Origin of the sequence: Bradyrhizobium sp. (assembly GCF_035570375.1) — a bacterium.
Lineage (GTDB): Bacteria > Pseudomonadota > Alphaproteobacteria > Rhizobiales > Xanthobacteraceae > Bradyrhizobium.
On record NZ_DATMLW010000022.1, the window covers coordinates 1 to 51,688 of the forward strand.

Here is a 51,688-nt window from a genome sequence, read left to right on the forward strand (position 1 = left end):
TGCTGCGCTTGTATGGCAAAAGGCCACGCGAGCGCCGTGGCGCCGAGTCCGGCTATGAACCCACGTTTGTCGATGCCGATTGCCATTTGATCTGCTCCGCAGACGGGCTCATAGCGGCTCGCAGCGTCGTGCAGGTTATCACGCGCCAATCGGCGTGTGACCGATTTTACAATGATGCGAAGGCCGGCGTAATTCCGTAATTCGAGAGTCCGCCATTGGCCCATCGCGTCATTTCGCTGCAAGGCAGCGCTTTGGTCGCTTTCGGAAGGAAGCGGACATCAATTAGCAGGTAGGACCGGCCGGCTCAGTCGCGAATGACCCGTCTCGGACACGGGCCGCCCAATTTATCCTGGCGCACAACATGGCTCTCAGTCAGCAATATGTTACGGTGTAACCGTGACCTCGGAGGGCTCATGAAGCGGCGCGATTTCGTAGCGCTCCTCGGCGGAGCGGCAGCGTATTGGCCGCTCGCGACGCGCGCACAGAAGCAGGCGATGCCGGTGATCGGCTATGTCAGTGCCGGTACGCCCGATATTTTTGCCTCGCGCGTGCGCGCCTTCCGCGAGGGCTTGAGCGAAGAAGGCTACGTCGAAGGCCGCAACATAACCGTTGACTATCGCTGGACGGGCTTCAAGTACGAAGAACTGAAGACGGCAGCCGCTGATCTGGTCGGCCGAAAAGCCGCGTTGATCGTCGCCGATGGGCCTGCAGTCTACCGCGCAAGAGACGCGACATCGACAATCCCTATCATATTTTGGACAACACGAGACCCGGTGGAGGCCGGATGGACTGCCAACCTGAGCCGTCCGAGTGGTAACCTCACAGGTGTGACCAGTCTCGGCTCGGAACTGGGCGCGAAAAGGCTCGAATTGCTCCACCAGGTCGTCCATGGGGCTCAGATATTTGCTTTGCTCATTAATCCTTTGAGTTCGTCTGTCGCCGAGTACCAATCGAAAGGGGTACAGGTCGCGGCCGACAGTCTTGGAGTCGCGCTTCACGTGCTACATGCGAGCACTGATGATGAACTCGACCAGGCGTTTGCCAAGGTACGGGAATTGCGCCCAACAGGTCTCGTGATCTCACCGGATGTTTTCTTTCTGAGTAGGGTAGAGCGGATTGCCGGTCAGGCACTTCGCCATGCTATCCCGGCAGTCTATCAATATCGCGAATTTACTGCCGCCGGCGGGCTGATGAGCTACGGCACCAATGTAGTATCTTTGTTCAAGATAATCGGCAGCTATGCGGGCCGCATTCTCAAGGGCGAGAAGACAGCGGACCTCCCGGTGCAACAGGTCACGCGGGTTGAACTGATCATCAATCTAAAAACCGCAAAGACGCTCGGCCTTGAGGTGCCACCTGCCCTTGTTGCCCGGGCGGACGAGGTGATCGAATAGAATCCAATTTGCTGCGATGCATGAGTCCGAAATTGGGCCCAAAGCGGACCTCAGTCGCTTCGGCGATGATGTCGGCTTTCGGGGGTAGAGCGGACGGGCGTCAGGTTCGCCACAGAGCCGCCGGGGACCGGCTTTACAGATACCTCGCCAACAGCTGATCCGCTTTTCCCGGTCACTGAGGTGCGCGCCGATGGCTGGCAGGAGGACCCTTAACGAACGTCGCTTGACCCGGCGTCAGGTCGAAGAGCTGATTACATCCGGTGCGACGCTTCGCCGGGACATGACGGCCGCGCTGCGGGACTCGTTGCCGCAGTCGAGCGTCTATGAACTCCCGGGCGACCGCTTCCTGCTGGTGTTCGCCGAGCTCGGCCTCGTCGGCAAGGGCGACGTCTACGCGGCCGATGTCTTCCATCGCTTCCTGCGCTGGTGCGCAAAGGTCGAAGAGGACGCAAAGCACGGGCGCCAGGGGTCCACCGCGCACTGGGCTTACTATTCGACCCTGAAAGATCGGCTGACCTCCAACATCGAGACGCTGGTTGCGGAGCTTCGCTCGCGGATGTCGCAGACAGCGGAGTTTCTCGATCTCTCCTACAAGAGTCTCGATCTTGTTTCCGAATACGTCGAGCGCATCGGCGTCGAGCGTGCGACACTGGAGCTCTACGATCACCTCGTCGCCTATGTCGGCGAAGTCTTGCGGTCGCGCATTGACGGCCGCTGGAACATCAGGAGACGACGTGAAACTGGGCGGAGATCAGGAGGTCGATGGCCTGCCTTGCCTCGGCGGAACGCTGGTGTGGTTTCACCCGAACGGGCGCGTCAGCTCTCTGCACCTGGCAGGAGATCGCGACGTCGACGGCATTCCCTGCGCCAGCGGCAGGGATTTGCATTGGGCATTGAACTTCCACAAGAACGGCCGGCTCGCCGCTGCCATGCTGGCGCGAGAGCACGTCCTTGCGGGTCAGACTTTTCCACGCGGGACGCGCGTCAGCTTCGACGAAAAACGCTATCTCGTCGGCGTTGCCCGTCCATAGGGTCAGGACATCGATGGCATCCGCTCATAGCCAGCGCCGCGGCTGATGGCTTCAATGTCTACTTTCTGAGGTGAAGCAGACAACGTGCTCACCCGTGGGCTTTCTCCGATTGCCCCCCATGGATGGCCATTTCTTATAAGGTGTTATCTGTTCTTTTTATGAAAGATTTTGATCGACATTGTGCCATCGCATTTCGATAGCCCTTGCAAACTGTCGCCAATAGAGCCCCATTTTTTTGCCTGATCCGATCAACGGCGCGATCGTGCGATGGGCACTAGTGGGCCAGGGGCAGCCATCCAAAATGAAAACGCGGGACCGAAGCCCCGAGCTTACTCCATTGCAACTGGAAAAACGTCGCCAGCCCAGCCAATAGAAAACCCGCCGGGGGGCCGCCGGCGGGAATTCCTAGAAAGCGCGGTAGGCAGAACAAACCCAATTCAATTTAGCCGCGAACCCGTTGAAATCGCGTTACCGGCGTGAATGTAAGGTTTAGGGGTTGTGTCAAAAGCGCGGGATCAGCACTAGCCAGTCCCGCGCCTACAAAAGAAACCCCAGCCGCGGTGTGGTCGGGCTGGGGTCCAGAGGCGTCGGCCGTGTAGAGTCAACCGACACAGTTTAATCTACGCAGGGCCTTGTCGGCGTAGTTTGTCGCAGGCAAACGTCAAAAGCTGTCAAATGCGACGATGAACGCGATGACGCTCGCCGCCGAAACAGCCATGAATGTGCCGACCGCGAGGTACCAGATCTGATCTAGGTCTTTCATCGAGGGCTTTCTCCCGTTAGCCCCCAAGCCGACAAAATCTAAACCGCTGTTGCCAACAAAATCTAAACGCGCTGCTTTTTTCTGCGTCGGCATATCGAGCCGTGCCAGGGCCCGATCGACAATGTCGGCCGCGTAAAGGCGCGGGACCGAAGCCGTTAGCAAAGCAAAAGGGCCCGCCATTCGCGGCGGGCCCAAGTTAAGGAGAATTTGCCGTGAAACAGCAATCGCAATGTACGGCAATTCTCGCTTCCAGCGTGTGCCATATCTAACACACGGGACTTCATTCTGAAGTCTGGCCGGGACCGAAGCCCCGCCTTAGTTGCTGGTGGTGCCGCTGGCCCTGGCGGCCGAGGTGGCGGTGAAGGCCGAGGATTAGGCACTAGGGTCCCACCCATTCAGGGTGAGGCACCAGAGAATGGCGATTTCTCGGCGATCACAATTAGGCCACGTGCGACTCTAATTCGCCAAGCTGAACGCAGCATCGTTTCAGGCGGCCAATGTGCCGCCGCCGAAGTGACGTCGTTCCACGGTTCCAGATTGCGACGATCCATTCCTCGTCGCCCTCGTCGAGTTCGAGCCGCGCTTCATATGCGCGCCTGATCAGGGTGCTGACTTTAATGTTGCCGTCGACGTTAGAGATCAGTTCGTTTGCGTCGCGTATCTCGAACAGTACCTCGGCCTGCCGCGTGCTGAGACGATCTGGCGGTCGAGCAATGAGGCTTTCGAGAAAATCCCGCTCCCACTCGGTCAGATCGGGGAATAGCAAACACTGCTTCGCCATCAGCACAAAGCGACGCTCGACACCCTGCCCATGTTCGAAGAAGTCTGCGACGCGTGCCTGATGGCCTTCTGGGCCCTCATTGTCGGACCGGGCCCAACTCAACATTGAGAAGCGCGCTTTGCGCATCGCGTTTGCGAGACACAAAAAAATTTAAAAATCACACAAGATTTGCGAGCACTCACCGCCCCGAAAAAGAACCCGATTGGTCATCATGGCGTTTCTTGACCGCCCCAATCCAGATTGATGCTGATGCTGCGTGTAGGTTCATAACAAGGGACGGTCATGCTACTCAACGCCCTAACGATTTTCTTCCTGGTCGGCGGAAGCCTGCTGCTCTGGCTAAACATTAGACGCCAACTAAGCCAGGTGATCCTCACGAAGTTGGATCACAATGGCCGTTGGCCTATAGCGGATCACAATGGCTGTTGGCCTATAGCGGGACCGTCGCTCGAAGATTTGGCACGGGAACTCGCAGCTGAGAAAGCGCCAGATGTCGGGGATTTTGATAGCGGCGTGATCCCCGGTAACACCCTGTGCCCGGACTGGCCGGAAGCCGAGCTGCCCCGCCGAGAGGTGCCGAAGTTCAAGGATCGCAAAGGCGCCATTAGCTTTGCGACGGCAGGAGCAGCTGGGCCCGCAGAAAATGATTTAACTTCGCACTGCTCGCCGAGGAGACTCAGCGAACGAGCCGCCAACACCATCAACTCGCTCCGCCTTCTTTCGCTCACACAATCGGTACCGCCTACGGCAAGCAGGACTGTGAACGATAACAGCTCATTGAAAGATAGGGATTTTCGACATGGCCAGGACCGCAGGCATTAATCCGCTGGCGCATTGCGAGGGAATCCTCAATTGGTGTTGCGACAATTCGGAGGGCGGAGCTGGCTGAGGGGCCGAGAGGCCCCCGGCCATGAGGGGCTTCAAAAAATTACAAAAAATTTGCGAGGGGTGTGTGGGCCGCGATCGCCGACCGAGTTTTGCCCCCCGGCCCTCCTTTCACGCGCCTTCGCGACGGCTACGGCAGCGCTCGCATCAACCAAGCCCATTTGCTGTCCCGAAATGTAAAGGCATCTGTCCCCAGCCGCCACGCTATAGCGCCGGATTCCGATCGGGTTAAGTCGCCACGTTATACAGGCGCCTCAACCGCTCGGTGATGATGTCGCAGAACCTCTGCAACTCGGCTTTGTTGCGCAAGGGACCGGCCTCGGCGCCAAACGAGAGCAACACGTTCCATGGATCGAGACCGTAGACGGTCACGGTAATTCCGCGCCGGGGGCAGCCTTCCACGTTGCTGAGATCCTGAAGAATCATCGTCGCCAATTCTTCGGCTGTTTTCGTTTGCTTTTTTGGATTTACGGGCTCCATCGTTAGCCCTTTGGTTTAGCCTTCAGCTCGATCTCGACTAGACTGATCGACGCGTACTCGAAAAACAGACGGGCCCTTGATGAGACGGCGCTTGCGATCAACCTTCTTATCGACTGACGCTGAAGGATCAATCAGCCCATCAATAGCCTTGGAGGCGAGCTCCTTTGCCTTGGCCGCAATCTCCTTAGGATAGCAGACCGGACGGGCGAGCGACATTTCGACCAAGGGTCTGACCGCCTCGGGCCTCGAGGGAAATGGTGGCTTTTGCTGAGCAATCCAAGCGTCCAGGGCCTTTAGCTGCGGAGGGTGCATTCGGACGACGACGCCCTTGCCGGTAGCGGCAGGCCCGGGTTTTCTTCGTGAAATCACTTTTTGTTTTTTCATGATTCCCACTGAATGTCTGGCCACACGCGCCAGGTGACCGAGGCGGTAAACTAACAGTCAAAAAAATTACGCCGTCGGGCTCGAAATGTCTTGTCCCGGCGGCGCCCTGCTACTGGGCCCTGCAATCCCCCAGCGTCGGCAAATCTAGCAGGCTGCATGCTGTGTGGATATGATTTGGATCACAAGGGTATCAACATGAATGACCACAGCGAGTTGACCCAGCGCAAAGCAGAGGACATCCCCGAGTGGGAATTGGAGGAGATGATCCGGGACGTTATCCGTCAGGGGGCCGACATTGCAGAGCGGGCCCTGGCGTGGCTGGACCGGGTTGGCACCGTGCTAGGTGTTCTGCGCAGAGAATTGCCGGGTATTGTGAAGGAGGCCTAGAAGTGGTAGCCGACCGGTGCGCCGGAGCTTCGGTCGCGCGCTTCATCCGATGCTGGTTGCCTGCTGACTTGAGCAGTGATACGAACTTTTTCCCCCATCGTCGTACACTACAGGCTGTGACTGATTGGCAGACGTTACTCGTGCGGAGGCGGTTAAGCTCCCGAAGCATCGTTTGCAGGCGTCCTCGGCGTCCGCGAAAGTCTCGAACGGCGAGCCGATGATCTCGATCGCGCCTGTGCTCGAATAGGGCGGTTGCCACTATGCAAGAAAGCCGGGACGGCCGTGAAAGCCCGGACCAGCGCGGCTGGGAGATGAAATTACGAACGAAATGTCGCGCTACTCGGGCTCCATACGTCCATGTTTTCGACGGCGCGGTGGAACTGAAGAGACACTCGTCAACTCGTTTAGCAACCCTGCTGATGGCCGCGGTCCCCCAGGGAGAGCACGGCGCGGCCGTCAGTCTGAATTATCTATGCGCAACCGCGACAGCTCGGCCTGTGATGTTACGCTTTTCTCAGGTCATGGAGGCAAAGAGATCAGCGGGCGACACCAATGCTGGCATTGTGGAGTGCGGCGAGACGGTCGAGGAAAGCAGCTCGGGGGTCAAAGCCCGATTGCACCGTAAATGAATCGACAAGTGGATCGCCGATTTTGTCGAGCGAAACGCCGTCGCCAAGTGAGTGCGATACAGCAAATTCGGCCTCGCGATGTCGCAGGTCATTTGCAGACGCACGTCCTAATGGATGCGAGAAACGATCATCGGCAAAACAGAATTCGCCCGCTTCGATCAGCGCCGTTTGCCCGAAAACAGCTCTAACGAAAGCGCCGACAATCCGATGAGCAGCCTCTGCCCCGAGTACCGGTGTCAGCTCGCGCGCAAGAGTCTGGCGCATTTGATCCAATTCCGCTCGCATCATCTCCTCCGGCTCCAGGCAAAGACCAGCGCCATGTTGGCGGCAGCTGCGACGAGGCGGTCAATGAATTCGGCACCGCCGCGCATGTCTTGGATAGCGGTCACTGGCTGGCTACTCCTGTCATCTGGGTCTTCAGGGACGGGGTCTAACAACTCACCGATTTCGGCTGAATGAAGGCCGCGCGGCGCCTCGACGCAACTTGTCCAACTGTTTTTTCGGGGCCTTCCATCGCGAAACAGAACATGCTTCCTTGTGCCATACTGCGAAATGTCTTCACACGGCGGTGATGCGCGAGAGGCGGTCAAGGCTCTGATCGTCGCCAACCATTTTCTAGAAACTGGAAAAACTGCGGTACTCGGTCTCGACGGGTTATGCGCGAGGCAAGCTGCCGCGTGATCGCAAGGATTGGTATGATTGAGACGGCGCGAACGAATGCGAAGAATCACTCAGTTCAAGCGACGTCGCCTTAGGTGCCGTAGCGTTTCGTAAGCCTTTTGGTCCGCTTAAGCAGCATCCGCTTGGCCTTCGCTTCCGAACGCTTTTTGATTTCGGCCTTGATTCTTTCAATCAGAGTTGTTGCTTCTGACTTCTGAACCTTAAGGGTAGAGTTCACTTCGTGCGCCCTCCCATAAATTCTGCTTAGCTAGCTCAATTTGGCGAGACGCAAAAGCCGCCAAGGTTTCCCTCGGCGGCCTTTGCCGTTGCGTTGCGTTTGCCTAGAGGCGTTGCGCGCCGAGCCGGTGCTCGAAGCGAAGCGCTAACCTGAAAGCCACCGGCGCAGAGCCCTCATTCAAAGGAGGCAGTCGAATGCATTGCCAGCGTGTCGGGGCCAACGTATCCCCGATGCGAGGGATGCTGTCACTAGCGCCGATGCCGATCAAGCCAGCGCTGCTGTCCCTTCGTGGAGTCCTCGGGCGACCCCGAACGCGATGAATAAAAAAACGGCGTTTTTCGTGCTTCACCTGATGCCGTAACTTGGTCAGAGGCACCAATGCTGCAGCTGACGTTTGCGCCTATCGTTAGGTTCAAAGCACGAACTTAATATGAGCCACCGTCTGCGCACGGAAGTTTCGCCGCAAAGGAAGGATATCAAACGCGGACCTGCTGCGTTCCGCATGTTGCAGTTGGGTAGCTGTGGCTAAGACTCACCACTCACGACAAACTCGTTCACTTTCCCCAGATTACTTTTGACTGTGTAGCCGCTCGCACCTCAAAATCCGTCCATAGCGTACGGAGTATTGAGCTATGTTAGTTGGTACGATGGTTATTTTTAGTATCGGAATTTTTATGGCTCACGCGATGGACGCTCTCTCAGGCTCATAGTTGCTCGCGCTAGGAGGCAATCACCCGATCCATCGCCGGATGCTGCCGGTTCTTGATCTTCACCCAATGCTTTGAGCGTCCGGCTTGATAGGGCCGGTCACGCCGTTTCGACCTAAGCCCTCTAGTCCCATTCGACACGCGGCCCGAAACAGGTCCGGCCCGATCTCGAATGGGTTGACGAAAATGCCTTCTGGTCTGCGTGCCAGCAGCCGTTCAAGATTGGTCTTGCGCATCGACAGTGGCAGCTTGCGCAGATCGTTGCCATCCATTGCCAGCACGTCGAAGGCGAAGAGCTGCACCTAGTCATTGTGCTTGCCCGAATGCAGAGCGTTGAAATCGGAATAGCCGTCGCCACCTAGAATGACTGCCTCGCCATCGATGACGAAATGCTTCTGACGGTTCTTCAGGGCGGCCTCAACGATCCAGGGGAAGCGCTTTGTCCAGTCGTATCCGCCGCGGGTAATCAGTCGCACTCGATCGTTGCTGCGCTCCACGCGCAGCCATCAAACTTGATTTCGTGGATCCAATCCGGCCGGTCACGAACCTTGGTTCCCCGCGTCGGAATACCGAACTCAAATGATCTAAGCATGCTGCAAAGATAGGTGGCGCCTAAGGAAATTGCGAATCCGGCCAGCAAAAGAATGGCCCCGGGTTCATCCGCCGGGGCCATCAGTGCCACCCCAAGGGCCGGGGAGGCTTGGATTGGAGTGACGGCTGTAGCTTGGTCGGGAGATGTTGTTCCTATTGCGCCGTTTGCTCATGCGCAAAGGAAGTAGTCTGGATGCGCCGTGAAGAAAAAGCCCCTGCATCAGCAGCGATTGCTGACTCTGTTCCGCAACTGGTGACAAAAGCCCTCAAGTATAATTTGTATGTCCTCAACATTAATGGCTGCAGCGATAATCCGAGCAATAGACCAAGACGCCGCGCACGCCGTATGAGCGGATTTCAGCGAAGGCGATTTTTTGCGGCGGCCGGACATGTTCCGCCGATCGGGGCGCACGGGAAGCCGCAAGGGGTTGCATCAACCGAAGGCGATCAGCGCATCCGCTACCGCGGCAATACAGGCAAAAGCCGCCGCTCGGGCGTTCCATTTGCCCATCATCTGCAGGTCGTCAGCCAATTGTGTCACCTTGTCGAGTTCCTCGAGCCCCGCCCTTACGCGTGTCAGCTTTGTGCGAGCCGACATAAACCAGCATAGTGCTGCCAGCAGGGCTGCAACAATGCGGACCGCGTTGACTGTTTTCACTTCTTCACCTTCAGCCCGAGCTCGACCAGGCGGCGGCGGATCAGCCTTTCAGTTGATCGTGCCGCACTTCTCGAAACTTCTAGGACTCTTGAGCAGCCGCCGGGCGCTGCGGCGGTACACCAGGCCATCGATCGAGGCGCAGCTGTGGTAGCGCGCGAAAGCCCACCATCGGGTCCTGGGTCACGCTCATACTCCCTGGTGATGCGCGGTTAGCCCTAGTCGCCACTGGAAGTCAGGTGGGCTTCGATTGCATGCGCGAGAAAAATGGTCGCGCTAAACGTTACAAAGAAAGCTGTGGCCAATTCAAACATTGGAAATCCCCATTTCCAGCCCACAGCAAAGCGACGGATAACGGCTCGGCGTTTCAGTGTTGATTCATCGCCCTGGGAAAATGGTTTCGTCGCCGAAGAAAAGCGCGGGGCTGGCGACGGTCCTGTGCTCAGCTTTCCCTGGGCTGCCTCTCTGCAGCTTCCGACTCTACAGCGAGCCTGATCCAGTCTTCGGCCATCGAAAGCCATGCATCGCTATCTTGCGGCTTTCGAGCGCGAGCAGCGCGATCCAGGCATTCCTCAGCATGCTTGCGATAGCGATATCGGTTGGAGGACATACGCAACCCCAAAAAATCAACTGAGGAAAAATGGTGGCGGTGAGAGCTCGAAGCGTCGCGATAAACCGTTGCGCTCTACCGATTCGATCATCCGGCGTTTTGAGCCCAGATTTATTGGCGGTGCGTCGGAGCCTCGCCCGGCGAGGCGCTATTGCCGGGAAACTCCGCCTGCACGATGTCGGCTATCCAGTTGGTTTTCGGCTGAACGATAGTAAGAACCACCATCGCGACCGCGAGAAGCACGGGCAGGACCAAAAATCCGAAACCCCATTTCTCGAAAAAGCCGTCCTCTTTCCCACGCGACCCGTCGAACGGGGAATGCATGGATGCCTCCACAAAGCGGCTGTACCCGCGCCTGTATAGCTCAAGGTGCGGGGTATCCATGTGAACTGCTTCACATCGATGTCACAGAAAAGCCCGGGGGCTTTGTGCGTCCCCGGTGCCCGGGGAATTGGCCGGGGTCGAGTAGGTGCCTCAGTGTCGCCAATGTTGATAGTTCATCTGCTCATGTGATTTGCGTTCGAGTCGAATATTTCCCCATCGCCAGTGGGAAAGCGCGAATCCGAATTTCCAGATCTTCGTTGGACCCTCGGTTTTCGCGATATCAGCGAAACTGCGACGCACTTGCAGCTTGGCGGGCTGAGGCGTCCAACGGAGATCTAGATGACGGACAGTCAAATCCAGCGCGACGGCGAACCAGAAGAGGTTGAGCTTTACACGATTGAGGTCAATGGCTCGCCGGTAGTTATCAGCGCGTTTGAGGTGGGAGATACTGCAGGCGCCATCGCAGCGGCAGCCAACAAGATCCTTGTAGAGGCTTACCCGATGTACTGCGGGAAAGCCTTCATGACCCTGGTGGGCGCTGAAATCACGGTCAGGGAGCCAACCGAATTAGAGGTCAAAGAGTGGGACCACAGCAACGCGGCTACAGGCATGTTGCATATCGTGCTGCCCAAGCCGAAACAGCGACAGACGGGTGAGGCCATCGCCTCACGCGGGGTCGTGCGAGGCGTTCCTTCGCCTTGCGGCTGAGGCTGATGAAATCCCGCTCCATCGTTGGGCTAGGGGCTGAGAGGGCGATGGAGCGGGAGCCAAAGACCGACCAGCGCGGATAGCCTCCAGCGCCTCGCGATTGTGATTGTGATTAGGGCGGCGAAACGGCGAGACCGTGAAGACAGTCAGATCGATCAAAGGTGTTGTGGTGATGAGCGGCTAACGAAGAGTTAATAGCGCCACGGCAGGCGTCAGAACGACTCCATCACCCGATGCATAGGGCTGGGTCCCGGCCGGACTTCAGAATGGAGTCCCGTGCGTTCGATATGGCACACGCTGGAAGCGAGAATCGCCGTACATTGCGATTGCCGTTTCACGGCACATTCTCCCTAACCTGGGCCCGCCGCGACTGGCGGGTCTTTTTTGCGTTGCTAACGGCTTCGGTCCCGCGCTCCACAGCAATTCACACCCTCCTTTTTGATTCTGGGCCCCGTCCGGTTCAATATCGACGCATGGAGCCAATCGAAAGCATCGTCGCCGCGTACGTCCGCCTTCGCAATCGCAAGGCGCTCGATGACCTAAGAGCACATTGGGGAAGATTGACGGCGGAGCTTAAATCGCTCCCAGGCCCGTATGACGCGAGCAAGGTGATTGCGCAGTTGGATAACGAAATCGCCATCATCGATGCGGGCCTTTCGCTGCTGGATACTGCGGCAGCGGCCTGACCATCGCCGATCTAAGGCGCGGTGCTTCGGTTACACAGGAAAATGAAAGAGGCCGCCGGATGAGAGCGGCCCCTCCTTTGCGACGGGGGAAGAGGCCTCGCCACCGAGCGCCATGCCTGTCGCCCAGCGCCAAACAACCTAGCGGAATTGGGCCGCGATAGCTTGATGCGGATCAAGCTTCGGCGCGACGGCTTGAGAAAAAGCGCGAAGAGGAGCGGGCGTCGATAAGGGAGGCAGCTCGACCGCCGAGGGATCGGTGATCGTCGGCGCTCAACTGAGGCGGCCTTACTCTTTCTCGGTTGAGCGCCACTGCTGGGCGCGCTGGGCTAGCCGGTCGTATTCTTCCGCCGTGCGTAAAAGGTTACCCTTCAGGTTTGCGTCCCAACTGATTTGAAAGCGTGGCACAAGGACAAGATCGACGAGGGCCTAGGGACCGCTTGAAGGGCGCGGAGCTTCAGTCCCCGCGCTCACACACCGCCGCTATAGACCTCAAGCCCGCCGCTTCAGCCCGGCGGGTTTTCTTTTTGTCTTTGCCGGGATCGGCTTGATCCCGCTTTGCGTGCCCCTGCTTTTGGGACGCGGCCAGTGCCAGCGGCCTCAAAAATCTGGCCACCCATCGCTGTTCGCAGCTTCTTTGAAGGTCCAGGGGGATGTTGCTCATAACCGGAACTCCGGGTTCGCGGTCCTGCCTGTGACGACCTCAACACTCGCCGCGTCCGAACGGTTCCCGCAGTGAATCAAGAATCTGCCGCCCATGCGTTGGCGCCGATCGGATGGACCCCGACACCCCGCAAATGCCGGACTCACCAGCGGCCTTCCTAGAGTCGGCGAGGGACTATCCAGGGTTTTCGCCTACCTACCCGCCTGGTGCATCGTCGAATGGGTCGGAGCAATGCATCGTCCCCGCGCACTACCTCTTTCACCATTTCAATGATCTCCCGAACAATATCGCCGCGGTCGCTGCCGGAAGTCTCTTTGAGCAGATACTGAACCGCCGCGCGGATTGTCGTCTTGGCGTCCTCGATGCCATCAAAATCATCTGACATGGCCACGCCCCATTTGCTTCCCGAGCACGATCTCTGGGAAGCATATGGGTATCAAGCCTCTGTAAGAATTGATAGAAATTTCCGCTTGACCGGTGACGGGATATCACATGGCGATGGTCGCTGCACGAGGGACCGCAAGCGAGCCAACTTCGCAGACGGTCATGCGTCATGCCGGGAAAGGCGCGCGGGACTTCGCCTCGCTCCGCAGCCAGCTCCAGGACTTCGTCGACAAGGTCATGGCGTTCGCGAAGGCCATGAAGCATTTGCCGAAGGAGTTCTATCGACCGCGAACGCCAGAGTAGCGACGGCGCGCGAAAAGTTCGAGGCGCTCAACAGCTTCGTCACCGAACGGGGTGGCGGCATCACAAGCCTACCCGGAGATCGGGTCATCGGGATCGAATGTCTGCCGGATGCGACGCTGCCGGATGATCTTCGCAACGCCGGGTACAAGGTGATCCCAGCGGCCGACGGCGAGAGAATAATCGCGGGCACGATCATCGAAAGCTTTGTCCGCCGCGCTGACGGCGGCGCTCGAATTGCTGACATCCGGCTCGACGAAGCCAGTGGTCGAGGTCGTCAGCCATGCGGGGCCTTGATTCAGGATTGCAGGAATTGTTGCGCCGTCGTGGATATGACGTGCGCCCCGCTGGCACCGCTGAATGCTTATTGCCGATGACCGAAACTGTCACCGAGCTTGGCGCTACCCGCAAGGTCACCCGCCAGCACGTTTCGCCGCAACTGGTCGAAACCTACGAATTCAAGCTGACTGACGGTTAGATTTCAGTACGGCCCATCCGGACCGGCCTGACCTGTCCAGTCCTCGCGGGCCTTCGTTTTTGACTACGGCCCCGAGCCCTTGACCTGACTGTCCACTTCGAAGGCGACACCAAACCACCACCCGAGCGTGGACCTAAGGGAGGTTAAGTATGGGGGTATATCCTTGGGCAGCGTTTACATTTGGCATCCAGTGACCAATCAACACCGCCGAAACCGCTGCCCTGCGGAAGGGCATCTTCCACTACTGGCAATCCCCGGTTGGCATCAGTGGACAGCCTTCGTGGCCTTGGCCCGGAGCCAAGCGGCTGTCACTGTCAGCGCGGGTGACTTCCCACCCGCAACCCCCGCCCCCCTCCCGGATATATCGAAAGTAGTAGGGGTTTCTGCACTATGGAAATGGCCGTTTTTCGGTAGGGGTTTCCCATACTGAGAAAGATGGTTTTCAGTGGGCTTTCCCCCACTGAAATTTGGGATTTTCCCCCACTGGGATTTTGTTTTTTCTGGCTTCGCGGCTCGGGCGGCCTTGGCGAGAATGGTTGCCTGTTCCATGGTCTCGATCGCTCGCCATTCGTGGCTGCATCCGTTTCCGGGGATGCCCTTGGCGGGCCGGAAGGTTAGCCGGAATAGGGTCGGCAGGCGCCACTCGGCATTACCAGCCCTGCCTCGGCGGGTGATTACGATAAAGCCAAGCGCCTCGGCTTCTCGTATAGCTGGACCAACGCATTGCCGGTCCATTCCATACCTCACGAAATCATCATATGTGACCGGAAGTCTGCCGTTTTCGCCCCCGGCTTCTCCGCCATGCTGGGCGAATTCGATCTCAATCCGTTCGACAACTTTTCGCCCGGACAGGCTCATAGTCCTCCACGGTGACGACTGTAGCATTTCAATCAGTCGCGGCGCGAATTGACCCTCAATGGAACTGGGGCGCTTACGTCCCTTGCTCATGGCGCTAACCCCACATCGGCGCCGGTCGCGGCCTCCCAAGCGACAATCACGCTCAACAGTGAGGAATGGGCGGCATTAGAATAACTGCCGGGGCAGAAGTCATAAGCACGCCGTGCCGCTTCGACGGCCCTGCGCAATTCTCGCGTTAGCTTCGCTCGATTGCCCCGCGTAATGGTGATATCGGTGGATTGAAGCATGTGGTTAACTCCGCTCGGATTTCGATCCGGCGTTTGACCACAGGCATCAGCGATGCTAGATATCATCCTGCGTGTTGTGGTCACGCCGTGGTGGGAAGCTCGAGACTTCGCCACCGACTAAATTCAGGGCTTCGCTTGGTTCTCCGGCTAGCGAAGCCCTTTGAGTTTTGAATTTGAACCTGTCACTGGCGGATTGGAATCGGATACCGCCAAACCACGCCAAACCATCCACATATCAGTGCAATAATGTTGCGGGTCGTGAGATTTGAACGCCGAGTATCTCGCTTCCCCAAACCAGTCTCGCGCAGGCCCACTTTCTGATAGCCGACCCCCTCGCTGGCCGACCGAGAACTGACCGGCATGGGTATTGAGTTGATTTGGCCTCCCGCTGGTTAGCCAATCGGGTTTTTTCGCAAACGATATCAATCGGGGCATCGCCGGCGGTTAGCCAGCGCATCCTGCTGATTTGCTGATTTTTTCGGTTAACCGGCTGTTAACCATACACACGGCAAATTCTGCCTACTTTGACGCGGCATCGGGCCGCAGAGGGCTTTGGAAAGACGGCGCGATGTCCATCAACGATCTTCCGGCCTTGTCGGCGCTCCGCACCCGGATGCAATGGCACCAGGAGCGCCAGCGCGTTCTCGCCGAGAACGTCTCCAACTCCAATACCCCCAATTTCAAGCCGCGCGACCTGGTCGAACTGAAATTCAACGAGAAGGGCGGCAATGCCGCGGCACCGGCGGGATCGCTCGCGCTGCTGCGCACGAGCCAGGTCCATCTTTCCGCCTCTGGCGCCGAGCCAACTTTCGACCAGAACCGCCGCGTCGGCTTTCAGACCCGCCCCGCGGGCAACTCCGTCAGCCTGGAAGAGGAAATGCTGAAGGTCTCCGCCAACCAGATGGACTACGCGGCGGCCACTTCCCTCTACGGCAAGAGCCTGCACCTTCTCAAAATGGCGATCGGCAAGGCCTGATGGATCGCCTGGAAACGTGTTCGAACGTTGTGAGATTTTAGGGAACCGACATGGCAAGCGATGCGAATGACTTTCTCCGCTCGATGGGCATTGCCACCTCCGGCCTGCGCGCGCAGGCAGGACGGATGCGGGTGATCTCGGAAAACATCGCCAACGCGGATTCCACGGCGCCGACCGCCGGCGGCGATCCCTACCGCCGCAAGGTGCCGACGTTTTCCTCGGCACTCGATCGCACGCTGGATGCGAAGGTGGTTGCGCTCGGCAAGATCCGGCCCGATCAGACCGCGTTCCGCATCAAATACGAGCCGGGCAATCCGGCGGCGGACGCGGCCGGCAACGTCAAATATCCCAACGTCAATCCGCTGATCGAAATGACCGACATGCGCGAGGCGCAGCGGTCTTACGAGGCCAATCTCAACATCATCAGCGCCACGCGCCGGATGATCCAACGCACGCTCGACATCCTCAAAGCCTGAACAGAAAGCTCTTAGCCATGGCTTCACCCACTGTCGCTGCAAATGCCTACGCCTCGGCCGCTCGAATCCTGGAAAGCGGAGCCGCCGGAAAAGGACCGGATACTGATGGAGCCTCGTTCGGCGCCGTGCTCAAGGAGGCGCTCAATGGCGTCCTCGATACGGGGCGCAAATCCGACGCGCAGACGGTGGCGCTGGCGTCAGGAAAGGCCAATGTGATGGATGTGGTGACCGCGGTCGCCGAAACCGACGTCGCGGTTTCGACGCTGGTGTCGGTGCGCGACAAGGTGATCCAAGCCTACGAAGACATCATGAAAATGGCGATCTGACGGGCGAGTAGGGAATAGCGAGTAGCGAGTAGGGGATGATCCATTCGCTATTCGCTACTCCCATTCGCCGGTTTTTAGGTTCGGCGCAGTAGAGCAGTGAGAATGTGAAATGACAGGTCCTGAAACTCTCGATGTGGCGCGCGACGCGATCTGGACCATCGTCGTGGTGTCTTCGCCCTTGATGGTCGTCGGACTCGTCGTCGGCGTCGTGGTGTCGTTGTTCCAGGCGCTCACGCAGATCCAGGAACAGACGCTGATCTTCGTTCCCAAGATCCTGGCCATTTTCATCACTTTGCTGCTGGCGCTGCCGTTCATGGCGGATTCGCTGCACGGCCACATGATGCGGATATCCTCGCGAATCATAGGCGGTTGATGGCAGGCTGGCGCCGCCGGTTTGAAGTTCCTCGCTGGCTGCCGCAACGTTGCTAGGAACTTCAAATCGATAAGCGGCTCCAGCAAATACAAGTTTTGCAGTGGAGTTTTGGATTTGACATTCGCTATCGAAGTCAGACCGGGTGGGGAGCGAATGTCAAATCCACTCCACTGCCGTTGCCATTTCGCGAATGGCGAATCCGCCGTGCCGCTGGTGAAGGATGCGCATCGATATTTCACTGCTGCCTGCGCTCGCCGCCGCCTTCATGCTGGTGTTCGCGCGTATCGGCGCGATGGTGGCGCTGTTGCCGGGGCTGGGCGAAACGAACATTCCGGTCCGCGTCAAGCTGGCGATCGCGCTTTTGCTGACGCTTATCATCCTGCCGCTGCACCGCGCCGCCTACCACATCGACATGGGCTCGCTCGCTCCGCTCTTGTTCATGATGTTCTACGAGATCATCGTCGGTGTCGTGCTCGGCGCGACCGCGCGGGTGACGCTGGCGGCGCTGCAGGTCGCAGGCTCGGTGATCGCCCAGCAGCTCGGCCTCGGATTTGCCACTTCCGTCGATCCGACCACGGAGGGCACACAGGGGATCCTGATCGGGAACTTCCTCACCTTGCTCGGCGTGACGATGCTGTTTGCGACCGACAGCCATCATCTCGTCATCGCGGCGCTCAACGACAGTTATACGATCTTTTCGCCGGGAGAGCCGATACCGAGCGGCGATGTCGCAGCTCTGGCCACGCGAGCCTTCACGGCCGCTTTCAGGATCGGCATGCAACTGTCTGCGCCATTTCTGGTTTTCGGCCTCGTTTTCAACATCGGGCTGGGGGTGCTGGCGAGGCTGATGCCGCAGATGCAGGTCTATTTCGTCGGCGTGCCGCTTTCGATCCTCGCCGGCTTTCTGATCCTTGCCATCGTCATCGCGGCGATGATGGGGACCTTCCTCGATTACGTCATCTCGGTCATGCACGACATGATACCGCTCAAATGAGGGCATGATCGATGGCGGACGAGGACGACACGACAGAACGCACAGAAGACCCCACGCAAAAACGCCTCGACGACGCCCATGACCGCGGTGACGTCGCCAAAAGCCAGGAAGTCAATACCTGGTTCATGATTTCAGGCGCGACGCTGGTACTCTCGACGCTTTCCGGATCGATCGGCGGGATTGAAGTTCCGCTGCGCAATCTGATCGCCAATTCCTGGATGATTCGCACCGACGGGCCCGATCTTCTGGCGCTCGCCAGGAATCTCGAATTTGCGATGATTGCAGCTCTCGGCGTGCCGTTGTTGATGCTCCTGATCGCGGCGATCGCGGGCAACATCTTGCAGCACCGGCTGGTCTGGTCGGGCGAGCAACTCAAACCCAAGCTCAGCAAGATTTCGCCGCTCGCCGGAGCCAAGCGGATCTTCGGCAAGCAGGCGGTGGCGAACTTCGCCAAGGGCCTCTTCAAGCTGGTGACGCTCGGTGCCGTGATGACCGCGATTCTCTGGCCTGAACGGCATCGCCTCGAGGCCATGCTGCGTTTCGAGCCGGCCACCATCCCCGGCCTGATCCTCACCCTGACGCTACAATTGATGGGCGCCGTGGTGGCGATGCTCGCTCTCGTCGCGATCGCGGACTACCTCTTCCAGTACCGGCAGTGGTACGAGCGGCGGAAAATGTCGTTGCGGGAGATGAAGGAGGAATTCAAGCAGTCCGAAGGCGACCCCCGCGTTAAGGGCCGCATGCGGCAATTGCGGCAGGCGCGCATGAAGAAGCGCATGATGGCCGCGGTCCCCAAGGCTTCCGTCATCATCACCAACCCGACGCACTTTTCGGTTGCGCTGACTTACGAGCGCGGCATGTCGGCGCCGGTATGCGTGGCCAAGGGCGCCGACAATATCGCATTCAAGATCAGGGAGATCGCGCGCCAGCACGATATCCCGATCGTCGAGAACGTGCCCTTGGCGAGGGCCTTGTATGCCACGGTCGAGATCGACGAGGAGATCCCGGTGGAGCACTATCACGCGGTCGCCGAGATCATCGGCTATGTGATGGGCCTCAAGCGCGGGCTTTCCGCGCGGCGGGTTTGACGACGGGGTGGTCCAATTCTAACATTCGCCTCCCGTCGCAGGGGGCACTTTAGCGAATGTTAGAATCAAAGGACCACTAGCAAATACAAGATTCCAGTGGAGTTTAGGATTTGACATTCGCCTTGCGAGCTCGCGGCTGGCTGGGTAGCGAATCAAATCCACTCCACTAGCTATTTCCTTGGGGTTCGGGAGTGATCGCAACCGGGGAAATAACCGCTTGATGGACTTGCGCTTGCCCGTCCGATTCAGGCACTTGGAGGGCGGGGCGCGGACCGCGCGCCCGAGCTATCTCGACAGGCCGCGTCCACTGCTATGACCGCCGAACCTGACCATGATCCGTCACGAGAGCCGGTAACCGCCCATGAGCCGGCACGGCGGAGCGGCAGCATCGTGCTGGTGCTCGTGGTGGCGGCTGGCATCGTCGCGACTGCGGTGGCGCTCACCGCCATCGGACGCGCAGAGGCGCAGCCTTTTATTCTGGGGCTGCTGGCGCTGCTGGCGATGGTCGGCCTGTTCAATCTGTTGGCTTTCGCGGCCGGAATCATCCGCTTCGCCGATCGCTCGATTGACGACCCCGTGGTTCGCCGGATCGCGGATCTGGCCTATGACGGTATCGCGGTCACGGACCCCCGCGGTCACGTGGCCTATTCCAATGCCGCCTATGTTGCGCTCACCGGTGCTGCGGGGGTGCACGACGTGCGCCCGGTGGAGCGGGTCTTCATCGGTAATCCCGATGTGTCGGAAGCGGTGTTTCGTCTGCTGAAGGCGGCGCGCGAAGGCAAGCGTCAGCAGGAAGAAGTCCGCATCGCCGGCACCGAAGGGACGCATGGCCGCTGGCTCAGGCTGCGGGTCCGGCCGCTCGGCAAGGGCAAGCGCGAGGCAAAATACGCGGTGTGGTCGATCGCCGACATCACGCGTGACCGCGAGCGGCAGGAAGACGTGTTCCAGGAGCTGCAGCACGCCATCGAATATCTCGATCATGCACCGTGCGGCTTCTTCTCGGTCAATCCCACGGGTGAGCTGGTCTATGTCAACGCGACGCTGGCGAGCTGGCTCGACTACGATCTGGCGGAGATCGGGTCGGGCGGATTGAGGCTTTCCGATATCGTTTCCGGCGACGGGGCCTCGCTCCTGACGTCGATCGTCCCGGCGCCCGGCGAGGTCAAGACCGAGGTGTTCGACATCGACCTGCGAATGCGGACCGGCAAGACCATGCCGGCGCGCCTCTATCACAAGCTCGCCTTCGGGGCCGACGGTGAGCCCGGCGCTTCGCGTACGCTCGTGATCAGTCGCGCCCGCGACGAGCGTTCCGATCCGCAGCGCGCGGCCGAAGTGCGCTTCATGCGCTTCTTCGACCACACCCCGATGGCGATTGCGACCGTGGACCGCGCCGGTGCGGTGGTCCGCGCCAATGCAAGGTTTGCCAAACTCGCGCAGAGCCTGAGCGCCGACAGCTCGGCCCACAAGTCCATCCTCAATACCGTCAACGCGCGCGACCGCCACATGCTTCTGGCGGCCATCAACCGGGCGGCGGAGGGGCAGGGCGACATCCTGCCGGTCGAAGTGATGCTCGACAGTGTCCGGGAGCGCTGCGGACAGTTCTTCGTCACCGCGGTCGAAGAAGACGAGCGCGAGGCCGAGACCGCCATTGTCTACATGCTCGAGACTACCGAACGTCGCGCGCTGGAGAACCAGATCAACCAGTCGCAGAAGATGGACACGGTCGGCCAGCTCGCCGGCGGCATTGCCCACGACTTCAACAACGTGCTCTCCGCCATCATGATGGCGAACGACTTCCTCCTGAACGCGCACAAGCCGACCGATCCGTCGTTCCAGGACATCATGCAGATCAAGCAGAACGCAACGCGCGCGGCGACGCTGGTGCGCCAGCTGCTCGCATTCTCGCGTCGACAGACGCTGCGTCCTCAGGTGCTCGATCTCGGCGATGCGCTGTCCGACCTACGCATCCTGTTGCAGCGCCTGATCGGCGAGAAGGTCAGGCTCGATCTCGTGCATGGCCGCGATCTCTGGCCGGTCAAGGCCGACCTCTCGCAAATCGAGCAGGTGATCGTCAATCTGGCCGTCAATGCCCGCGACGCGATGCCCGGTGGCGGCAAGCTCGCGATCAGGACGGGCAATGTCCTGGCGGAGGAATCCGCCCAGCTCGCCTACAAGGGCATGCCCGCAGCCGACTATGTCAGGATCGACCTGTCCGATACCGGGACCGGAATTCCGATCGACATTCGCGACAAGATTTTCGAGCCGTTCTTCACGACCAAGGAAGTGGGGAAGGGCACCGGGCTCGGACTTTCGACGGTTTACGGCATCGTCAAGCAGACCGGCGGCTTCATCTACGTCGAATCCGAAGAAGGCAAGGGCACCACGTTCCACATCTTCCTGCCGCGGCATCATCCCGGGCAGGAAGTTGAGCCCGACATCGCGGGGGCCAACGGCGCGGCCAGGGAGGGCACGGCCGAGATGAGGCCGCGCACCGACCTGACCGGACAGGGCACCATCCTGCTGGTCGAGGACGAAGAGGGCCTGCGCTCGCTGAACGCGCGCGGCCTTCGCTCGCGCGGCTACAGCGTGATCGAGGCCTCCAACGGCGTCGAGGCGATGGAAGCGCTGGAAAAGAAGAACGGCGCCATCGATCTCGTGGTTTCCGACGTGGTGATGCCCGAAATGGATGGTCCGACCCTTCTGAAGACGATGCGCGGCCGCAATCCCGATCTGAAGATCATTTTCGTGTCGGGCTACGCCGAAGAGGCCTTCGACAAGAGCCTGCCGGAGAACCAGCAATTCGACTTCCTGCCAAAGCCTTTCACCCTGAGCCAACTGGTCGCTAAGGTGAAGGAGACGATGGCGCCGTCGTGAGGCCTCCTGTCCCTGACGCGGTGCAGCGTTTCTCACGGTGCAACGCAGAGCCGGGGGAATCCCCCATCCCCGCGACGCAGAGCCGCAGCCTGTTTGGCTCGCTACCGCTTCCCTTTTGGGCAACCCTGCCCATCTTAGGGCCGTTTCTCCCGTTCCGGGACCAAAGGAAATTGTCATGAAATTCTCCCAACGCGGCCGCGGCATCGTGCGGATGGTCGCCGTCGTCCTGTCGCTCGCCCTGCCGCTGGCCATGGCGGTCTCGTCGGCCGACGCGCGGGCCGGCGGAGGGCTCAGCTCGGGTTCCCGGGGCGGGCGAACGTTCTCGGCGCCGCCGAGCACGTCGACGGCGCCGAACACGGCGCAGCCGTTCAACCGCACCATTACGCAACCGGGCAGCCCAAGTTTCGGCACGCCGGGTGGCGGGTTCTTCAATCGGCCTGGCTTGTTGGGTGGGCTGGCGGCGGGATTCCTCGGCGCGGGTTTGCTCGGCATGCTGTTTGGCGGCGGCCTGTTCGGCGGGATCGGCGGGTTCTCGTCCGTCATCGGCCTCCTCCTGCAAATCGCCCTGATCGTCTTCCTGGTGAGACTGGCGATGTCGTGGTGGCAACGGCGCCATGAGACGGCCACAGCCTTCGCGGGCGGACCTTCTCCGCTTGGCGCGCAGTCGAGCTTTCGAAACGCGACCGGTTTCGGACTGGGATCGGGCAGCGCGCCGCTCGAGATCCAGCCCGGCGATTATGAAGCCTTCGAGCGCCTGCTAGGGGAAATCCAGGCCGCGTGGTCGAACGAGGACATCGCCCGGCTTCACACGCTGGCGACGCCCGAAATGGTGTCTTATCTGGCGCGCGACATCGAGCAGAACAAGGCACGCAACGTCGTCAACAAGGTATCCGGCACCAAGCTCCTGCAAGGCGACCTTGCCGAAGCGTGGCGCGAGGGCGACACCGACTATGCGACCGTGGCGATGCGGTTCTCGATGGTCGACAAGAACGTCGATCGCTTGACCGGAAGGGTTGTCGAAGGCAGCGACCAGCCCGTGGAAGTCACCGAAGTGTGGACGTTCGTCCGTCCGCGCGGCGCCAATTGGGAGCTCTCGGCGATCCAGCAGACCTGACGCTCTGCAGCACGACGACAAGGGATCAAGGGCGCTCGCGGTTTTTGCCGCGGCGCCTTTTCATTTCAGCGTCGCGCAAGCGGAATAATCTTGAAAGGAGCCTGTTGATTTGTCTGGACCGATCGGTCCATGCTTATCCCGTCAAATCAAATAACAAGTCGGAGGAACAGATGCCTACTCTCAGCCAATGCCTTTCGCGCGTGACCCTTGTTGCGGCTACCGCGGCGCTTGCGGTCGTTGCTGCCCGGCCCGTGCAGGCGCAATCGGCCAATACGAGCTTCTTCGTGACCTCGACCGGTCCGGGCAACGGCGCCAATCTCGGCGGTCTGGAAGGCGCCGACAAGCAATGTCAGACGCTGGCGCAAGCCGCGGGCGCCGGCGGCAAGACCTGGCATGCCTATCTCTCGACGCAGGCCGCCGACGGCAAGCCGGCCGTCAACGCACGTGACCGCATCGGCAAGGGACCGTGGCAGAATTCAAAGGGCGTCGTGATCGCGAAAGACGTCACCGAGCTGCACGGCACCAACAACCTGACCAAGCAGACCGCGCTGAGCGAAAAGGGCGATGTGATCAACGGCCGCGGCGATACGCCGAACCGCCACGACGTGCTGACGGGATCGCAAGCAGACGGCACGGCGTTTGCGGCGGGCGAGGATCGCACCTGCAAGAACTGGACGAGCAGCACGCAGGGTACGGCGATGGTCGGACATTCCGACCGTATCGGCTTGCGTGACGACGACGCGTCGAAATCCTGGAACAGTTCGCATCCTTCGCGCGGGCCCGACGGCGGGTGCTCTCAGGCCGATCTGCGGAGCACCGGCGGCGACGGCCTGTTGTACTGCTTCGCTGCGAACTAGAGGCAGAACGCGGTTCACCTCTCCCCGGCGGGGAGAGGTCGGATCGCATCATCGAGATGCGATCCGGGTGAGGGGATATCGCTCCAAGTCAAAATTGATTGATGCCGGCTACTCGAACCCATCGCCGAGGATGCCTTGCGCAATGTATTCGCGGCGCTGCTCCTCGTCATGGCTGATGACGATCGACAGGTTCTTTTCGCTGCGGAAGAGGCCGTTGAGCCAATTGAGCTCGGCAGCCATCAGCTCCGGCGGCTCCTTGATCCAGGGCGCGTCCTTGCCGGTGTTCAATCGCACGCCGTCCATGTGCCAGGCGACGTCGCCGGCCAAGAGCAGCTCCTTGCCGGATTGCAGCGCTACATAAATCATCTGCGAGCCTGGCGTGTGGCCGGGCGCCTTGATCAGCGCCATGCCCGGCGCGAAAGCCATGGTGTCGGAATAATCGATGAGGCGCAGGCGCGCCGCCATTTCCGGGCTGGGGCGCAACTCCGGAATCTGCGGTTCGTTTTGCAGGGTCTGCAGCTGCAAGTGCGTCAGCACCGCCTTCGGTGCGAGTTCATTGAACGACTCGCTGCGCATCAGGCCCGCGATATGGTCGCCATGTTCGTGGGTGACGAGGATCGCTCTTGCGCTTCGCAGCGCATGCGCCACCCGCGCCGCCTGGTCCGGAAAATACGGCTCCTCGACGCCGCGGCCGAAGAATCGATGGGTCGCCGGATCCATTCCGGTATCGACCATCACCGTGCCATCGGCGTAGACGATCTGATACGCGGTCCGCGCCTGCACACTGGGCTCGGCCGGCAGGCCCTTGACCGCAAAATTCTTGGGCCGCCGGCTTTCGGCGAATTTGATCACGTTAACGCGGAGCGGCCGCGGACCTGGAATCATCGCGGCGGCCTGCCGGACCTGGTCGATGTCGGCGCTCCAGGGAGCTGAGGATTCGGCCGCGAGTGCTTGCGCCGATGCCATGCAAAGAGCGAGCAGCAACAGCGAGAGGTTTAAGGATTTTGTCATGATCGAAATCAACCCTTCTCTCGGTGCGATTGTTGCCTTATTCCGAATAGTTGCATCCGATTGGATTTAAGAGGCCTCACCCAGCAAAAGAATGTTGGTTGCTTCCCGTCAAGCCCATCCAGGCACATCCCCTTCAGCTTAAAGCGAAGAAAGGCCAGACATGCGCTATGAACTTTATTATTGGCCCACCATTCAGGGCCGCGGCGAATATGTACGCCTCGCGCTGGAAGAGGCCGGCGCCGACTATGTCGATGCCGCACGCAAGGAGCGCGGCATGGCGGCGATGATGCGAACGATGGAGGTGAGGGGCCGCACACCGCCGTTCGCGCCGCCGTTTCTCAAGGCAGGAAAGCTCGTGATCGGGCAAACCGCGAATATTCTGTTTTATCTGGGGTCACGCCATGGACTGGCGCCGAAGGCGGAAGCAGGCAGGCTCTGGGTGCACCAGTTGCAGCTGACAATTGCGGATTTCGTGCTGGAAGTTCACGATACCCATCATCCGCTCGGGCCCTCGCTTTATTACGAGGACCAGCGCAGCGAGGCGAAAAAGCGCTCAGCCGAGTTCTGGAAGGAGCGCGTGCCGAAATTTCTCGGCTATTTCGAAGCCCTGCTCGAGGAAAGCGGCGGCGGCTTTGTCACCGGCCGCCGGCTGACCTATGTTGATCTGTCGCTGTTCCAGATCGTGGAAGGGTTGCGTTACGCTTTCCCCAAACGCACGAAGGCGTTCGAGCATCAAATACCAGGGCTCGTCGGTCTGCACGACCGCGTCGCGAGCCGGCCGAACATCAAGGCCTATCTCTCAAGCGGGCGCCGCATCGCCTTCAACGAGGACGGTATGTTCCGCCACTACGCCGAATTGGATGCGTGAACCGTTAATCCCGCCGTCATGCCCGGCCTCGTGCCGGGCATCCACGTCTTTCTTGGTGTTGCAGCAGGTGAGACGTGGATGGCCGGGTCAAGCCCGGCCATGACGAGATTTGGACTTTTTCGTAGTTCTCGTCGAGTTGGTCCCTACCTGTTCCGCCCGTCGATTGCCGTCATCTTCAGCCCGGCGAGGTCGATCCCGTCGATGCAATTGACATTGAGTGCCACCACCTCGGCGCCGTCGGGCTTCTTGCCAAGCGCGAACACCTCCACGCCGCAGTCGCTGCAGGACTGATGACGGATCGCGTGCTTGTTGAACAGATATTCCTTCAGATTGTCGTCGCCGGCGCGAAGCTGAAAATTCTTCGGCGAAAAATGCAGCCCCTTTTTGGTGCAGATCGAACAGTTGCACGCGGTGACCATCTCAAGATCGGTGGTGCATTCAAAGCGCACAAGGCCGCAATGGCATCCGCCGGTGAAGGTCTTGCTTTCGGGCATGTGTCTGCTCCCGTCGTTTCTGTCGGAAGCAGACGAGCGATTTCAGGCAAGTTTGCGGCGAGTTCCTTTCGCGTCTGTTCAGACGAGCTGGTTGACCCGCGTTCCCTGTCCCGGCGGCAGCGGAAGCTGAACCGTCGGCTGCGCCGCGCCGGCGTCGTTGGCATCGGCATTGACATCGGGCGGCTTGGTCGCGGTCGCGCTGGTGTCGGGATAGGTGATCGGCGTCGGTACTGACGGCGGAATGCTCGATATGCTCATGGACGGAGTCCTGCTCGCACTATTTGGGTCGGATTGTGGGATTGGCGATGCAAACGCTTTATGAATCCGGCTCCGCAATCACGACCTATCGGGACTCGCGCTCTCGGATGGTGAACGGAAAGGGCAATGGATTCGTTAAAATTGTAGCGACAAAAAACTAGTGCCGACGATTTGAAGTTCCTGCATAACCCGCGGCAAAACTCCGACAGCAACTTCAAATCGAAGAGCGGCACTAGATCATATTAGCCGCAGTTGACCTTACTGATCCTTACCGCGCTGGATGGCGATCGAGGCTTCGGTCTTGGTTCGCGTGCATTCCATGTCGAGCCGCTTGAAGCGCATGTTGATCTTGTCGCCGCGCAGCAGGCCCATGCGCTTGAGGCAGCGGCTCGTGCCGGTCATCACGTCCTCCTTCGGCAGCGTGAAAACGATGGCCGCCGCCGAGCCGACCAGCTCGATGAATTCGGCTCGAAGCTTGCGGTCCCCCTTGGCAAAAAGCTCGTTGGCGTATTTGTGGTTCGGACAGCCGAGCGACAGCTCTTTCGCCGCCGGATGCGACAGGTAGATCATATTTGCCGCCGGAAACTGGATCTTCAGCCCATCGATCTGGTCCTTGAGCAGGTTGGCAATGTCCTCGCAATGATCGGCGCGGGCAGGTTGCGTGCCTGCAACACCCAAAAATGCCACGGATAGCAGCGCCGTTGCTGCGAGGATCGCAGTGGGTCTCATAACTTCACCTTCGACGCCATTGGAAATGCCCCGTCGCGGCCATTGAAGCCTCCGTCAGCGCTTCGCGCAAGGGTGGACGCGCCGCTTACGCGCCGCCTGCCCCGAAGGACGCGAGGCCTGGACCTCGAGGAGGGGTATCCGCGCTGTCTGATCCGCGCTGCGCTCCCTTTCTTTTCGCGCAAAAGTGCTTAGAACCTGTCATAGCCGGCTCGCCTTTCCGATGCATGCGCTTTCCGGCTTTGAACAGATTTGCGAGCATTCCCATGAACGCCCCGACCGCCTTTCCCGACCAGCAAAAACCCGTCCCGCCCTACATGCACACGCCGCTGTTTCCGCTCGGCGAGGATACGACGCCATACAAGAAGGTCACGACCGAGGGCGTGCGGGTCGAAAAGGTGCTGGGCAAGGACATGCTCGTGGTCTCGCGCGAGGCGTTGCGGGCGCTTTCGGAAGCCGCCTTCGGCGAGATCAATCATTATCTGCGCCCCTCGCATCTCAAGCAGCTGCGCGCGATCCTCGACGACAGGGAAGCCAGCGACAACGACAAATTCGTCGCCTTCGATTTCCTGAAGAACGCCAATATCGCCGCCGGCGGGATCTTGCCGATGTGCCAGGATACCGGCACCGCGATCATCATGGGCAAGAAGGGCGCGCGCGTGCTCACCGACGGCGACGACGAGGCCGCGCTCTCGGAAGGCGCGCGCGACGCCTATCTGCGGCGCAATTTGCGCTACTCGCAGGTGGCGCCGCTGTCGATGTACGAGGAAAAGAACACCGCCAACAACATGCCGGCACAATGCGACCTCTATGCCGAGGGCGGCTCTTTGCAATCAGACCTGGCCTACAAGTTCATGTTCATGGCCAAGGGCGGCGGCTCCGCCAACAAGAGTTTTCTGTTCCAGGCGACGCCTTCGGTGCTCACAAAAGATCGCCTGCTGGCCTTCCTGAAGGAGAAGATACTGACGCTCGGCACCGCGGCGTGCCCGCCCTATCACCTCGCAATCGTGATCGGCGGCACCTCGGCGGAGCTCTGTATGAAGACGGTGAAGCTTGCTTCCGCCCGCTATCTCGATGCACTTCCGACCCACGGCTCGGCCGACGGCAATGCGTTCCGTGATCTCGAGATGGAGCAGGAAATCCACAAGATGACGCAATCGCTCGGGGTCGGGGCGCAGTTCGGCGGCAAATATTTCTGCCACGACGTCCGCGTGATCCGCATGCCGCGTCACGGCGCTTCGCTGCCGATCGGGCTCGGCGTGTCCTGCTCGGCGGATCGCCAGGTGCTCGGCAAGATCACAAGCGACGGCATCTATCTCGAAGAACTCGAGCATAATCCGGCGCAATATCTCCCCGCAGTCGAGCAGGCGCTCGGCGGCGACGTGGTCAGGATCGATCTCAACCAGCCGATGAAGGACATTCGGGCGACACTTGCAAAACATCCGATCAAGACGCGCCTGTCGCTGACGGGGACCATGATCGTGGCGCGGGATTCGGCGCACGCCAAATTGCGCGAACGGCTGGAGAAGGGCGAGCCGCTGCCGGATTACTTCAAGAACCATCCGATCTATTACGCGGGTCCCGCCAAGACGCCGGAAGGCTATGCCTCGGGCGCCTTTGGCCCGACCACCGCGGGACGGATGGATTCTTTCGTCGACCAGTTCCAGGCCGCCGGTGGCTCGATGGTGATGCTGGCGAAGGGCAACCGCGCCCCTAGCGTGCGCGAGGCCTGCAAGAAGCATGGCGGCTTTTATCTCGGCTCGATTGGAGGGGCGGCGGCTAACCTTGCCGAGCACTGCATCAAGAAGGTCGAGGTAGTGGAATATCCCGAACTCGGGATGGAAGCGATCTGGCGCATCGAGGTGGTGGATTTCCCGGCCTTCATCATCATCGACGACAAGGGCAACGACTTTTTCAAGGAACTAAATCTGGGGTGAGACCCTCATGGTGAGGAGCGTGTTGTCGCATATAGATTATGCGGGGTTTTTCTTCTCCCTCCCCGAGCTTTCGCGGGGGAGGACCAGGAGACCCGGCCAACCGGTCCGCGAAGCGCGTCTTGACTAGGATGAGAAGCAGGAGCAGGGGCTAGCATGGTCGAGTGGTTCGACGACCTCAAGCTCGGAATGCGCTTCAAGAGCGCAGAGGCAATAACGATCTCCAGGGACGACATCCTGCGCTTTGCGGCCGAATTCGATCCGCAGCCGTTTCACCTCGATGAAGCGGCTGCGGAGAAGTCGATCCTGGGCGGGCTCGCGGCTTCGGGATGGCACACGGCGGCGCTCGCAATGCGATTGGCGATCACGGCACGGCCGTTCGGGCCGCATCCGCTTTTCGGGGCAGGGGTCGATGAACTTCGCTGGTTGAAGCCGGTGCGCCCCGGCGACACCCTGCGTCTCGAAGGCGAGGTCATCGAGCTGGTTCCGTCGAAAACCAGGCCGCAAGGCATCGCCCGTGTCAAATGGACCGCGTTCAACCAGAATGGCGAAGCCGTCTATACCTTCAATCCGATCGCGATCGTGCCGCGCCGGCCAGGAGTGAGGTGAACTCCGTTTCACCCTCTCCCCTTGCGGGAGAGGGTTATCACATTTTGCGGCGCAGCCTCCGATCGCTCCCCCGCGAAAGCGTGGGGAGGGTGCATAGGCGACCTTCGGTCGCCGTCCTTAAGAAGCAAAACGCCGATGCTTTGCATCGGCTATGCGCGAAGCGACGGTCGGGTGGGGGAGCTTGCTGAAAAGGTCTCAATTTGATGGGTCTTTTTGAAAACCCCCACCCCGATGCTCGCTTCGCTCGCATCGACCCTCCCCACAAGGGAGAGGGAGAAGAAAGTGCCTCTCGTAGTCAAATACGATTGCTCCGTCCTGCAAGGGAGAGAGCGAGTGGTCGCCGTCGATCTGTCGACCGGTGACTTGAAAAATGATCCAATATCGCCAAGCATGGCCGAGAACGGCAGCATCGGCAGCGGAGAATTTTAGTGCGTAAAGACCTGTTCGCGGCGATGACCCTCGCGATGCTTGTTTCAGGCTACTCAAGGCCAGAAGCTGAGGAACTGACAGGTACGCTTCTCAAGGTGAAAGAGCTCGGATACATCACCATCGGGCACCGCGAGGCGTCGGTGCCGTTCTCCTACCTCGACGACAAGCGGCAGCCGGTCGGCTTTGCCATGGACATCTGCGCCAAAATCGTCGAGGCCGTGAAGCGCGAGCTGAAGCTCGACAATCTCGAGGTGCGGTATCAGCTGGTGACGGCTTCGGCGCGCATTCCGCTCCTGGCCAATGGCACGATTGACCTTGAATGCGGCAACACCACCAACAATGCCGAGCGGCAAAAGCAGGTGTGGTACACCAACACGCATTTTTTGACGGCGAGCCGTTTCCTTTCGAAAGTCGAGTCGAACATCGGCTCGATCAGCGACCTCAAGGGCAAGACCATCGTCTCTCCGGCCGGTTCGACCAACATCAAACAGGCCCTCGAATTCAATAGCAGATTGAATCTGGGGATGACGATCGTCCCGGCCCAGGATCAAGGGGAAGCGTTCCTGATGGTCGAGACCGGCAGGGCCGTGGCCTTTGTCCAGGACGATGTGATTCTCGCCGGTCTGATCGCGATATCGAAGGATCCAAAGGCGTACGTGATCTCGGACGATGCGTTCTCCAGGCCCGAGCCGTACGGAATCATGCTGCGCAAGGATGATGTGGCGTTCAAGAGGGTTGCCGATGCGGCAACCGCAGCTCTCTACAGGAGTGCGGAGGGTGCGGCGCTCTATGCCAAATGGTTCACGCAAGCCATCCCGCCAAAAGGCATCAACCTGAACATCGCGATGAGCCCTGCGCTGAAGCGGGCCTTCGAGAATCCGACGGACTCACCGGACCCGGCGGCTTACTGATCGGCGAGAGACGCGTTCCCCGGACGCCGCGCAGCGCGCGGCGCCGCTGATGCGATACCGACAGGATCTTCAAATTCGCCGCACTCGTCGATCGGAGATGGGTCCTGCATTTGCGGTGCTTCACTTGCGTGCCGCTCCGCGCGGGACATGAAAGAACTCCGCCCGCTACGCGGCATTATCCCAATTTACTTCCCGTTTTACAGGTTCAACGCCCGCGCGCAGACCGGCGGCGAGCAACGGCTACTCCCAGGAGGAACGCTACGAACAGCGAGCCAAGAGGAGCCTCGCGCACGACGTTGCTCAGGATACTTAGAGGCCTGCCGGGCTTTCGGCCGGCTTCGATCGCGCTACTGATGCGATTAATAGCGCCATCGACCGCTTCGGAAATCTCCGCGATCGCGGATTTCGGTTCTGGACTGGGATCCAAACCTTCATAGACCAGAGGGGGGCTTTCATCACTCACGGTTTAATCTCCAAACCAACGAGCAGCGACCAGGTAAAGCCTTGATGTCCGCGGTCAACGCCGCCTACCGCCACCGCGACGTTGGGCGGCGCGGTTGCCGCGTCATCATTAACGCCAGCGCAAAGCCAATGCCGCCGGCAATCAACAACGAACTGAGCGGGTTTTCCTGCACGCTCTTCGCTATCGCTTGCGAGCCGTCGCGGAACGTATCGCTGCTTTTCTCATAAGAGTCCTTGGCGTATCCAAAGGCCGCATCCTTGGCTTCGCGAGCCGCATCCTTGGCTTGACCGTACAGGTTTTGCGCCGCACCTGCCGTCTCGCGAAAGTGACCCTCGGCCTGAGCCTTGGTATCGCCAGCCATACCGCCGACTGCACCCTCGGCCTTGCCCGCGAAATCCTTCGCCGACCCGGCAATTCGATCCTTGTCCATGCGCATACTCCATATGAAGCTCTGCAGAGCTAATCGACAGAATCGGTTTCTGTTCCTGACAGTTCGCAATGTCGCCGTTCAATCTGTGCCAACCGAGCGGCGGCCTTGCCACTTTTGCCTAAACCCGATCGCCCCTGCGGCCTGGAACAAGGCTTTCTCCGGCGCGTTGACGGAGTTCGAACTGAGAAGGGACCGGTAATTGCAGGCAGCCACAGGTGGCCAAGAAATCCCTCGTAATTGTCACAATTGAAGGCTGCGATAGCTCCGAAGCGTTCGAGAGACAGCCATCGAGGATTGAGGATGAACGACACATTTGAACGCAAGGTCGTTACACCGGCCGAGCGCGAAGCCCGCAAAATATTCAGGGAAGCAGAAGCTTCCAAAGCCATGACAGAGCACGAGCGCGCGCAGAAGGCTTTTCACAAGAATCGAGAACGGTTGAAAGCTTTGAGGCTGGCTCGCGACGCCGCGGCCGCCAAGGCTAAGTGACCGGCGTATGCCGCCGTCGCGGCAGCCGCACCGTGAACTCTGTGAAATCGCCGACTTCGCTATCGAACGTGATCGTACCGCCGTGTTGCAGGGTTACGATCTCGTAGCTTATCGACAGGCCAAGCCCGGTGCCTTCCCCGGTCGGCTTGGTCGTGAAGAAGGGCTGGAACAGTTTCTCGTAATCCTCCGCCGGAATGCCGACCCCGTTGTCACGCACCCGGACCTCGACGCCTTCGCCAAGTTCGCGGGTCGCGATCTGAAGGGCTGGGCTAAAAGCGCCGTTGCCCTCGCGGCCACGCTTGGTGACGGCATAGAAACCGTTGCTGATGAGGTTAAGGAGCACGCGATTCACATCCTGCGACACGACCTCGATCGGAGTGAGATTACGATCGAGGTCAAGTTCCAACTCGACTTTGAAATCCTGGTCCTGCGCCCGGGCGCCGTGATAGGCGAGGTTCAAGCTCTCCTCGACGAGCGCGTTCAAATCGGTCACCTGCCAGTCGCCGGTGCCGCCGCGTGAGTGCTGCAACATGCCACGGACGATGCCGTCGGCGCGACGACCGTGTTCGGCGATCTTTTCGAGATTGCCAGTTAGTATCCCGATTGTCTCGAGAATCTCCGCGCGCTTGCTGGAATGGAGTGCGCCGATTGCCTCGGCCGTCGCTTCCTTCAATTCCCCCAAAAGCTCGACCGATAGTCCGGCAAAATTGTTGACGAAATTAAGTGGGTTCTTGATCTCGTGCGCGATGCCGGCGGTGAGTTGCCCAAGTGCCGCCATCTTCTGCGCGTGGACCAGACTAGCCTGCGCCGCCTGCAAATCGCGCAATGCCGCCTCGGCGGCGTCGCGCGCAGCACGGATCGCCTCCTCAGCACGCTTCCGCTCCGTAATGTCGGCATAGATCAGCACGAAGCCCCCATCGGGAACTGGATTGCGGCGCGCCTCGATGACGCGGCCATCGGGTCGCGTCCGCTCAAGGCGGAGAGCCTGCCAGGGATTTTCGTTGAGGCGACTCAGGTCAGCTTCAAGATCGGCTGAGTACTCGCCGCGGTCGGCAAGATAGCGGAAATACTCGGCATAGCTTGGCCGCTGGGCGAAGAAAGCGTCAGGCAGATCGAGCATTTCCTGGAAATTCCGGTTCCACGCGACAAGGCGTGTATCGGCCCCGAACATGACGACGCCGTCGCCCATGTTGTCAAAGGTGACGCGCAGCTCCGCCTGGCGGTCACGCAACTCCTCGAACAGCCGGGCGTTCTCGATGGCGATGACAGCCTGGTTGGCAAAGGTAGTGACCAGTTCGATCTCCTTGTCCGTGAACGGATCGACGCGGGTACGGTGAACCGTGAAGATGCCGACCAGCGCCTCCTCGCGCAGGAGCGGAACGCCGAGTATCGTGCGGGCCCCCGTGACTTTTGCTCCCGCGTAGCTGTATTCGGGGTCCTGCAAGATATCGGGGATGTGGACGGCGCGGCGTTCCAACGCCACACGACCGCTGACAGTGCCGCGGTCGTGCGTCAATGGATGAGTTTGGATGAATACTTCTGCCTTCTCCGAAAGGCCACGCGCTGCGACCAGGTGATACTTGTCGTCACGCCGCCGGAACATGAGCGTCTGATCGGTGCGGCAGAGGCGCGCCACGGTCTCAACGAGCGTGTCAAGGACCATATCGAGGTCGACGGTGGAGCGGCTGATGATCTTGAGCACGTCACCGGTCGCGGTGAGCTCATCGACCGAGCGCGCGAGATCGGCCTGGCGCTCCCGTAATTCTTCAAACAACCGCGAATTCTCGATGGCGATCACCGCCTGGTCGGCGAAGGTGGTGACCAGCTCGATCTCCTTGTCTGTGAATGGGGCGACACGTGCGCGGAGAAGACTGAACAAACCGATCAGCGTCTCGCCCCGCAGCAGAGGCACCGCCAACACGGTGCGATATCCGGCGAGACGCTGCCCCTCTTCCCAGGTGTATTCGGGATCCGCCAGCACGTCGGCGATGTGAACGGTGCACCGCTCGGCCGCCGCCCGCGCAATCGCGGTGCCGCGGCCAGCTTTGGGTATAGGATTACGCGAAAGCCATTCCTCGCTTTCGGGCGAGAAACCGTGCGAGGCTATCGAGTAATAGTGGTCATCCTGACGTCGGTACATTCGCGCTTGATCGGCATGGCAAAGCCGCGCTGCCGTCTCGACGAGCGTGTCGAGGACCGTCACGAGGTCGACCGTCGATCGGCTGATGATCTTGAGAACGTCGCCGGTCGCGGTGAGTTCGTCCACCGAGCGCGCTAACTCAGTCTGGCGGTCCCGTAGTTCCTCAAAGAGACGCGCATTCTCGATCGCGATCACCGCCTGATCGGCAAAAGTGCTGGCGAGTTCGATCTCTTTGTCTGTAAACGGTTCAACGCGGGTACGGTTGATGATGAAGATGCCGAGGAACGAGTCCTGACGCAGCAGCGGAACGCCGAGCATCGTGCGGTAGCCCTGGATCCTCTGTCCTTCCAGGTAGGCGTATTCCGGATCTTGCAAGACGTCACCGATTTGAATCGGCCGGCGCTCCAACTCCACGCGCCCGCTAAGCGTGCCTCGATTGGCCGCGAGAGGATGAGAAAGGAGAAAGTCCTTTGCTTCGTTTGGAAGGCCATAGGACGCCACCACGTGGTAGCGCTCGTCGAGTCGACGGAACATTACCGCTTGTTCGGCGCGGCAGAGGCGCGCTACCGTCTCCACCAGCGTGTCGAGAACCGTCTCGAGGTCGGTGGTGGAACGGCTGATGATCTTTAGTACGTCGCTCGTTGCGGTCAGCTCGTCCACCGAGCGCGCAAGTTCAGCCTGACGCTCGCGCAGCTCACCCAGGAGCCGGGCATTCTCCATCGCAATGACCGCCTGGGCAGCGAAGCTTTCGAGAAGCGAGATCTCTTTCTCGGTGAAAGGCCTCACCTCTGCTCGGGAAGCAGCGATGTAGCCGAGCAGCGCTCCCTCCTTGCGCAAGGGGATGAACAACGTGGTCCGGACGCCGGCGTCGAGCGAGGCACGGGCAAGCGGATCGTCGATCTCGGCCCAATCCGCGATTTGGGCAAAGCGCGCGCCCTCCAGCAAGCGATAATGCGGCAGGCTCGGACCCGGGACAAACCCCTGACGAAGGCGAGCCGCAAACGTCTCCGGAAATCCGCGCACCGCGACGGCGCGGAACCTGTCGCCGTCATAAAGCAGCAAGGTGCCGAGCGCGACCGCGCAAAGGCTGTGAGCCTTTTCCAGAATTTTCGCGAATACCGGCGCAAGGTCGCCGGGCGATGAATTGATGACCTGCAGCACCTCGGCGGTGGCGGTCTGCCGCTCGAGCGCCTCGGTGAGATCGCGGGTTAGATTGCCTACCTGCTTTTGCAGGTCGGTGATGGATGGGGTCGCGGTTGAAACTTTGGGAGCCTTGGGCCTGTTGGCACGCCGACTCTTGACCAGTTGCTCGCTTCCGCCGCGTCGCCGCATTTCGCTCCCCTCGGATGGGTCACGACCAGGCCCAATCTTATGCAAATCCGGGGTATCGTGCCATGGCAAGAGGTCCGGCAGGGCTAAGTTTCGACTGAGCCAGCCAGTCCTTGCCTGCCATTTGATGTCCGCTTCGCGCTCAAAGGACCAGTTCAGGCGAACCTTGCGCAGGTCTGCGGCGAGATCGCGAAGCCATGGGTGTGAAACGCGGGGTCTACCCTCTCCCCTTGCGGGAGAGGGTGGTTTCGGGCGTGAGCGAGAAACCGGGTGAGGGGTTTAATTGTCGGAGCGCCGACCCTCACCCGGCTCGAATTTCGCTTTGCTCATTCTCGCCACCCTCTCCCGCAAGGGGAGAGGGGAAGGGGAGCAATCTGCGAGTCTGTGTTACGCCCTTGTTCCCGTGAACGGAAAGCTGCCCATCGGGCCGATGCCGACGTCGCCGGCAATGCTGTTGCCGGAAACCTTGCCGGTGAACTCGAGCGTGAGCGGCATCGGGTTGTCGATCGAAATTTTCCATGACACGTCATCGCCATTGGCCGTGCCATCGAAGATTTCGGTCGAATTGCCCTCGGCGGCCTGCGTGCCCGTGAGCGCGCCGCCGGCGCTCTTGACGCTGAGCGTCGAGTTGCGCTCGCCCATCGGCGTGCTCATGATGATGTTCCAGTTTCCGTCGACGGCCATCTCAATCTCCTGGTATTTCGTGGCAGAATCAAATTGGTATTTCGGGGCTTTGCGGCGGTATAGCGCATCTGGCAGCGGATGCCCAAGAGTGGATCGGGGCAGAGAAGGGCGCGACCGGGTGGCAGCGAATGCGATCGCAAGCCGCCCGAGCCAGTCCGCTGCGGCCTCATTGCGACGGTCCCTTGATGTCCAGTCCCTTGATGTCCAGTCCGTTGATGTCAATGGGCGCCGCTGCCAATTTTTTGAGCGTGGGCCGCTGAAATCATTTTCAGGCCGTCACAATGGGCGAAGAGGAAGAAAGCGCAAGGGTTGACAATGCAGGCTGTGGAACGCGCCTGATCGGTCGTCGTTGTTGAGAGACCTAAGTACTTGACATGCGCAATCTGGGGAAGGATCACGCAAAGCGCGCGAGGGGCCTGACATTTGCACGGAATTGTTTTAGAACATCGCCCTCGCGGTCCCTCGTCTTCACCAAGCGTCTCAGTTGCCTCATCGTCATGCCCGATATATCGTCGAAAAAACCGTACCGCATCGGCCGTTCCCGCACCGGACTAGGCCTCTTCGCCACCAAAACGATCAAGAAGGGCACCAAAATCATCCGCTATTTTGGGCCGCTCCTCGATACAAGGAAGAAGAAGCACGACGAGATCGAGAACAAATATCTGTTCGAACTCGACGACCGCTGGACGATCGACGGTTCGGTGCGCAAGAACATCGCTCGCTACATCAATCATTCCTGCAAACCGAATGCGGAATCCGACGTCAAGCCGCGCAAGCGCAAGGTCTTCATCCGCGCGATCAGGAACATCGAGGTAGGCGAAGAGATCAACTACGATTACGGCACCGATTACTTCAAGGCCTACCTCAAGCCGATCGGATGCAAATGCCAGGGGTGCGAGAGGAAGCGTGCGAAGAAACGTGCCGAGGCGCGGGCCGAGCGGTTGCGGCTGAAGGCCAAGGCTGAACGGAAGGCCATCAGGCTGGCCGAGAAAGAGGCGGCAAAGAGGCTCAACGGCAAGGCGGCCCACGTCAACGGCAAGCTTGTCCGCGACAGCCATCTGAACGGGATCGTCCTGAACGGGCGCGGCCGTTCCGAGGTCTTCCCAAGAAAAAGGGCCGCCGCGAGGCCAAGCGCTTCTGGAACGCTTCCGACCGCCGCGGTGGCCGTAGAACGGCAAGCGGGCTAGGAGACGCTGCCCGCAACGGGATGCGAACCACTAGGCCGCAAGCTCCCCGCTGCTCCGCCGCAAGCCGATATATTGCAGTTCGGCGAGCACGCCGACCACGATCGCCTGCATCGCAATCGCCGCTTCGCCGAGCAGGTTCGGCGTCACCGCGCCACTGAACAGGAGCGCGATGCTCGCCAGCGTCCAGGCGGCGTTGCCGGCGATCACGATCATAACCAGTGCCCTTAGCATGGTTGCGCGAGTGCCGAGCCACCCGACGAAGGCCGCATAGGCGACCAGGAACAGGCCGGTCTCGCGCAATAGTCCTGCGGGAAGGTTCGTTAGCGGTGCGAAGGCGGGGCCACCGAGAGTGAGCAGCACGGCCGATACGCCGCTGAAGATGGCGTCGGCCTGCAGGGCGCGGCGCAAAAACAAGGAAGGATGGATCATCTCGGGTTCTCCTTAAGCAAGTGGGGAGGGGATCAGCGCGTCGGGATTTGACGCGTCACCTCCTGTGGGCGCGAAGATGATCTGCCGGAAGAGGCCAATCCATTACGTCCGAGGTAATGGAAGGCATGAAATTCTCGTGCTAATTCTCGAAACCATGATCGCTCCATCTGCCACCGCCCGCGCCGATGAAGGAACGCCCACCCTGATCGGCGAACATTTGCGCCAATGGCGTCAGCGCCGGCATCTGAGCCAGCTTGATCTTGCCGGCGACGCCGAGATCTCTGCGCGACATTTGAGTTTTGTGGAAACCGGCCGCGCGGCGCCATCGCGCGAGATGGTGTTGAAACTCGCCGAACGGCTCAACGTGCCCCTGCGCGAACGCAACGTGCTGTTGGTCGCGGCAGGATTCGCACCCGCCTTCCCGCAGCGCTCGCTCGATGATCCCGCGCTCAAGTCGGCGCGCGCCGCAATCGATCTTGTGCTGCGCGCGCATGAGCCTAACCCGGCACTCGCCTATGACCGGCACTGGAACCTGGTTTCGGCCAATCGCATGGTGGCGCCGCTGTTACGGGGCGTGCCGGAACGGCTGCTGGCTCCGCCGATCAACATCCTGCGCCTGGCCTTTCACCCCGAGGCATTGGCCGCGCGCACGGTCAATGTCGCGGAATGGTGCGGACATCTGTTGGAACGGTTGCATCGCCAATGCGAGGCGACCGCCGATCCCGGGCTGATCAGGCTCTATCAGGAGCTGAAATCCTATCCAATTCCGGCGCGATCGGCGCCGTTGCCGGCGGATAACGTCGCCATTCCGTTCAAGGTGCGCTTCGGCGGCGAGGTGATGAGCTTCATGTCGGCGACGATGATTTTCGGCACGCCGATCGACATCACGCTTTCCGAGCTGGCGCTCGAGACGTTCTTCCCCGCCGACGAAATCACCGCCGAGCGAATGCGGGTCATGGCGGCCGCTCTCGCATAGCTCGGTCGGGTCCCTTGTTTGCAGTGACGTTGCGGCTTATCTGGTGGGCCTGAACCCAAGGACGCCCCCATGAGCACCTTGAAGCCCCTTAAGATCGACATCGTCTCCGACGTGGTGTGCCCCTGGTGCTATATCGGAAAACGCCGCATCGAGAACGCGTTGGCGCTTGTCCCGGACGTTCCGGTCGAAGTGCACTGGCGGCCGTTCTTTCTCAATCCCTGGGTGCCGCGCGAAGGCATCAGCCGCGAGGATTATCTCACCACCAAGTTCGGCTCGGTCGATGGCTACAAGGGCATCGCGGGGCGCGTCGTCACCGCCGCAGGCGAGGAGGGCCTGACCTACCGGCCCGATCTCGTCAAGCGGCAGCCGAACACGATCGATTGCCATCGCCTGATTCATTGGGCCGACGCGATTGGCAAGGCGGCCGAGATGAAACAGCGGCTGATGGAACTGTATTTCCGCGACGGCGGCGATCTTACCGAGACAGATGTGCTGGTGCAGGCGGCGGCCGATTGCGGTCTCGATACCGAGGATGTACGCCGCCGACTTGCAACTGACGAAGATGTTGCGTTGATCTCGGCGCAGGCGCAGGAAGCTGCCGACAAGGGCATTTCCGGCGTGCCGACCTTTGTGTTCGCGCAGAAATACGCAGTCTCCGGGGCGCAGGACGCCAATCTGCTCGCCCGCGCCATCCGCCAGGTATCGGCGGAAGTGAACGCGCAGGCCGCCACGGCCTAACAGTGGGTTAGCTGAAAGAAAACACAAAACGACGCATTTTACGGATGAAGTGAATAAGCGATTACGGTTTGTCCCGTAGACGAGAGTTCATGAGCACACTCTCGATTGCGACATCCGGACTTTCCGCGGCGAGCTTGCGTCTGAATGTGACCGCGAGCAATATCGCCAACGTTCGCACCACAGGCCCATTGCCCGCGACGGGCGGATCGGGGACGTCGGGCGGCACGGGCACTTCGAGCAACAATTCGACCTTTCCCGCTGCCTATGTGCCGTTACGGGTCAATCAGGTCGATCAATCGAGCGGTTCGACGCCCGGCGGCACGGTCGCGACCGTGTCGACGGTTTCGCCGAGCTTCGTTGCGCAATTTGACCCAAGTGCTCCCTTCGCCAACCAGGGTGGCCTGGTCGCGGCGCCGAATATCGACCTCGCCAGCCAATTCATTCAACTGCTCACGGCGAAGTACGATTTCGCGGCAAATGCGAAGGTCATTCAAGCCTACGACGATACGACAAAGTCACTGCTCGATATCAAGGTGTGATATCCGAATCGGATGGCGTGCTCCGCGTCGCAGCGAGGCGCACGCGAATGACTGTCTCACTCGAAGAACTCTATAGCGTTTTCGAGCGAAGTGGATACCGGTTCGCGTGAAGAAAACGCGCCAAAACAAAAGATTAGAGCCTCGGTTCTGATTCAATCAGAACCGAAAAGGCTCCAGCGATCTCGAAAGAAAAGAACCGCGCGGCGCGCCAGATCGGATTGATTCTGGGATGGTCGGCGCTCGCGGTGGAGCAAGCCGTGGCAAGCACCGCATCGGCGCACAGATGCCGCCTCAGGTCGAGGTGAACTGCACGCCCTAAAGCGTTTTCGAGCGAAGTGGATACGGTTCGCGTGAAGAAAACGCGTCAAAACAAAAGATTAGAGCCTCGGTTCTGATTCAATCAGAACCGAAAAGGCTCTAGCGCAGGGGTTACTGGGTCGACGGAATGAAATGGTCCTGCGCATCGGCGGCTTCTCCGGTCGCGGGGTCGGTCGCCCTGATCTCGATCGGGACCGGGCCCGGCGGCAACAACGCACTTTTCAGTTGAACGGAGAGGCGGATTTCCCGGGTCTGGTCCTGCCCAACCTCGACGGCGAGCTTGCCATCCGCGCCGGGTTCGGTGCCGGGGATATGGAGTTCGGCGCCTTTCAGCCCCGACACGCCCAGCGTGAAGGTCCTTTTGGGTCCCTTGTTGAGGATGCGCACGGTGTAATTGTTGCGGACGCCGCCATCCGACAGCAGCACGAAAAGCGGATTGCGGTCGTGTAGCACATTGACGTCCATGGAGCTTCGGGTTGTCAGCGTGTACAGCATCAGCCCGCCGACGGCGGCGATGATGGCGGCGTAAAGAACGGTCCTTGGCCGGATCAGGCGGTATATCGGCGGCTTTCCGGCCTGGCGGCGCTGGCCGTTGATGTCGGTGTCGTAGCCGATCAGGCCGGTCGGGCGGCCGATCTCGCGCATGATGTTGTCGCAGGCATCGATGCACAGGCCGCACTGAATGCACCCAAGCTGGATTCCCTCGCGAATATCGACGCCGGTCGGACACACATTGATGCACTGGTGGCAATCGATGCAGTCGCCGGCGGGCTCGCCCTGCAAGCGCAACTGTTCGGCCTTCTTGACCGACACGCGCGGCTCGCCGCGATCGAGGCGATAGGTGACGTTGAGCGCCCATTCGTCGGTCAGCGCGGCCTGAATTCGCGGCCACGGGCACATATAGATGCAGACCTGCTCGCGGGCGTGGCCGGCGAAGGTATAGGTGGTCGCGGTCAGGATCGCGATCCATACATAGGCGATGAATGGCGCCTGGAACGTCGCGAGATCCTTCACCAGCGTCGGCGCGTCCGCAAAATAAAGAACCCAGGCGCCGCCCGTCCACCAGGCGATCATCAGCCAGATGAAATGCTTGGTGACGCTCTGCCGGACGTGGGTCGACGTCCACCCGCGTTTGTCGCTCAGCATGCGCTCGCGGCGGTCGCCTTCGACGAGGCGCTCCACGGCGTAAAACAGGTCGGTCCAGACGGTCTGCGGACAGAGATAGCCGCACCACACGCGCCCGGCGACCGCATTCATGAGAAACAGCGTCATGGCCGCGATGATCAAGAGGCCGGTAAAGTAATAGACCTCCTGCGGCCAAAGCTCGATGAAGAAGAAGTAGAACCGCGAATGCTGGAAATCGACGAGGACAGCCTGATTGGGCAGACCGGGGCCGCGGTTCCAGCGAACGAAGGGCAAGAGGTAGTAGACCCCCAGCGCGAAGACGAGGATCGCCCATTTGATCCGGCGGAATTTGCCGTGAACGGCCTGTGGATAGACCTTCTTGCGCGCTTCGTAGAGCGGACCTTCGATGGTGGTCATGGTTGGCGGCAATCCGCAAAAGGCTTCGCCAGCCTTGAAGCGGCTCGCAAAGCTGGGAAATGAACTCTGCTCCTAGTGTCCTGATTCCGAAGTTCGCATCATTTTGCGGCGACCTCGTTTGCGAACTTCGGAATTGAAAGGACACCAGCAAGTCATTGTTTTTTAGTGGTCCGATTCCAACATTCGCATCCCATCTTGGCAGGCAGTCTTGCGAATGTTGGAATCCAAGGACCACTAGCAAATATTGGTTTTCTAGTGGGGTTTTTGGATTTGACATTCGCTTTTCGAGTTCGGCGTCGGTACCGTCGCGAATGTCAAATCCACTCCACTAGTGTGGCTTTGGTTCAGAAGTCCGCGTGACGAACTCACAGCACCAATGATGCGGACTTCTGAACCGCCACACTAGCGCGGGCGCAAAGCCTGCACTTTGCGATAGCTCAAAGGAACCGGGCCCATGGCTGCCACCAGCAAGCGCCATCCGCGAGGATGCGGACGACAATTCTTGAGCAAGGTCAACACCCCCGGAGGCGATTTTTGGCGAAATATCACCGCAGGTCCAAGGGTCGCGTCGGGCTCAAGGGGTTCAATCATGGAAAAAAGCTATATCGACATCACCAAGCGCATTTCGGGTAACTTGCGGAAACTGCGCCAGGACATTCCCGACACCATGAAGGCGTTTTCGGCGCTGGCGCAGGCTGCAACCCGTGACGGCGCGCTGGACAAGAAGAGTAAGGAACTGATCGCCCTTGCGATCGGGATTGCCACGCGCTGTGACGGCTGCATCGGCTTTCACATCGAGACGCTGGTCAGGCTGGGTGCAACGCGCCTCGAAGTGGAGGAAACCCTCGGCATGGCTGTCTATATGGGAGGAGGTCCGTCGCTGATGTATGCGGCAGACGCGATTGCGGCCTATGAGGAGTTCGCAAAGCAAATGAACGTGGCGGCGTAAAAGACGCCGCTACCAGCTATAACGCACGACGACCTTGCCGGCGCAGGAGCGGGTGAGGTTCGAGAACTCTCCCTCGAAGCTGGCGGCGGTCGAGCCACTAAGCGTTGAAGTTGGTGCCAGGCCAGCGCCGCCGATCACCGCGCCGCTGGCCCCGCTGGCGTTGACGCTGTCCAAAAACGCATGAATGCGATCGGTGATGTCAGGGTTCTGGCTCACCGAATTTTGTGTGTTGGTTGTCGCGAAGGTGCCGCTGCACGTCGGCGTGACCGGACCACTGCCGCTCGTGGCACAATCTGCGAAGGCGCCGGAACTTGCCAATGGCGCGGGGACAAAAAAGCGGTCGCCCTGATTGAACGTATCAGAATGAAATCAAACGCAGCATTACGTAACGCCCTAACTCCCCCAGTTTGACGACAGTCCCTTTGCGCACGCGGCTGTTGGCCGTCGCTTTGCGTCACATGCTCCACCCGTTGTCTCGTCCAGGTTGTGTGCAACCTCCGATTACATTTTCGTGATCAGGGGAATGTTCGCCCACCTGAGGCGTCTTGTCTCTTCTGAATGGGACTCCGCAGATACGGCGCGGACGAGAACAATCGGGGAGGTTATGATCAATAACATACAACCTAATGTTTACGAACATCTCATGCATAGTGACAATTTCTCAACACCCGCGCGAGCATGAGAATGGCCAGTCAGCCTCACCATCGTGAACAGGTCCGGCAAAGGATCATTCAGAGCGCGCTGCTTCTGTTCAACCGGCATGGGTTCACCGCCGCCTCGATCGACGACATCATGGCAGGCGCCGGAATGACGCGCGGCGGCTTCTACAGTTACTTCCAAAGCAAAAGCGAACTCTATGCCGAGGCGATCAGCTGTTTTGTGAGCGGCAAGCTGGAAGACATCGCGTCCTCGGAGAAGGCATCGGATCGCGCCGTTCATCTCATCCGCGACTATCTTTCCAGCAAGCACTTCGAGCAAGTGGAGACGAACTGTCCCCTGATCGGCCTGCCCAACGACGTTTCCAGGACCGACCAGTCGGTCAGGGAGGCACAGGAATCGGCGCTGAGGATGATGATCGAAACCTTCGAGAAGGGGATTTTGGCTGCCTCGGAGCCGGCAAGGCAACTCGCGCTGGCGCTCACCTCCCTTTGCATTGGCGGCATGGTGCTGGCCCGCGCGATCGAGAATCCTTCGCTCGCCGACGAACTCCGCGAGGCGACGATGGCGACCGCGCTGAAGATTGGCGAGTGGGCCTAATGCGGCGGATTTGACATTCGCTTCAATATCGCCTCGATTCCTCGAGGCGAACGTCAAATCCAAGAATCGCCTATGTCAGCGCACGCCGGCGCTCATGCAAATTGCGCGCGTTCAAAGCGCTGAGTTGGACCACCGGCTGCTGATCTTGGTGGCCATTTTGTCCCTGTGCGGCATCGGATTTATCACAGCATCGCAAAGGCGCTCGACACCATCGCCACCGGCTTGTTGTCGGCCGCACTCGATAGCGTGACTCGGCCGAAGCCCATGGTGCGCCCCAGCCGCACGATACGGGCGTCGGCCAGAACGTCCGCACCGACGACGGCGCGCATGAAGTGCGTGGTCTGATCGACCGTCGTCATCGGTCGATAGCCGCGGTTGGCGGCAAGCATGGCGATCACCATGGCGGTGTCGGCGAGCGCCATCAGCGCCTGCCCGCACACGATGCCGCCGTGGCGGCACAGGCGTTCGGAAAACGCCATGCGCAGGACCGCGCCCGCCTGCCAGTCCGGTGGAACGGGCTCAGGCGGCACACAGTCAAGTTCAACAATCGACAGGCCGAGATCCTGCACCCAGGGTGCAAACACTTCGCCAAGGACGCGCCTTGCTTCTTCGATGTCGAATTCCGCAGGCTTTGGTTCGTATTGCATGGCGAAAGATTCCTGTTGGCGGGAGTGCCGATAGTGCTTATTCCGCGGCCTGTGGGAAGATGACGGGCCGCGGCTTGAAAAAGCCGGACTGTGGGTCATAAGATAGGGAAGATCGGGGGAGCGCGTCGACCATGTTCAGGCGATTGGCGCTGATTTTCAGCGTGGTTGCTATCGGCCTTGTGCTGGACGGCTGCACCAAGTGCGGTCCAATCTGGGACGATTGGATGCCCTCACCGAAATCCTGCAAGTCGGACCACCTCTAGTGTGGCGATGGTACCGGTGCTGCAACCTCAAGCGCTTGGCGCCGTGCCAAGCGCGATGGTATATTGAGGGCAATAGACAGGGAGTACGCATGAGAGTTTTCCGCCTCGCGGCCGCGATCATTTTGCTCGCCTCACCCGCCTTTGCGCAGGTACCTCCGGTCAATTTGCTGCAAGACAACAAGCCTGCGAAGTCGCAGGAGGAAAAAGACGCCGAGGCCGCGCGGGACAAGGCCTACAAGGAGTCGCTCAAGAAAATCCCGGACGCGAAGGCGCCGACCGATCCCTGGGGCAATGTGCGTAGCTCGGACGCGCCCAAGACTCCCGCGAAGTCCGCGTCTTCGGCCAAGACCAAGCCCAAAAGCGGCAGCTCCTCAAATTGACCCGGTCCGCGCTGCCGCGGTCGGTCCGGTAGTTGTCTTGGTCCCTTTGGCGCTCCCCGAAACGGGGGGTGGGCAGGAAGTCCATCATTTGACATTCGCTACCCAACTGGCCGCGGGACAGCAAAGCGAATCCGGAAACTGCACCAGGAGCCCATATTTGCTCGTGGTCCTGCAATTCCAACATTCGTAAATAGGCCTTCGCACAGGATGCGAATGTTGGAACTGGACCACTGGGTTTGGCGACCCAGAGACCTATATTGATACTGTCGTCATTGGTTGGAGTTGCGACATGATCTCACGCCCGCGCGACCTGGCGGGCCGAATGGCTGGCCGCCGTACGCGCGATGACGGCTATTTGCGCGAGACTTTCAGCCTCCCACGCGAGAAGGCGAGGGCAAAGGCGCGCGATTTCCTCACGCGCTACCCCAAGCAAGCCTATATGAGCGGCGTCGAAAGCTGGCGCGAACTGCCCGACGGGAACATCGAATTCACGATGCGGCGGTTGCGGAGCGCCGACTAAAGCGCGATGAAAATTAGGTTGCGCTATAACCGCGACGAAGGTGTGCTCCCTCTCCCTTTGAGAGAGGGTTCCCTCACCCGGATCGCTCTCGCGATCCGACCTCTCCACACCGGGGAGAGTGAATCGAGTCTGCTGCACAAAGCGATTCAACTAAAACTCATCCCGCTTTAGCGAAATCTGAACATTGCCGGATTTGAAATTTCGACCCCGCATCGTTTCAGCTCCGTATAATTGTCGGTTTTTTCTAGACCGGCCCTTCAGCAAATTGGCTTAGCACCCTTCAGGGGAAGCCATGTCCAGACAACGTAAAACCGGCGCCGGCAGGAAGGTCCGGGTCGATCTTCAGCGGCCGGGATTTTTGATCCCTGCACCCGACGCGCCGTGGATCGAATGTGTGATCGTTGAGGTGTCCGATGAGGGTGTTTGCCTCGAGGTCGGCTCGCTGGCGGTACCGAAAATATTCGGCCTGGCATTCACAGCCAGCGGCGAGGTCTTTCGCGCCTGCTCCTTGAGCTGGCGCAACGGGGAGTGCCTGGGCGCGCGCTTCGTGTCGGCGAAGGAGCTAAGGGGCAGCGTTGAGACCGAGAAGGCCGAACCAGAACCAGAGAAAGCCGCCGGTTGAAGTGCATTAGCAACGCGGGCCGCATCCTTGAGTCGCCTCTACGCGCTCACTCGCTTTCCGTAATCCGGATCAGGCCATCGCCGGTGACGAGCGGACCCTTGGAGGTGACAATGACATAGCCGAGGCTCATCAGCTTGGCGAGGTGAGGCGCCGGTACCACGGGAGTGGGCGAGGTGATCGCAATTTCAATCAGCGAGGCGAACTCTTCGGGCGTCAAAAGTTTGGGGGCATGGACGGTCATGTTGAACTCGCGATCGAATCGGGCCGAGCCCGTCGTCGCGAAGAGCGAGAACGAACCCGGCAACGTTGAATTCTAACATCCATTGCCGAAACTCCAGCATCCATTTCGAAAAATTTGACTGTCCTGCCCATTGATTTTTTTTTGTGATAGGAACCACAGGAACCCGGCCCTTGCGGTTGCGCTTTCCCGGCGAAATTCCTGAACGCGAGTTGCATCAGCCGAAAGAAGCCGTGCGGCGGGACAAAGCCGCCATTGGCGCGTGAGCGGCGAGGGCTCTTCGAAATACGGCAACCGGAAAGCGGCGACGACGCGCGGCTGAGCAACGCGATCATTCACCAAAATTGGGGGTGGGGTCGCCGACCGAGAATTTGAAACAAGCCGACGACCCCTGCCGCGCAATTGAAATTGTGGCCCGTGCGGGTCAGCTCTACGCGACACTTAAGGCAAACGCCCTATTGTGACCGCACGCGCTACTCAAATAGTGCCTACGCAGTTCAGCTTAGATAGAATTTAGCGGATAGTGCCCGCTCGGTTCCAATTGCAAGCCTTGCGGACGATCGAGGCCTGGCATGCAAGAGTTGCGCATGCAAGAGCTACGGTTCCAGCCCCTTGTCCAGCCCCTTGCCCGGCGCGCTCATTCCTCGCCCAGGAGCTTGCCGGTCAAATTGTTGATGAAGTGCAGCCTGTGGCAGGCGGCGCAGACCACGGATCCGTGCGTGGCCTTGGCTGCGTCGTCGGATACGGCGGGCAGCCAATGCTGCACGTTCATTCCGGTTTGCGGGCATTTGTAAATGATCGGGCGGGACATCGGATCAGTATGATGATGCCGGCAGGGGTTGAAAACTACGTATCAATACGGAGGTGTTATCGTAGTGTTGGCTCTCGAGGAGAGCCTTGGGCGCGAAAATCAGCGGGAATTCTCGGGGCCAAGCAGCTTTCCGGTGCTGCAGTTGCGAAAATGCAGCCGGGAGCACGCAGGGCAGGCCACCACCGCTGCGTATTCATGCTCGCGGCTGCCCTCCCGGTCAGTGCGGTGCTGCACCTTCAGATCGGGCAAATGAAGATCAGATTCATTCCGCCCTTGTCGGCGCTTCCCGCCATGAAACCATGATCTGCCGCAAGGCTCTGCCTCCGTGGGAATACGGATCAGCGCGAGAATCGGTTCCGATATTGAGCAAGGGACGACGACGTGTTCATCAGGCGACAGGCGATGGTCGAGGATCGCCAGAACTCGAGACGGGCCGATGAAAGGATCGAACAGTGAAACCGGGACTGCGGAAACAAAAATGCCGCCGTGGGGCGGCCTACTGTTTGGTGGGAGGCTCTAGTGACTTGCTCTTGGTCCAAGCCTCAACCTGCGGCGACCTGAGCGGATCGATATGGTCGCAGTCCAGACATTTCATGACCGGCGGCGGTCTGCCGTCCGGCCCCAAAAGCAAAAGCATGGGCTTGCCACAACTGGGACAAGGTTTTCGCAACGCGTCGGTCATGCGGCGGTTCCTGGTCCCTTAGACCTCGGACACAGGAGGGCGCGCAATCACGTAGGTTAATTCCTGTTCCAAAGCACGGCGCAGAACAGGAAATCCTGAAAAGGTCGACCTTCCGCGTGGGGGGTGTGGAAGCCTGGCGAGGGCGGCCGCTATTTTGATCGATCCGACTCAGTTCGCTGGCGATCCGCGCGATCGGCCAGCGCCGCATATTCGCCGGCCATGATCTCCAGCTCTTTTCGCGTTTCCTCGGATGAGGAAAGAGCCGCCTGCCTGCGGCACATCAATTCGAGCGAACGATAGGACAGGTTTCCAAGCTGGTCGGGCATCCGAAAAAAGCTAGGGGCGACACAACGAGCGGCACTTAACTATGTTAGTCGCGACATCGTTGTCCACAATCCAAAATGGAGCGCTTCATTTTCCGTGCCTTGCCAGGCCAATGAGGTCGCCCTCGATGGCAACAGGATCGTCGTGTCAGCGGTAGTCGGTCTGCGTGACGCCAAGCGCCTCTTAAAGCGCTTGGAAGCAAACATCGCTTTGCTTGAAGAAGAAGAAAAGGAAACCGGCGAAAATGAAGAGGCCGCCAACTGAGGCGGCCTTAGTACCTGCGAACAATCCTTTTCCTCGGCCGCTTCGGCTTCACCTCTGCGGGCTCAGCCTCAAGTGGGGGACTGGCGGCCTCTCGCGCAAGCCGCTCGGCACGAAGCCGCAGCATGTTTGCGCGAGCCGCCTCTTCTCCGGCCCGGTATGAGGCGTAGCCCTGTGAGGCTTCCGCCTGCCTCTGCGCGAGCGATTTCTTGAATGGGTCATCTGCCATCCCGGACATATACGTATTCGGCCGGCCGGCCGCAGCAAGCGAATTAGGACACTGCTAACTTTAAACCAGGACACCGGGGGTCAAATACGGCGAGCGCCCCGTTCGGGGTGCTGGCCCTTGGCCAGTACCCCCTTTCAGGGTGCTGTCCCGGTCTACCCGTTGCCTATGCGGACGAGGTTTCCGAAACAAGTTCGTAGATGATTTCGGCGCCAGCCGAATCGAAAGAGGCCGCCAACTGAGGCGGCCTTACTTCACGAGCAGGAACATGAGCAGGGCCACGCCAAGTGCGTTCAAGGAAATAAACACGAGCAGGCGTTCACGGGCGGTCATCGCGCTGGCCTAATCCATTGGCAGGAGGGAAGGCGGGAGCGCGATTAAAGCGATCTCATCACCGATATGAGCCACGAACAGTGCGGTGATGGCTCTGACCCTACACCAAGTTAGGACACCGCTAACTTTAAACTAGGACACCGGGGGTCAAATACGGACAGCACCCCCGTTCCGAAAAAGAACATATTGCGAACATGGAACAAATAGGGTACGGTATTTCCAATCACTGAATCAGACTTTCCGCCCGTTTGTCCCGCCCGCGAATCCCCGCCATAAGGAGCACCACCTATGTCTGCTACGGCCCTGCGTATCGTCGAAGGATCCTCCATGGACAAGTCCAAGGCCCTGTCCGCCGCGCTTTCCCAGATCGAGCGTCAGTTCGGCAAGGGTTCGGTGATGAAGCTCGGCAAGAACGACCGCTCGATGGATGTCGAGACGGTTTCCTCCGGCTCGCTCGGGCTGGACATCGCGCTCGGCGTCGGCGGCCTGCCGAAGGGGCGGGTCGTCGAAATCTACGGCCCCGAATCGTCGGGCAAAACCACGCTGGCGCTGCACACGGTCGCCGAGGGCCAGAAGAGGGGCGGTATCTGCGCGTTCATCGATGCCGAACACGCGCTTGATCCCGTCTACGCCAGAAAACTCGGCGTCAACATCGACGAACTCCTGATCTCGCAGCCCGACACCGGCGAGCAGGCGCTGGAAATCTGCGACACGCTGGTGCGCTCCGGCGCGATTGACGTGCTGGTGGTGGATTCGGTGGCGGCGCTGGTGCCGAAGGCCGAACTCGAAGGCGAGATGGGCGACGCGTTGCCCGGCCTGCAGGCGCGGCTGATGAGCCAGGCGCTGCGCAAGCTCACCGCCTCGATCAACAAATCCAACACCATGGTGATCTTCATCAACCAGATCCGAATGAAGATCGGCGTGATGTACGGGTCGCCGGAAACCACCACCGGCGGCAATGCGCTGAAGTTCTACGCGTCTGTCCGTCTCGACATCCGTCGCATCGGCGCGATCAAGGAGCGCGACGAGGTCGTCGGCAACCAGACCCGCGTCAAGGAAGTGAAGAACAAGCTGGCGCCACCGTTCAAGCAGGTCGAATTCGATATCATGTATGGCGAGGGCGTCTCCAAGATGGGCGAAATTCTCGATCTCGGCGTCAAGGCCGGCATCGTCGAGAAATCCGGCGCCTGGTTCTCTTACGACAGCCAGCGTTTGGGGCAGGGCCGCGAGAATTCAAAGGCGTTCCTCAAAGCCAATCCCGACATGACCGCGAAGATCGAAGTCGCGATCCGCCAGAACTCCGGCCTGATCGCCGAGCAGATTCTAGCTGGCAGCCCCGAGCGCGACGCCGAGGGCGAAGAGGAAGCCGCGGAGGATTGAGTTCTTCCGGGAGTTTTTCCCGACTTTAGTTTTCCGGACTCGGGCCGCCCGGCCTGAGTTCCGACACAAGCGGGCGCTGAGGACGTTGAGTTGCCGACGTGTTCAGCGCCCGTTTTTGTTTTGCGTAAAGTTGGGAGGAACATGACAAGTCTGATCCTGACTGGTGACGCCTCCGCCGCGGTTGGTTTCACCAAGGTCGGTCGCGCCGACATCGCGATCGACCTCGTGCGACGCGGAACTCGCGGCAATGTTGGCACCGCGCACAACACAAGGTCCGGGTTCACATTGGCTCGATTATGCATCCACCGCGGCTAGACAAAAGATCGGCGGGA

Annotated in this window: 57 protein-coding genes; 33 read left to right on the forward strand and 24 right to left on the reverse strand. The window is 60.0% G+C overall.

Translation table 11 applies throughout. The annotated features are described in order from the left end of the window. Positions 1-224, reverse strand: a 224-nt coding sequence (locus tag VNX23_RS02605; RefSeq protein ID WP_325627613.1) for a hypothetical protein, incomplete at its 3' end; no start/stop codon positions are given. Positions 225-413: 189 nt separating this feature from the next. Between VNX23_RS02605 and VNX23_RS02610 the strand changes: the two genes are divergently transcribed. Beyond that, positions 414-1,394, forward strand: a complete 981-nt coding sequence (locus tag VNX23_RS02610; RefSeq protein WP_325627614.1) for an ABC transporter substrate-binding protein — start codon at positions 414-416, stop codon at positions 1,392-1,394. A gap of 280 nt (positions 1,395-1,674) precedes the next feature. Continuing rightward, on the forward strand, positions 1,675-2,499 hold the full coding sequence (locus tag VNX23_RS02615; RefSeq protein ID WP_325627615.1) for a hypothetical protein: 825 nt from the start codon (positions 1,675-1,677) through the stop codon (positions 2,497-2,499). Positions 2,500-3,086: 587 nt separating this feature from the next. Here VNX23_RS02615 and VNX23_RS02620 read toward each other — a convergent pair. Further along, positions 3,087-3,428, reverse strand: coding sequence for a hypothetical protein (locus VNX23_RS02620; protein ID WP_325627616.1), 342 nt, complete (start codon positions 3,426-3,428; stop codon positions 3,087-3,089). Between the two features lie 199 nt (positions 3,429-3,627). Then, the gene (locus VNX23_RS02625; RefSeq protein WP_325627617.1) at positions 3,628-4,095 is read right to left on the reverse strand and encodes a hypothetical protein; all 468 of its coding nucleotides are present in this window, start codon (positions 4,093-4,095) and stop codon (positions 3,628-3,630) included. A gap of 156 nt (positions 4,096-4,251) precedes the next feature. Here VNX23_RS02625 and VNX23_RS02630 point away from each other — a divergent pair, with 156 nt between their 5' ends. Then, positions 4,252-4,791: a hypothetical protein gene (locus VNX23_RS02630; RefSeq protein WP_325627618.1), complete on the forward strand. Its 540-nt coding sequence runs from the start codon at positions 4,252-4,254 to the stop codon at positions 4,789-4,791. 291 nt (positions 4,792-5,082) lie between these two features. Here the strand turns inward: VNX23_RS02630 and VNX23_RS02635 are convergent, their stop codons facing one another. Continuing rightward, positions 5,083-5,280 (reverse strand): hypothetical protein, encoded by a 198-nt coding sequence (locus tag VNX23_RS02635; RefSeq protein ID WP_325627619.1) that lies wholly within the window; start codon positions 5,278-5,280, stop codon positions 5,083-5,085. 69 nt (positions 5,281-5,349) lie between these two features. Beyond that, complete coding sequence (locus VNX23_RS02640) at positions 5,350-5,718, reverse strand: hypothetical protein (protein WP_325627620.1); 369 nt, start codon at positions 5,716-5,718, stop codon at positions 5,350-5,352. A gap of 195 nt (positions 5,719-5,913) precedes the next feature. On the opposite strand from VNX23_RS02640, the gene VNX23_RS02645 reads away from it, so the two are divergent. Continuing rightward, a complete protein-coding gene (locus VNX23_RS02645) occupies positions 5,914-6,105 on the forward strand; it encodes a hypothetical protein (protein WP_325627621.1) in 192 nt (63 codons plus the stop codon). Positions 6,106-6,641: 536 nt separating this feature from the next. Here VNX23_RS02645 and VNX23_RS02650 read toward each other — a convergent pair. The 6 genes from VNX23_RS02650 to VNX23_RS02675 form a co-directional block, all read right to left on the reverse strand. After that, positions 6,642-7,022 carry a hypothetical protein gene (locus VNX23_RS02650; RefSeq protein WP_325627622.1) on the reverse strand — a complete coding sequence of 127 codons (381 nt, stop codon included), beginning with the start codon at positions 7,020-7,022 and terminating at the stop codon, positions 6,642-6,644. A 1,379-nt stretch (positions 7,023-8,401) separates the two neighbouring features. Then, positions 8,402-8,641, reverse strand: coding sequence for a hypothetical protein (locus VNX23_RS02655; protein ID WP_325627623.1), 240 nt, complete (start codon positions 8,639-8,641; stop codon positions 8,402-8,404). Next, positions 8,642-8,815, reverse strand: coding sequence for a hypothetical protein (locus VNX23_RS02660; protein ID WP_325627624.1), 174 nt, complete (start codon positions 8,813-8,815; stop codon positions 8,642-8,644). It lies immediately after the preceding gene. Continuing rightward, complete coding sequence (locus VNX23_RS02665) at positions 8,806-9,012, reverse strand: hypothetical protein (protein ID WP_325627625.1); 207 nt, start codon at positions 9,010-9,012, stop codon at positions 8,806-8,808. Before VNX23_RS02665 ends, VNX23_RS02660 begins: the two co-directional genes overlap by 10 nt. Positions 9,013-9,363: 351 nt before the next feature. Further along, positions 9,364-9,588: a hypothetical protein gene (locus VNX23_RS02670; RefSeq protein ID WP_325627626.1), complete on the reverse strand. Its 225-nt coding sequence runs from the start codon at positions 9,586-9,588 to the stop codon at positions 9,364-9,366. Positions 9,589-10,306: 718 nt separating this feature from the next. Then, positions 10,307-10,519 (reverse strand): hypothetical protein, encoded by a 213-nt coding sequence (locus tag VNX23_RS02675; protein WP_325627627.1) that lies wholly within the window; start codon positions 10,517-10,519, stop codon positions 10,307-10,309. 339 nt (positions 10,520-10,858) lie between these two features. Between VNX23_RS02675 and VNX23_RS02680 the strand changes: the two genes are divergently transcribed. The 13 genes from VNX23_RS02680 (at position 10,859) to VNX23_RS02740 (ending at position 23,959) form a co-directional block, all read left to right on the forward strand. After that, a complete protein-coding gene (locus tag VNX23_RS02680; RefSeq protein ID WP_325627628.1) occupies positions 10,859-11,227 on the forward strand; it encodes a hypothetical protein in 369 nt (122 codons plus the stop codon). A 266-nt stretch (positions 11,228-11,493) separates the two neighbouring features. Beyond that, positions 11,494-11,913 (forward strand): hypothetical protein, encoded by a 420-nt coding sequence (locus VNX23_RS02685; RefSeq protein WP_325627629.1) that lies wholly within the window; start codon positions 11,494-11,496, stop codon positions 11,911-11,913. Positions 11,914-12,686: 773 nt separating this feature from the next. Further along, positions 12,687-12,956, forward strand: a complete 270-nt coding sequence (locus VNX23_RS02690) for a hypothetical protein (protein WP_325627630.1) — start codon at positions 12,687-12,689, stop codon at positions 12,954-12,956. Positions 12,957-13,066: 110 nt separating this feature from the next. Then, a complete protein-coding gene (locus VNX23_RS02695) occupies positions 13,067-13,261 on the forward strand; it encodes a hypothetical protein (protein WP_325627631.1) in 195 nt (64 codons plus the stop codon). Positions 13,262-15,449: 2,188 nt separating this feature from the next. Continuing rightward, complete coding sequence (flgB, locus tag VNX23_RS02700) at positions 15,450-15,857, forward strand: flagellar basal body rod protein FlgB (RefSeq protein WP_325627632.1); 408 nt, start codon at positions 15,450-15,452, stop codon at positions 15,855-15,857. A gap of 50 nt (positions 15,858-15,907) precedes the next feature. Further along, positions 15,908-16,333, forward strand: coding sequence for a flagellar basal body rod protein FlgC (gene flgC / locus VNX23_RS02705; RefSeq protein ID WP_325627633.1), 426 nt, complete (start codon positions 15,908-15,910; stop codon positions 16,331-16,333). 17 nt (positions 16,334-16,350) lie between these two features. Further along, entirely contained in the window at positions 16,351-16,659 is a 309-nt protein-coding gene (gene fliE, locus VNX23_RS02710; protein ID WP_325627634.1) for a flagellar hook-basal body complex protein FliE, read from the forward strand. Between the two features lie 109 nt (positions 16,660-16,768). Further along, the gene (fliQ, locus tag VNX23_RS02715) at positions 16,769-17,032 is read left to right on the forward strand and encodes a flagellar biosynthesis protein FliQ (RefSeq protein ID WP_325627635.1); all 264 of its coding nucleotides are present in this window, start codon (positions 16,769-16,771) and stop codon (positions 17,030-17,032) included. Between the two features lie 220 nt (positions 17,033-17,252). Further along, positions 17,253-18,026, forward strand: coding sequence for a flagellar biosynthetic protein FliR (gene fliR, locus VNX23_RS02720; RefSeq protein WP_325627636.1), 774 nt, complete (start codon positions 17,253-17,255; stop codon positions 18,024-18,026). Between the two features lie 11 nt (positions 18,027-18,037). Then, the gene (gene flhB / locus VNX23_RS02725) at positions 18,038-19,114 is read left to right on the forward strand and encodes a flagellar biosynthesis protein FlhB (protein WP_325627637.1); all 1,077 of its coding nucleotides are present in this window, start codon (positions 18,038-18,040) and stop codon (positions 19,112-19,114) included. 312 nt (positions 19,115-19,426) lie between these two features. Next, on the forward strand, positions 19,427-21,988 hold the full coding sequence (gene cckA / locus VNX23_RS02730) for a cell cycle histidine kinase CckA (protein WP_325627638.1): 2,562 nt from the start codon (positions 19,427-19,429) through the stop codon (positions 21,986-21,988). A gap of 175 nt (positions 21,989-22,163) precedes the next feature. Continuing rightward, a complete protein-coding gene (locus VNX23_RS02735) occupies positions 22,164-23,102 on the forward strand; it encodes a Tim44 domain-containing protein (RefSeq protein ID WP_325627639.1) in 939 nt (312 codons plus the stop codon). A 170-nt stretch (positions 23,103-23,272) separates the two neighbouring features. After that, on the forward strand, positions 23,273-23,959 hold the full coding sequence (locus VNX23_RS02740; protein ID WP_325627640.1) for a lectin: 687 nt from the start codon (positions 23,273-23,275) through the stop codon (positions 23,957-23,959). A gap of 108 nt (positions 23,960-24,067) precedes the next feature. Here the strand turns inward: VNX23_RS02740 and VNX23_RS02745 are convergent, their stop codons facing one another. Beyond that, complete coding sequence (locus VNX23_RS02745) at positions 24,068-24,970, reverse strand: MBL fold metallo-hydrolase (protein ID WP_325627641.1); 903 nt, start codon at positions 24,968-24,970, stop codon at positions 24,068-24,070. Between the two features lie 160 nt (positions 24,971-25,130). On the opposite strand from VNX23_RS02745, the gene VNX23_RS02750 reads away from it, so the two are divergent. Continuing rightward, positions 25,131-25,838, forward strand: a complete 708-nt coding sequence (locus VNX23_RS02750; protein ID WP_325627642.1) for a glutathione S-transferase — start codon at positions 25,131-25,133, stop codon at positions 25,836-25,838. A gap of 143 nt (positions 25,839-25,981) precedes the next feature. Here VNX23_RS02750 and VNX23_RS02755 read toward each other — a convergent pair whose 3' ends face one another. The 3 genes from VNX23_RS02755 to VNX23_RS02765 form a co-directional block, all read right to left on the reverse strand. After that, on the reverse strand, positions 25,982-26,332 hold the full coding sequence (locus VNX23_RS02755; protein WP_325627643.1) for a GFA family protein: 351 nt from the start codon (positions 26,330-26,332) through the stop codon (positions 25,982-25,984). A 78-nt stretch (positions 26,333-26,410) separates the two neighbouring features. Beyond that, a complete protein-coding gene (locus VNX23_RS02760) occupies positions 26,411-26,590 on the reverse strand; it encodes a hypothetical protein (protein WP_325627644.1) in 180 nt (59 codons plus the stop codon). Positions 26,591-26,848: 258 nt separating this feature from the next. Then, entirely contained in the window at positions 26,849-27,319 is a 471-nt protein-coding gene (locus VNX23_RS02765; RefSeq protein WP_325627645.1) for a hypothetical protein, read from the reverse strand. A 263-nt stretch (positions 27,320-27,582) separates the two neighbouring features. Between VNX23_RS02765 and VNX23_RS02770 the strand changes: the two genes are divergently transcribed. The 3 genes from VNX23_RS02770 to VNX23_RS02780 all read left to right on the forward strand — a co-directional run bounded on the left by VNX23_RS02770 (position 27,583) and on the right by VNX23_RS02780 (position 31,199). After that, positions 27,583-29,253, forward strand: a complete 1,671-nt coding sequence (locus VNX23_RS02770; protein ID WP_325627646.1) for a fumarate hydratase — start codon at positions 27,583-27,585, stop codon at positions 29,251-29,253. A gap of 153 nt (positions 29,254-29,406) precedes the next feature. Beyond that, the gene (locus tag VNX23_RS02775; protein ID WP_325627647.1) at positions 29,407-29,859 is read left to right on the forward strand and encodes a MaoC family dehydratase; all 453 of its coding nucleotides are present in this window, start codon (positions 29,407-29,409) and stop codon (positions 29,857-29,859) included. A gap of 452 nt (positions 29,860-30,311) precedes the next feature. Next, on the forward strand, positions 30,312-31,199 hold the full coding sequence (locus VNX23_RS02780; protein WP_325627668.1) for an amino acid ABC transporter substrate-binding protein: 888 nt from the start codon (positions 30,312-30,314) through the stop codon (positions 31,197-31,199). 527 nt (positions 31,200-31,726) lie between these two features. Here VNX23_RS02780 and VNX23_RS02785 read toward each other — a convergent pair. After that, positions 31,727-32,092, reverse strand: coding sequence for a CsbD family protein (locus VNX23_RS02785; protein ID WP_325627648.1), 366 nt, complete (start codon positions 32,090-32,092; stop codon positions 31,727-31,729). Between the two features lie 300 nt (positions 32,093-32,392). On the opposite strand from VNX23_RS02785, the gene VNX23_RS02790 reads away from it, so the two are divergent. Beyond that, positions 32,393-32,581, forward strand: a complete 189-nt coding sequence (locus tag VNX23_RS02790) for a hypothetical protein (RefSeq protein ID WP_325627649.1) — start codon at positions 32,393-32,395, stop codon at positions 32,579-32,581. Here VNX23_RS02790 and VNX23_RS02795 read toward each other — a convergent pair. Then, entirely contained in the window at positions 32,574-36,053 is a 3,480-nt protein-coding gene (locus tag VNX23_RS02795) for a GAF domain-containing protein (protein ID WP_325627650.1), read from the reverse strand. The two genes, VNX23_RS02790 and VNX23_RS02795, sit on opposite strands and share 8 nt — an antisense overlap. Positions 36,054-36,437: 384 nt before the next feature. Further along, positions 36,438-36,734: a hypothetical protein gene (locus VNX23_RS02800; RefSeq protein WP_325627651.1), complete on the reverse strand. Its 297-nt coding sequence runs from the start codon at positions 36,732-36,734 to the stop codon at positions 36,438-36,440. Positions 36,735-37,231: 497 nt separating this feature from the next. On the opposite strand from VNX23_RS02800, the gene VNX23_RS02805 reads away from it, so the two are divergent. Further along, positions 37,232-37,921 (forward strand): SET domain-containing protein, encoded by a 690-nt coding sequence (locus VNX23_RS02805; RefSeq protein WP_325627652.1) that lies wholly within the window; start codon positions 37,232-37,234, stop codon positions 37,919-37,921. Positions 37,922-37,951: 30 nt separating this feature from the next. Here the strand turns inward: VNX23_RS02805 and VNX23_RS02810 are convergent, their stop codons facing one another. Further along, positions 37,952-38,350, reverse strand: a complete 399-nt coding sequence (locus tag VNX23_RS02810; RefSeq protein WP_325627653.1) for a hypothetical protein — start codon at positions 38,348-38,350, stop codon at positions 37,952-37,954. Between the two features lie 154 nt (positions 38,351-38,504). Here VNX23_RS02810 and VNX23_RS02815 point away from each other — a divergent pair, with 154 nt between their 5' ends. The 3 genes from VNX23_RS02815 to VNX23_RS02825 all read left to right on the forward strand — a co-directional run bounded on the left by VNX23_RS02815 (position 38,505) and on the right by VNX23_RS02825 (position 40,603). Then, on the forward strand, positions 38,505-39,326 hold the full coding sequence (locus tag VNX23_RS02815; RefSeq protein WP_325627669.1) for a helix-turn-helix transcriptional regulator: 822 nt from the start codon (positions 38,505-38,507) through the stop codon (positions 39,324-39,326). Positions 39,327-39,395: 69 nt separating this feature from the next. Further along, a complete protein-coding gene (locus VNX23_RS02820; protein ID WP_325627654.1) occupies positions 39,396-40,064 on the forward strand; it encodes a DsbA family oxidoreductase in 669 nt (222 codons plus the stop codon). A gap of 89 nt (positions 40,065-40,153) precedes the next feature. Beyond that, positions 40,154-40,603 carry a flagellar basal body rod protein FlgC gene (locus VNX23_RS02825; RefSeq protein WP_325627655.1) on the forward strand — a complete coding sequence of 150 codons (450 nt, stop codon included), beginning with the start codon at positions 40,154-40,156 and terminating at the stop codon, positions 40,601-40,603. Positions 40,604-41,032: 429 nt separating this feature from the next. Here VNX23_RS02825 and ccoG read toward each other — a convergent pair whose 3' ends face one another. Next, positions 41,033-42,463 carry a cytochrome c oxidase accessory protein CcoG gene (gene ccoG / locus VNX23_RS02830; protein WP_325627656.1) on the reverse strand — a complete coding sequence of 477 codons (1,431 nt, stop codon included), beginning with the start codon at positions 42,461-42,463 and terminating at the stop codon, positions 41,033-41,035. Between the two features lie 589 nt (positions 42,464-43,052). Between ccoG and VNX23_RS02835 the strand changes: the two genes are divergently transcribed. Then, the gene (locus VNX23_RS02835) at positions 43,053-43,412 is read left to right on the forward strand and encodes a carboxymuconolactone decarboxylase family protein (protein ID WP_325627657.1); all 360 of its coding nucleotides are present in this window, start codon (positions 43,053-43,055) and stop codon (positions 43,410-43,412) included. Positions 43,413-43,421: 9 nt separating this feature from the next. Here VNX23_RS02835 and VNX23_RS02840 read toward each other — a convergent pair whose 3' ends face one another. Next, positions 43,422-43,628: a hypothetical protein gene (locus VNX23_RS02840; protein WP_325627658.1), complete on the reverse strand. Its 207-nt coding sequence runs from the start codon at positions 43,626-43,628 to the stop codon at positions 43,422-43,424. Positions 43,629-44,096: 468 nt separating this feature from the next. Here VNX23_RS02840 and VNX23_RS02845 point away from each other — a divergent pair, with 468 nt between their 5' ends. After that, positions 44,097-44,669 (forward strand): TetR/AcrR family transcriptional regulator, encoded by a 573-nt coding sequence (locus VNX23_RS02845; protein ID WP_325627659.1) that lies wholly within the window; start codon positions 44,097-44,099, stop codon positions 44,667-44,669. 182 nt (positions 44,670-44,851) lie between these two features. Here the strand turns inward: VNX23_RS02845 and VNX23_RS02850 are convergent, their stop codons facing one another. Next, positions 44,852-45,316: a PaaI family thioesterase gene (locus VNX23_RS02850; RefSeq protein WP_325627660.1), complete on the reverse strand. Its 465-nt coding sequence runs from the start codon at positions 45,314-45,316 to the stop codon at positions 44,852-44,854. A gap of 352 nt (positions 45,317-45,668) precedes the next feature. On the opposite strand from VNX23_RS02850, the gene VNX23_RS02855 reads away from it, so the two are divergent. From VNX23_RS02855 to VNX23_RS02865, 3 genes are all read left to right on the forward strand, one after another. Further along, positions 45,669-45,959: a hypothetical protein gene (locus tag VNX23_RS02855; protein ID WP_325627661.1), complete on the forward strand. Its 291-nt coding sequence runs from the start codon at positions 45,669-45,671 to the stop codon at positions 45,957-45,959. A 289-nt stretch (positions 45,960-46,248) separates the two neighbouring features. Continuing rightward, positions 46,249-46,479, forward strand: coding sequence for a hypothetical protein (locus VNX23_RS02860; protein ID WP_325627662.1), 231 nt, complete (start codon positions 46,249-46,251; stop codon positions 46,477-46,479). A 292-nt stretch (positions 46,480-46,771) separates the two neighbouring features. Further along, the gene (locus tag VNX23_RS02865; RefSeq protein WP_325627663.1) at positions 46,772-47,101 is read left to right on the forward strand and encodes a hypothetical protein; all 330 of its coding nucleotides are present in this window, start codon (positions 46,772-46,774) and stop codon (positions 47,099-47,101) included. A 46-nt stretch (positions 47,102-47,147) separates the two neighbouring features. On the opposite strand, the gene VNX23_RS02870 is transcribed toward VNX23_RS02865, so the two are convergent. Together VNX23_RS02870 and VNX23_RS02875 are read right to left on the reverse strand one after the other, a co-directional pair. Beyond that, entirely contained in the window at positions 47,148-47,342 is a 195-nt protein-coding gene (locus tag VNX23_RS02870) for a hypothetical protein (protein ID WP_325627664.1), read from the reverse strand. A gap of 634 nt (positions 47,343-47,976) precedes the next feature. Beyond that, positions 47,977-48,150: a hypothetical protein gene (locus tag VNX23_RS02875; protein WP_325627665.1), complete on the reverse strand. Its 174-nt coding sequence runs from the start codon at positions 48,148-48,150 to the stop codon at positions 47,977-47,979. A gap of 2,114 nt (positions 48,151-50,264) precedes the next feature. Here VNX23_RS02875 and recA point away from each other — a divergent pair. Continuing rightward, positions 50,265-51,356 (forward strand): recombinase RecA, encoded by a 1,092-nt coding sequence (gene recA / locus VNX23_RS02880; RefSeq protein WP_325627666.1) that lies wholly within the window; start codon positions 50,265-50,267, stop codon positions 51,354-51,356. Between the two features lie 141 nt (positions 51,357-51,497). After that, positions 51,498-51,671, forward strand: a complete 174-nt coding sequence (locus VNX23_RS02885; RefSeq protein WP_325627667.1) for a hypothetical protein — start codon at positions 51,498-51,500, stop codon at positions 51,669-51,671. The last annotated feature ends 17 nt before the right edge of the window (positions 51,672-51,688 follow it).

Excerpts from the sequence above, each read along its gene's own strand:
- VNX23_RS02735 (WP_325627639.1), top strand. The coding sequence starts at position 22,164 with ATGAAATTCTCCCAACGCGGCCGCGGCATCGTGCGGATGGTCGCCGTC.
- VNX23_RS02845 (WP_325627659.1), top strand. The coding sequence starts at position 44,097 with ATGGCCAGTCAGCCTCACCATCGTGAACAGGTCCGGCAAAGGATCATT.
- fliR (WP_325627636.1), top strand. The coding sequence starts at position 17,253 with ATGCGCATCGATATTTCACTGCTGCCTGCGCTCGCCGCCGCCTTCATG.
- VNX23_RS02685 (WP_325627629.1), top strand. The coding sequence starts at position 11,494 with ATGGAGTCCCGTGCGTTCGATATGGCACACGCTGGAAGCGAGAATCGC.
- VNX23_RS02790 (WP_325627649.1), top strand. The coding sequence starts at position 32,393 with ATGAACGACACATTTGAACGCAAGGTCGTTACACCGGCCGAGCGCGAA.
- VNX23_RS02680 (WP_325627628.1), top strand. The coding sequence starts at position 10,859 with ATGACGGACAGTCAAATCCAGCGCGACGGCGAACCAGAAGAGGTTGAG.
- VNX23_RS02775 (WP_325627647.1), top strand. The coding sequence starts at position 29,407 with ATGGTCGAGTGGTTCGACGACCTCAAGCTCGGAATGCGCTTCAAGAGC.
- VNX23_RS02665 (WP_325627625.1), bottom strand. The coding sequence starts at position 9,012 with ATGGCCCCGGCGGATGAACCCGGGGCCATTCTTTTGCTGGCCGGATTC.
- fliE (WP_325627634.1), top strand. The coding sequence starts at position 16,351 with ATGGCTTCACCCACTGTCGCTGCAAATGCCTACGCCTCGGCCGCTCGA.
- VNX23_RS02820 (WP_325627654.1), top strand. The coding sequence starts at position 39,396 with ATGAGCACCTTGAAGCCCCTTAAGATCGACATCGTCTCCGACGTGGTG.
- VNX23_RS02825 (WP_325627655.1), top strand. The coding sequence starts at position 40,154 with ATGAGCACACTCTCGATTGCGACATCCGGACTTTCCGCGGCGAGCTTG.
- VNX23_RS02810 (WP_325627653.1), bottom strand. The coding sequence starts at position 38,350 with ATGATCCATCCTTCCTTGTTTTTGCGCCGCGCCCTGCAGGCCGACGCC.
- VNX23_RS02780 (WP_325627668.1), top strand. The coding sequence starts at position 30,312 with ATGACCCTCGCGATGCTTGTTTCAGGCTACTCAAGGCCAGAAGCTGAG.
- VNX23_RS02805 (WP_325627652.1), top strand. The coding sequence starts at position 37,232 with ATGCCCGATATATCGTCGAAAAAACCGTACCGCATCGGCCGTTCCCGC.
- VNX23_RS02675 (WP_325627627.1), bottom strand. The coding sequence starts at position 10,519 with ATGCATTCCCCGTTCGACGGGTCGCGTGGGAAAGAGGACGGCTTTTTC.
- VNX23_RS02785 (WP_325627648.1), bottom strand. The coding sequence starts at position 32,092 with ATGGACAAGGATCGAATTGCCGGGTCGGCGAAGGATTTCGCGGGCAAG.
- fliQ (WP_325627635.1), top strand. The coding sequence starts at position 16,769 with ATGACAGGTCCTGAAACTCTCGATGTGGCGCGCGACGCGATCTGGACC.
- VNX23_RS02835 (WP_325627657.1), top strand. The coding sequence starts at position 43,053 with ATGGAAAAAAGCTATATCGACATCACCAAGCGCATTTCGGGTAACTTG.
- VNX23_RS02630 (WP_325627618.1), top strand. The coding sequence starts at position 4,252 with ATGCTACTCAACGCCCTAACGATTTTCTTCCTGGTCGGCGGAAGCCTG.
- VNX23_RS02855 (WP_325627661.1), top strand. The coding sequence starts at position 45,669 with ATGAGAGTTTTCCGCCTCGCGGCCGCGATCATTTTGCTCGCCTCACCC.
- ccoG (WP_325627656.1), bottom strand. The coding sequence starts at position 42,463 with ATGACCACCATCGAAGGTCCGCTCTACGAAGCGCGCAAGAAGGTCTAT.
- VNX23_RS02745 (WP_325627641.1), bottom strand. The coding sequence starts at position 24,970 with ATGACAAAATCCTTAAACCTCTCGCTGTTGCTGCTCGCTCTTTGCATG.
- VNX23_RS02645 (WP_325627621.1), top strand. The coding sequence starts at position 5,914 with ATGAATGACCACAGCGAGTTGACCCAGCGCAAAGCAGAGGACATCCCC.
- VNX23_RS02850 (WP_325627660.1), bottom strand. The coding sequence starts at position 45,316 with ATGCAATACGAACCAAAGCCTGCGGAATTCGACATCGAAGAAGCAAGG.
- flhB (WP_325627637.1), top strand. The coding sequence starts at position 18,038 with ATGGCGGACGAGGACGACACGACAGAACGCACAGAAGACCCCACGCAA.
- VNX23_RS02760 (WP_325627644.1), bottom strand. The coding sequence starts at position 26,590 with ATGAGCATATCGAGCATTCCGCCGTCAGTACCGACGCCGATCACCTAT.
- VNX23_RS02885 (WP_325627667.1), top strand. The coding sequence starts at position 51,498 with ATGACAAGTCTGATCCTGACTGGTGACGCCTCCGCCGCGGTTGGTTTC.
- VNX23_RS02865 (WP_325627663.1), top strand. The coding sequence starts at position 46,772 with ATGTCCAGACAACGTAAAACCGGCGCCGGCAGGAAGGTCCGGGTCGAT.
- VNX23_RS02640 (WP_325627620.1), bottom strand. The coding sequence starts at position 5,718 with ATGAAAAAACAAAAAGTGATTTCACGAAGAAAACCCGGGCCTGCCGCT.
- VNX23_RS02770 (WP_325627646.1), top strand. The coding sequence starts at position 27,583 with ATGAACGCCCCGACCGCCTTTCCCGACCAGCAAAAACCCGTCCCGCCC.
- VNX23_RS02765 (WP_325627645.1), bottom strand. The coding sequence starts at position 27,319 with ATGAGACCCACTGCGATCCTCGCAGCAACGGCGCTGCTATCCGTGGCA.
- recA (WP_325627666.1), top strand. The coding sequence starts at position 50,265 with ATGTCTGCTACGGCCCTGCGTATCGTCGAAGGATCCTCCATGGACAAG.
- flgB (WP_325627632.1), top strand. The coding sequence starts at position 15,450 with ATGTCCATCAACGATCTTCCGGCCTTGTCGGCGCTCCGCACCCGGATG.
- VNX23_RS02635 (WP_325627619.1), bottom strand. The coding sequence starts at position 5,280 with ATGATTCTTCAGGATCTCAGCAACGTGGAAGGCTGCCCCCGGCGCGGA.
- VNX23_RS02800 (WP_325627651.1), bottom strand. The coding sequence starts at position 36,734 with ATGGCCGTCGACGGAAACTGGAACATCATCATGAGCACGCCGATGGGC.
- VNX23_RS02795 (WP_325627650.1), bottom strand. The coding sequence starts at position 36,053 with ATGCGGCGACGCGGCGGAAGCGAGCAACTGGTCAAGAGTCGGCGTGCC.
- VNX23_RS02610 (WP_325627614.1), top strand. The coding sequence starts at position 414 with ATGAAGCGGCGCGATTTCGTAGCGCTCCTCGGCGGAGCGGCAGCGTAT.
- VNX23_RS02650 (WP_325627622.1), bottom strand. The coding sequence starts at position 7,022 with ATGATGCGAGCGGAATTGGATCAAATGCGCCAGACTCTTGCGCGCGAG.
- flgC (WP_325627633.1), top strand. The coding sequence starts at position 15,908 with ATGGCAAGCGATGCGAATGACTTTCTCCGCTCGATGGGCATTGCCACC.
- VNX23_RS02870 (WP_325627664.1), bottom strand. The coding sequence starts at position 47,342 with ATGACCGTCCATGCCCCCAAACTTTTGACGCCCGAAGAGTTCGCCTCG.
- VNX23_RS02875 (WP_325627665.1), bottom strand. The coding sequence starts at position 48,150 with ATGTCCCGCCCGATCATTTACAAATGCCCGCAAACCGGAATGAACGTG.
- cckA (WP_325627638.1), top strand. The coding sequence starts at position 19,427 with ATGACCGCCGAACCTGACCATGATCCGTCACGAGAGCCGGTAACCGCC.
- VNX23_RS02750 (WP_325627642.1), top strand. The coding sequence starts at position 25,131 with ATGCGCTATGAACTTTATTATTGGCCCACCATTCAGGGCCGCGGCGAA.
- VNX23_RS02815 (WP_325627669.1), top strand. The coding sequence starts at position 38,505 with ATGATCGCTCCATCTGCCACCGCCCGCGCCGATGAAGGAACGCCCACC.
- VNX23_RS02740 (WP_325627640.1), top strand. The coding sequence starts at position 23,273 with ATGCCTACTCTCAGCCAATGCCTTTCGCGCGTGACCCTTGTTGCGGCT.
- VNX23_RS02695 (WP_325627631.1), top strand. The coding sequence starts at position 13,067 with ATGGCGATGGTCGCTGCACGAGGGACCGCAAGCGAGCCAACTTCGCAG.
- VNX23_RS02755 (WP_325627643.1), bottom strand. The coding sequence starts at position 26,332 with ATGCCCGAAAGCAAGACCTTCACCGGCGGATGCCATTGCGGCCTTGTG.
- VNX23_RS02615 (WP_325627615.1), top strand. The coding sequence starts at position 1,675 with ATGACGGCCGCGCTGCGGGACTCGTTGCCGCAGTCGAGCGTCTATGAA.
- VNX23_RS02625 (WP_325627617.1), bottom strand. The coding sequence starts at position 4,095 with ATGCGCAAAGCGCGCTTCTCAATGTTGAGTTGGGCCCGGTCCGACAAT.
- VNX23_RS02690 (WP_325627630.1), top strand. The coding sequence starts at position 12,687 with ATGGACCCCGACACCCCGCAAATGCCGGACTCACCAGCGGCCTTCCTA.
- VNX23_RS02860 (WP_325627662.1), top strand. The coding sequence starts at position 46,249 with ATGATCTCACGCCCGCGCGACCTGGCGGGCCGAATGGCTGGCCGCCGT.